Origin of the sequence: Pedobacter sp. MC2016-14 (assembly GCF_020991475.1) — a bacterium.
Taxonomy (GTDB): Bacteria; Bacteroidota; Bacteroidia; order Sphingobacteriales; family Sphingobacteriaceae; genus Pedobacter.
Genome location: NZ_JAJMPA010000001.1, coordinates 749,728 through 807,398, shown reverse-complemented (window position 1 = coordinate 807,398; position 57,671 = coordinate 749,728). Strand labels below are relative to the sequence as shown.

At 41.3% G+C, this 57,671-nt stretch carries 54 protein-coding genes (2 of these 54 only partly in view); 42 read left to right on the top strand and 12 right to left on the bottom strand.

What is annotated here, in order from left to right:
• From LPB86_RS03360 to LPB86_RS03305, 12 genes are all read left to right on the top strand, one after another.
• Window positions 1-465 carry the 3' portion of a TonB-dependent receptor gene (locus LPB86_RS03360; RefSeq protein ID WP_230641129.1) on the top strand. The gene continues 2,772 nt to the left of window position 1, outside the view, so 465 of the gene's 3,237 nt are visible here — the last part of the coding sequence; the start codon falls outside the window, past its left edge; the stop codon is at window positions 463-465.
• Between the two features lie 20 nt (window positions 466-485).
• On the top strand, window positions 486-2,423 hold the full coding sequence (locus LPB86_RS03355; RefSeq protein WP_230641128.1) for a RagB/SusD family nutrient uptake outer membrane protein: 1,938 nt from the start codon (window positions 486-488) through the stop codon (window positions 2,421-2,423).
• A 15-nt stretch (window positions 2,424-2,438) separates the two neighbouring features.
• The gene (locus LPB86_RS03350; RefSeq protein WP_230641127.1) at window positions 2,439-3,662 is read left to right on the top strand and encodes a DUF4959 domain-containing protein; all 1,224 of its coding nucleotides are present in this window, start codon (window positions 2,439-2,441) and stop codon (window positions 3,660-3,662) included.
• 127 nt (window positions 3,663-3,789) lie between these two features.
• The gene (locus LPB86_RS03345) at window positions 3,790-4,971 is read left to right on the top strand and encodes a DUF4998 domain-containing protein (protein WP_230641126.1); all 1,182 of its coding nucleotides are present in this window, start codon (window positions 3,790-3,792) and stop codon (window positions 4,969-4,971) included.
• A 14-nt stretch (window positions 4,972-4,985) separates the two neighbouring features.
• Window positions 4,986-6,209, top strand: coding sequence for an enolase C-terminal domain-like protein (locus LPB86_RS03340; protein ID WP_230641125.1), 1,224 nt, complete (start codon window positions 4,986-4,988; stop codon window positions 6,207-6,209).
• 19 nt (window positions 6,210-6,228) lie between these two features.
• On the top strand, window positions 6,229-7,881 hold the full coding sequence (locus tag LPB86_RS03335) for a sodium:solute symporter (protein WP_230641124.1): 1,653 nt from the start codon (window positions 6,229-6,231) through the stop codon (window positions 7,879-7,881).
• A 12-nt stretch (window positions 7,882-7,893) separates the two neighbouring features.
• On the top strand, window positions 7,894-10,155 hold the full coding sequence (locus LPB86_RS03330) for a glycoside hydrolase N-terminal domain-containing protein (RefSeq protein WP_230641123.1): 2,262 nt from the start codon (window positions 7,894-7,896) through the stop codon (window positions 10,153-10,155).
• A gap of 2 nt (window positions 10,156-10,157) precedes the next feature.
• Window positions 10,158-12,425, top strand: a complete 2,268-nt coding sequence (locus LPB86_RS03325; RefSeq protein ID WP_230641122.1) for a GH92 family glycosyl hydrolase — start codon at window positions 10,158-10,160, stop codon at window positions 12,423-12,425.
• A 10-nt stretch (window positions 12,426-12,435) separates the two neighbouring features.
• Window positions 12,436-14,424 carry a sialate O-acetylesterase gene (locus tag LPB86_RS03320; protein ID WP_230641121.1) on the top strand — a complete coding sequence of 663 codons (1,989 nt, stop codon included), beginning with the start codon at window positions 12,436-12,438 and terminating at the stop codon, window positions 14,422-14,424.
• 36 nt (window positions 14,425-14,460) lie between these two features.
• Window positions 14,461-15,231: an SDR family NAD(P)-dependent oxidoreductase gene (locus LPB86_RS03315; RefSeq protein WP_230641120.1), complete on the top strand. Its 771-nt coding sequence runs from the start codon at window positions 14,461-14,463 to the stop codon at window positions 15,229-15,231.
• Between the two features lie 21 nt (window positions 15,232-15,252).
• The gene (locus LPB86_RS03310; protein ID WP_230641119.1) at window positions 15,253-17,592 is read left to right on the top strand and encodes a glycoside hydrolase N-terminal domain-containing protein; all 2,340 of its coding nucleotides are present in this window, start codon (window positions 15,253-15,255) and stop codon (window positions 17,590-17,592) included.
• A gap of 12 nt (window positions 17,593-17,604) precedes the next feature.
• Complete coding sequence (locus LPB86_RS03305; protein WP_230641118.1) at window positions 17,605-19,647, top strand: alpha-galactosidase; 2,043 nt, start codon at window positions 17,605-17,607, stop codon at window positions 19,645-19,647.
• Here LPB86_RS03305 and LPB86_RS03300 read toward each other — a convergent pair.
• Genes LPB86_RS03300 through ruvX form a run of 3 tightly spaced genes read right to left on the bottom strand, consistent with a single transcriptional unit; the run spans window position 19,613 to window position 21,570 of the window.
• A complete protein-coding gene (locus tag LPB86_RS03300) occupies window positions 19,613-20,497 on the bottom strand; it encodes a glucosaminidase domain-containing protein (RefSeq protein ID WP_230641117.1) in 885 nt (294 codons plus the stop codon). The two genes, LPB86_RS03305 and LPB86_RS03300, sit on opposite strands and share 35 nt — an antisense overlap.
• A gap of 2 nt (window positions 20,498-20,499) precedes the next feature.
• Window positions 20,500-21,135 carry an O-methyltransferase gene (locus tag LPB86_RS03295; RefSeq protein ID WP_230641116.1) on the bottom strand — a complete coding sequence of 212 codons (636 nt, stop codon included), beginning with the start codon at window positions 21,133-21,135 and terminating at the stop codon, window positions 20,500-20,502.
• 6 nt (window positions 21,136-21,141) lie between these two features.
• Complete coding sequence (ruvX, locus tag LPB86_RS03290; protein ID WP_230641115.1) at window positions 21,142-21,570, bottom strand: Holliday junction resolvase RuvX; 429 nt, start codon at window positions 21,568-21,570, stop codon at window positions 21,142-21,144.
• 97 nt (window positions 21,571-21,667) lie between these two features.
• Between ruvX and LPB86_RS03285 the strand changes: the two genes are divergently transcribed.
• Both LPB86_RS03285 and LPB86_RS03280 read left to right on the top strand, forming a co-directional pair.
• On the top strand, window positions 21,668-22,384 hold the full coding sequence (locus tag LPB86_RS03285) for a YqjF family protein (protein WP_230641114.1): 717 nt from the start codon (window positions 21,668-21,670) through the stop codon (window positions 22,382-22,384).
• Window positions 22,385-22,453: 69 nt separating this feature from the next.
• Complete coding sequence (locus LPB86_RS03280) at window positions 22,454-22,894, top strand: tetratricopeptide repeat protein (RefSeq protein ID WP_230641113.1); 441 nt, start codon at window positions 22,454-22,456, stop codon at window positions 22,892-22,894.
• Between the two features lie 663 nt (window positions 22,895-23,557).
• Here LPB86_RS03280 and LPB86_RS03275 read toward each other — a convergent pair.
• Entirely contained in the window at window positions 23,558-25,219 is a 1,662-nt protein-coding gene (locus LPB86_RS03275) for a glutamine--tRNA ligase/YqeY domain fusion protein (protein ID WP_230641112.1), read from the bottom strand.
• Between the two features lie 77 nt (window positions 25,220-25,296).
• Between LPB86_RS03275 and LPB86_RS03270 the strand changes: the two genes are divergently transcribed.
• The 7 genes from LPB86_RS03270 to LPB86_RS03240 all read left to right on the top strand — a co-directional run bounded on the left by LPB86_RS03270 (window position 25,297) and on the right by LPB86_RS03240 (window position 30,193).
• Complete coding sequence (locus tag LPB86_RS03270; protein WP_230641111.1) at window positions 25,297-25,716, top strand: cobalamin B12-binding domain-containing protein; 420 nt, start codon at window positions 25,297-25,299, stop codon at window positions 25,714-25,716.
• A gap of 2 nt (window positions 25,717-25,718) precedes the next feature.
• Window positions 25,719-26,501, top strand: coding sequence for an enoyl-CoA hydratase/isomerase family protein (locus LPB86_RS03265; protein ID WP_230641110.1), 783 nt, complete (start codon window positions 25,719-25,721; stop codon window positions 26,499-26,501).
• 73 nt (window positions 26,502-26,574) lie between these two features.
• Entirely contained in the window at window positions 26,575-27,978 is a 1,404-nt protein-coding gene (locus LPB86_RS03260; protein ID WP_230641109.1) for a sigma-54 dependent transcriptional regulator, read from the top strand.
• 9 nt (window positions 27,979-27,987) lie between these two features.
• A complete protein-coding gene (locus LPB86_RS03255) occupies window positions 27,988-29,040 on the top strand; it encodes an AI-2E family transporter (protein ID WP_230641108.1) in 1,053 nt (350 codons plus the stop codon).
• 56 nt (window positions 29,041-29,096) lie between these two features.
• Window positions 29,097-29,363, top strand: a complete 267-nt coding sequence (locus tag LPB86_RS03250) for a YtxH domain-containing protein (RefSeq protein ID WP_230641107.1) — start codon at window positions 29,097-29,099, stop codon at window positions 29,361-29,363.
• Window positions 29,364-29,382: 19 nt separating this feature from the next.
• Complete coding sequence (locus LPB86_RS03245; RefSeq protein ID WP_230641106.1) at window positions 29,383-29,766, top strand: phage holin family protein; 384 nt, start codon at window positions 29,383-29,385, stop codon at window positions 29,764-29,766.
• On the top strand, window positions 29,753-30,193 hold the full coding sequence (locus tag LPB86_RS03240; protein ID WP_230641105.1) for a hypothetical protein: 441 nt from the start codon (window positions 29,753-29,755) through the stop codon (window positions 30,191-30,193). The genes LPB86_RS03245 and LPB86_RS03240 overlap by 14 nt, the downstream gene beginning before the upstream one ends.
• A gap of 54 nt (window positions 30,194-30,247) precedes the next feature.
• Here LPB86_RS03240 and aspS read toward each other — a convergent pair whose 3' ends face one another.
• Complete coding sequence (aspS, locus tag LPB86_RS03235; RefSeq protein WP_230641104.1) at window positions 30,248-31,993, bottom strand: aspartate--tRNA ligase; 1,746 nt, start codon at window positions 31,991-31,993, stop codon at window positions 30,248-30,250.
• A 157-nt stretch (window positions 31,994-32,150) separates the two neighbouring features.
• Here aspS and LPB86_RS03230 point away from each other — a divergent pair, with 157 nt between their 5' ends.
• The 7 genes from LPB86_RS03230 (at window position 32,151) to LPB86_RS03200 (ending at window position 38,112) form a co-directional block, all read left to right on the top strand.
• The gene (locus LPB86_RS03230) at window positions 32,151-32,696 is read left to right on the top strand and encodes an RNA polymerase sigma factor (RefSeq protein WP_230641103.1); all 546 of its coding nucleotides are present in this window, start codon (window positions 32,151-32,153) and stop codon (window positions 32,694-32,696) included.
• Window position 32,697: 1 nt separating this feature from the next.
• The gene (locus LPB86_RS03225) at window positions 32,698-33,225 is read left to right on the top strand and encodes a hypothetical protein (RefSeq protein ID WP_230641102.1); all 528 of its coding nucleotides are present in this window, start codon (window positions 32,698-32,700) and stop codon (window positions 33,223-33,225) included.
• A complete protein-coding gene (locus LPB86_RS03220) occupies window positions 33,222-34,301 on the top strand; it encodes a DUF4097 family beta strand repeat-containing protein (protein WP_230641101.1) in 1,080 nt (359 codons plus the stop codon). The genes LPB86_RS03225 and LPB86_RS03220 overlap by 4 nt, the downstream gene beginning before the upstream one ends.
• Before the next feature lie 78 nt (window positions 34,302-34,379).
• Window positions 34,380-35,168 carry a TerC family protein gene (locus LPB86_RS03215; RefSeq protein WP_230641100.1) on the top strand — a complete coding sequence of 263 codons (789 nt, stop codon included), beginning with the start codon at window positions 34,380-34,382 and terminating at the stop codon, window positions 35,166-35,168.
• A gap of 12 nt (window positions 35,169-35,180) precedes the next feature.
• A complete protein-coding gene (locus LPB86_RS03210; RefSeq protein ID WP_230641099.1) occupies window positions 35,181-36,236 on the top strand; it encodes a nucleoid-associated protein in 1,056 nt (351 codons plus the stop codon).
• A gap of 74 nt (window positions 36,237-36,310) precedes the next feature.
• Window positions 36,311-37,840: an MFS transporter gene (locus LPB86_RS03205; RefSeq protein ID WP_230641098.1), complete on the top strand. Its 1,530-nt coding sequence runs from the start codon at window positions 36,311-36,313 to the stop codon at window positions 37,838-37,840.
• A gap of 20 nt (window positions 37,841-37,860) precedes the next feature.
• A complete protein-coding gene (locus tag LPB86_RS03200) occupies window positions 37,861-38,112 on the top strand; it encodes a DUF6814 family protein (protein ID WP_230641097.1) in 252 nt (83 codons plus the stop codon).
• Here LPB86_RS03200 and LPB86_RS03195 read toward each other — a convergent pair.
• A complete protein-coding gene (locus LPB86_RS03195) occupies window positions 38,107-39,018 on the bottom strand; it encodes a bestrophin family protein (RefSeq protein ID WP_230641096.1) in 912 nt (303 codons plus the stop codon). The two genes, LPB86_RS03200 and LPB86_RS03195, sit on opposite strands and share 6 nt — an antisense overlap.
• 25 nt (window positions 39,019-39,043) lie before the next feature.
• Entirely contained in the window at window positions 39,044-40,228 is a 1,185-nt protein-coding gene (locus LPB86_RS03190) for a class I SAM-dependent rRNA methyltransferase (protein ID WP_230641095.1), read from the bottom strand.
• A 130-nt stretch (window positions 40,229-40,358) separates the two neighbouring features.
• Here LPB86_RS03190 and LPB86_RS03185 point away from each other — a divergent pair, with 130 nt between their 5' ends.
• The 5 genes from LPB86_RS03185 (at window position 40,359) to LPB86_RS03165 (ending at window position 43,424) form a co-directional block, all read left to right on the top strand.
• Entirely contained in the window at window positions 40,359-40,694 is a 336-nt protein-coding gene (locus LPB86_RS03185) for a tRNA-binding protein (protein WP_230641094.1), read from the top strand.
• Between the two features lie 30 nt (window positions 40,695-40,724).
• Window positions 40,725-41,201, top strand: a complete 477-nt coding sequence (locus tag LPB86_RS03180) for a nucleoside deaminase (RefSeq protein ID WP_230641093.1) — start codon at window positions 40,725-40,727, stop codon at window positions 41,199-41,201.
• 77 nt (window positions 41,202-41,278) lie between these two features.
• Window positions 41,279-41,887 carry a superoxide dismutase gene (locus LPB86_RS03175; protein ID WP_230641092.1) on the top strand — a complete coding sequence of 203 codons (609 nt, stop codon included), beginning with the start codon at window positions 41,279-41,281 and terminating at the stop codon, window positions 41,885-41,887.
• A gap of 149 nt (window positions 41,888-42,036) precedes the next feature.
• On the top strand, window positions 42,037-42,489 hold the full coding sequence (locus tag LPB86_RS03170; protein WP_230641091.1) for a hypothetical protein: 453 nt from the start codon (window positions 42,037-42,039) through the stop codon (window positions 42,487-42,489).
• A 2-nt stretch (window positions 42,490-42,491) separates the two neighbouring features.
• On the top strand, window positions 42,492-43,424 hold the full coding sequence (locus tag LPB86_RS03165; protein ID WP_230641090.1) for a hydrogen peroxide-inducible genes activator: 933 nt from the start codon (window positions 42,492-42,494) through the stop codon (window positions 43,422-43,424).
• A 7-nt stretch (window positions 43,425-43,431) separates the two neighbouring features.
• On the opposite strand, the gene LPB86_RS03160 is transcribed toward LPB86_RS03165, so the two are convergent.
• Window positions 43,432-44,358 (bottom strand): GDP-L-fucose synthase family protein, encoded by a 927-nt coding sequence (locus tag LPB86_RS03160; protein WP_370632794.1) that lies wholly within the window; start codon window positions 44,356-44,358, stop codon window positions 43,432-43,434.
• 94 nt (window positions 44,359-44,452) lie between these two features.
• On the opposite strand from LPB86_RS03160, the gene trmB reads away from it, so the two are divergent.
• Complete coding sequence (gene trmB, locus LPB86_RS03155) at window positions 44,453-45,127, top strand: tRNA (guanosine(46)-N7)-methyltransferase TrmB (protein WP_230644282.1); 675 nt, start codon at window positions 44,453-44,455, stop codon at window positions 45,125-45,127.
• A gap of 2 nt (window positions 45,128-45,129) precedes the next feature.
• Window positions 45,130-45,465 carry an MGMT family protein gene (locus LPB86_RS03150; RefSeq protein ID WP_230641089.1) on the top strand — a complete coding sequence of 112 codons (336 nt, stop codon included), beginning with the start codon at window positions 45,130-45,132 and terminating at the stop codon, window positions 45,463-45,465.
• 169 nt (window positions 45,466-45,634) lie between these two features.
• On the opposite strand, the gene polA is transcribed toward LPB86_RS03150, so the two are convergent.
• Window positions 45,635-48,457: a DNA polymerase I gene (gene polA / locus LPB86_RS03145; RefSeq protein ID WP_230641088.1), complete on the bottom strand. Its 2,823-nt coding sequence runs from the start codon at window positions 48,455-48,457 to the stop codon at window positions 45,635-45,637.
• Between the two features lie 128 nt (window positions 48,458-48,585).
• On the opposite strand from polA, the gene LPB86_RS03140 reads away from it, so the two are divergent.
• Window positions 48,586-49,269 (top strand): hypothetical protein, encoded by a 684-nt coding sequence (locus LPB86_RS03140; protein ID WP_230641087.1) that lies wholly within the window; start codon window positions 48,586-48,588, stop codon window positions 49,267-49,269.
• A 22-nt stretch (window positions 49,270-49,291) separates the two neighbouring features.
• Here LPB86_RS03140 and LPB86_RS03135 read toward each other — a convergent pair whose 3' ends face one another.
• Both LPB86_RS03135 and LPB86_RS03130 read right to left on the bottom strand, forming a co-directional pair.
• A complete protein-coding gene (locus LPB86_RS03135; RefSeq protein WP_230641086.1) occupies window positions 49,292-49,969 on the bottom strand; it encodes a metal-dependent hydrolase in 678 nt (225 codons plus the stop codon).
• A 23-nt stretch (window positions 49,970-49,992) separates the two neighbouring features.
• Window positions 49,993-50,298, bottom strand: a complete 306-nt coding sequence (locus tag LPB86_RS03130) for a YbaB/EbfC family nucleoid-associated protein (RefSeq protein WP_230641085.1) — start codon at window positions 50,296-50,298, stop codon at window positions 49,993-49,995.
• 287 nt (window positions 50,299-50,585) lie between these two features.
• Between LPB86_RS03130 and LPB86_RS20935 the strand changes: the two genes are divergently transcribed.
• Window positions 50,586-51,860, top strand: a complete 1,275-nt coding sequence (locus LPB86_RS20935; RefSeq protein WP_370632812.1) for an ATP-binding protein — start codon at window positions 50,586-50,588, stop codon at window positions 51,858-51,860.
• Here LPB86_RS20935 and namA read toward each other — a convergent pair.
• Entirely contained in the window at window positions 51,857-52,933 is a 1,077-nt protein-coding gene (namA, locus tag LPB86_RS03120) for an NADPH dehydrogenase NamA (protein ID WP_230641083.1), read from the bottom strand. The two genes, LPB86_RS20935 and namA, sit on opposite strands and share 4 nt — an antisense overlap.
• A 434-nt stretch (window positions 52,934-53,367) precedes the next feature.
• On the opposite strand from namA, the gene LPB86_RS03115 reads away from it, so the two are divergent.
• The 5 genes in view from LPB86_RS03115 to LPB86_RS03095 are tightly spaced (at most 49 nt apart) and all read left to right on the top strand, a layout consistent with a single transcriptional unit that may run on beyond the window.
• Window positions 53,368-54,075 carry a GNAT family N-acetyltransferase gene (locus LPB86_RS03115; RefSeq protein WP_230641082.1) on the top strand — a complete coding sequence of 236 codons (708 nt, stop codon included), beginning with the start codon at window positions 53,368-53,370 and terminating at the stop codon, window positions 54,073-54,075.
• Window positions 54,076-54,124: 49 nt separating this feature from the next.
• Window positions 54,125-55,318 carry an argininosuccinate synthase gene (locus tag LPB86_RS03110; protein ID WP_230641081.1) on the top strand — a complete coding sequence of 398 codons (1,194 nt, stop codon included), beginning with the start codon at window positions 54,125-54,127 and terminating at the stop codon, window positions 55,316-55,318.
• Window positions 55,308-56,279, top strand: a complete 972-nt coding sequence (gene argC / locus LPB86_RS03105) for an N-acetyl-gamma-glutamyl-phosphate reductase (RefSeq protein WP_230641080.1) — start codon at window positions 55,308-55,310, stop codon at window positions 56,277-56,279. The genes LPB86_RS03110 and argC overlap by 11 nt, the downstream gene beginning before the upstream one ends.
• Window positions 56,280-56,309: 30 nt before the next feature.
• Window positions 56,310-57,443 (top strand): aspartate aminotransferase family protein, encoded by a 1,134-nt coding sequence (locus LPB86_RS03100; protein ID WP_230641079.1) that lies wholly within the window; start codon window positions 56,310-56,312, stop codon window positions 57,441-57,443.
• A gap of 15 nt (window positions 57,444-57,458) precedes the next feature.
• Window positions 57,459-57,671, top strand: partial view of an acetylornithine carbamoyltransferase gene (locus LPB86_RS03095; RefSeq protein ID WP_230641078.1) — the 5' end (the start) only. The gene runs 753 nt beyond the window's last position; the window shows 213 of its 966 coding nt (coding positions 1-213); its start codon is at window positions 57,459-57,461; the stop codon falls past the right edge of the window.

Here is a 57,671-nt window from a genome sequence, read left to right as displayed (position 1 = left end):
AACTTTGATCTCAATGCGTTTTTTCAGGGACAGGCCAGGGTTTCCTTTCTGATAGATCCTTCGCGAACAAGCCCTTTCATTAAAAGCCCGGATTCCTGGCTTCCTGGAGATACTCAGGTTCTTCAGCAATACGCTGATGACCATTGGTCTGAAGAAAATCAGAATTTGTATGCAATGTACCCACGTTTAGGAACAAATGGTGCCATCATCGAAAACACCCGTCAAAACAGTTCATGGTGGTTGCGTGATGGTAGTTTTTTAAGATTAAAATCTTTGGAATTCGGCTATACGCTTCCACGCAACCTGGTTAACAGAATGAAATTAAGGAATCTGAGAATCTATTTCAGCGGACTCAACCTGGTGACCTGGAGTCCTTTTACCATGTGGGATCCTGAATTAGGTGGAAATGGCTTTGCCTATCCCCTGCAAACAGTATATAACCTGGGTGTAACTGTTAATTTGTAATAACCTGTAGAGAACAAGACATGAAATCGTCATACTTAAAAATTTTATATACCGTTGTTATTGCTTTGTCCTTAACATCGTGTAAAAAGTATCTTAACGTTACACCTGATAATGTTGGTACCATAGATTATGCTTTCCGAAATAGGAATGAAGCAGAAAATTATTTGTTCGGCTGTTATTCCACGCTGCAACAACTGCAGTATCCCTGGCAGGATCCCGCTTTTACGACCTCCGGCGAAGTTATTTTTCCAAATACGTTAAGAGAAGGAGATGAACGCGGCGGTGTTAATCCGGTTGGATTTAATATCGTAAGGGGTACGCAGACAACCAACAATCCCGGGTTAAATTACTGGGATGGCCAGGAGGGTGGACAAGCGATGTTTCAAGCCATAAGGCGCTGTAATACAATGTTGGAAAATATCGACAAACCTATTGATTTGGGAGATTCTGAAAAAAAGCGCTGGATTGCAGAAACCAAATTTTTGAAAGCATACTATCATTTCTATCTATTCCGGATGTATGGCCCCATACCAGTTACAGACAAAAACCTGCCTGTAAACAGTACGCCAGAGGAAGTTAGGGTAAAAAGAAATCCGGCAGATTCAGTTGTAAACTATATCGTTCGCTTATTGGATGAAGCCACACCTGATCTTCCTGTCAGGATTACCAACCAGGCGCAAGAACTGGGAAGAATTACCTCCATCATTGCCTTGTCCGTAAAGGCTCAGGTGCTAATGACTGCCGCAAGCCCGTTATTTAATGGAAATAGAGACTATGCAGGTTTCCAGGATAAAGACGGACAGTTGCTCTTTAGTCAGGAGATTGATCCCAAAAAATGGGACCGTGCTGCCATTGCCTGTCGTGCGGCCCTTGATGCCAGTTTACAAAATGGTTCCCGCCTGCACACATTCGTTCCTGCAGGGAACTTACCTGCAAATTTGCCAGATTCATTAAAAAGGGTTCTTGGCTTGCAAACCGCAATTACTGAAAGGTGGGAATTAAATACCGAATTAATTTGGGCAATCAATCCAACTTATGGATTTGGGAAACAAGAAAAAGCAATGCCCAGGTTGAATGCCCAGGCAGCAAGTAATCTTATTGCACAAGGTACCTTTGCCGTGCCCCTGGCAGAGCAGGAGTTGTTTTATACAGATAAAGGATTGCCCATAGATCAGGATAAAACATTCGATTACAGGAACAGGTATAATTTAAAAACTGCAGGATTTGGAGATAGGTTTTATGTTCACAATGGATATGAGACTGTGCTTGCTCATTTTAATCGCGAACCTCGATTCTATTCTTCTCTTGCTTTTGATGGTGGTGTCTGGTATGGAAACGGATCGTTATTAGACCCGGCAAATGCACAATATGTGCAAGGAAGAGGTTTGGCCAGCTTTGCCGGACCTAAAAGCCCGCAATACACCAATATATCAGGCTGCTGGCCTAAAAAATTGGTTAATTATTTAACTACTTACACCAATCAAATGACTTGGGTAGATTTTCGATATCCGCTAATTAGATTGTCAGATCTATATTTGATGTATGCAGAAGCGCTAAATGAACAAGGGAAATCCTATACTGAAATTCTCCCTTATATAGACGAGGTACGCACCAGGGCCGGCATACCTAAAGTTGCTGATTCCTGGACTGCTACACTATCAAACACGCCGATGAAATATACCGGACAAGCTGGGTTACGCGAAATCATACATCAGGAAAGAAGGATTGAACTGGCATTCGAATCTATTGCAGGTTGGGACTTACGTCGTTGGAAGGAACTACAGGTTGTCATGAGCAGACCGATGCAAGGATGGAGTATTACTGAAGAGCAACCTGTCAATTACTACAGGGCGCGTAATATATATGTCCCAGTATTTAATTCTAAAGACTACTTGTGGCCTATCAAAGATCAAAGCATTACGGTAAATAACAATTTGGTTCAGAATCCATTGTGGTAAATAAATAAAGAAATTATGATACCTAAAAATAAACTCACTATACTTTTTATCTTGCTGATTGCTGTCGCAATGGGCTGTAAAAAGAACAATAAAGGTTTTAATGAAGTCATATCAGGTGATCTAACTAAACCTGATGTGGTTAGCAATATTAAAGTCGATAATTTTAATGGCGGTGCAAATATCACCTACGATCTGCCAAATTCGCCTAATATTTTGTACGTACAGGCAAAGTACAAGATCAATGGAAGTACTTCGAGAGAAGCCAAGTCATCGTATTACCAGGATACCATTGTGGTAAATGGATTTGCCGAAGCCAAATCTTACGAAGTAACATTATATACCGTATCAAGAGCAAATGTTATGTCAGACCCGGTTACGGTTACAGTTAACCCCACAATACCAGTATATAAATTGGTAAGACCAAGCCTAAATATGGTTCCTGATTTTGGAGGTGTGAGTATTACGGCCAGTAATCCTACGAAAAAGGAGGTTGGGCTGGTTTTCCTGGCCTACAATGCCAATACAAGGGCTATGGAGATACAGGATCAGTTCTTTTCCAAGCTCGAAACTATCGACTACGCTGTTCGGGGATTCAAAGCGGAATCACAAGATTTCGCCATATATGTTACTGATAAATGGGGCAATGTATCTGACACGTTGAAAAAGACACTAACGCCTATTTTTGAAGAAGCACTAGATAAAAGCAAATTCAGCACGTTAACACTCGCTTCGGATGCACAGCTGGCGTATTCCGACTGGCCTACCACCAGCATGTGGGATGGCAGAACAGATGGAAATGGATGGCATTCTGCGGATGGAGGACAACTACCATTTACAGTAACCTTTGGCGTTGGACGATCTTACAAACTAAGCCGCTTTGTATTATATGAAAGAACGGGACAGTTCACTTACAATAACGGTAACCCTAAAGAATTTTCTTTATGGGGCTCAAATGTAGCTAGTCCTACAGACCGGAGACTACCACTGGTAGCTGCCGAAGGTACGGTATTAGGAGATTGGATCAATCTTGGAAATTTCAAGTTTCCTAATCCTCCATCAGGCAGTAGCCCTGGTTCAACTACCTCCGCAGATGAAGATTTTGTTAAAAAAGGTGTCGAATTTAGGGTGCCGCTTCAAGCGCCTGCGGTTAGGTATTTGAGAGTTGCAATCGCATCAACCTGGGGAACCAGTGGTACAGCATACATCATGGAAATTACACCTTTTGGTACACCTCTATAACAAAGGCATTTAAAAAAATATAATCAGATGAAACCATCATGATCTTTCAAAATCACAAAGTAGAAAGATTAAGATCATGATAGCTTCATAACAGCTAAAAAACAAATTTAAACAGATGAAAAATTTTATGTTCATAATCGGATGTTTTCTGTTCGCACTTATGCTAAGCTGTGAAAAGGAACAGACCGACTTCAGGAACTTTTTTGATGGGAAAGAAATTGTATACACCGGCAGCGTTGGAAAAGTTGTCAGCAAGCCGGGTAATTTAAGGACCTTATTAAAATGGAAATCCAGTACAGATCCAAGTATTGTTAAATACGTCGTTTTCTATAACAAAACCGATTCCCAGGTTGTCAATATAACGGCCAAGACAGATAGTGTTTCTGCATTAATAGAGAACCTTCAGGAATTCGTTTATGCTTTTACAATATATTCTTACGATGCAAAGGGCAATAAGTCCATACCCACAATTGTAAATAATGTTAAGATCTATGGCCCCACTTATAGGGCTGGCTTGTTAAACCGCGCATATGATGCAGAAGAGCCCTATACCAGGGACGACAATGGTGTATTTACATTAAATTTTAATGCACCTGATACCATTAATGTCAATACCGTAGTAAGGTATACCAATACATCGGGAGCAACTGTAGAGAAAATCCTTTTGCCTACCGCCTCTTCTTTAACGCTTGCAGACCTTAAAGAAGGTACGGAGATCTTTTACAGGTCTTCTTACATTCCCGGTCAGGGCTCTTTAGATGTGTTTACCGTTCAGGAATTTAGTGCGTATCCTCCTTATGTTTATAAAGATGTGATGTGCAAGAAATCATTGTTTAGCGCGGCACCACTCCCTAACGATGCCTATGCTGATTATGGTACCAGTATTGAGAAATTATGGGACGGTACTGTTAGTCCGCAAGGCTACCCTAATATTTTTCATACCAATAACGGATCTTATCCGCACGTGTTTACAATTGATATGGGCAGGACTTATAAGCAGCTTACTTACATGGAAGAAACCGGAAGGGATTGCTGTCACAATCCAATCAAGTTTGAGATTTGGGGCTCCAATACCTTAACCGCAACGAATCTGAGAGCAGATGAAAACGGCTGGGCGGCAGAATCTGTAGCCAAAGGATGGACCTTGTTAAAAGAAGTCACAAGAAATGATGATGGAAGTAGTGCCTTAAAAATAAGCTTAATGCCAAATCCACCAGCAGTACGCTACATCAGGATTAGGGTGCTAACTACTGCAACCGGGAATACAGCAAGTAATATCAGTGAGCTTACTTTCTGGAATTATCAATAAAATATACTCTTCTCATGATACTAAAGACCACAACAAAAGACGTCCGATTTCCCCTTGGAAAAGGTGCTGGTAGCGATGCCATTCACCGAGATCCAATCTATTCTTATGCCGTAACCTATTTACATGACGATAGTGGTCATACCGGAACTGGTTTTGCCTTCACCCTTGGTGAGGGCAATGACCTGGTTTGCAAGGCAGCTCAGTTCTATGCAGAACAATTAAAAGGAAAAGACATTGAAGAGCTCATGGCAAACTTTGGAGAGACCTTTAAACAGTTTTCCAATGAGCAGCAATTCAGATGGCTGGGTCCGCATAAGGGGGTGGTGCACCTGGGCCTTGCCGCTGTTACCAATGCCTGTTACGACCTCTGGGCAAAAAAAAGAGGGGTTCCGCTTTGGAAACTACTTACCGATCTTTCACCAGAGCAAATCGTAAAAACATTAGACTTGTCTTATCTGGAAGATGAATTAACAGAACAGCAAGCACTATCACTGCTCATTCAGAATACCGTAGGCAAAGAACAGCGAAAAGACATCCTTTTAAAGGGCTATCCAGGATACGATACCTCCATTGGCTGGTTTAACTACAGCGATGAACAAGTACGGGAGAATACCCTCCGGGCTGTAGATCAGGGCTATATAGCAATGAAATTAAAGGTGGGCTCAGCAGAAGCAGAAAGAGACATTCGCCGCGCACACCTGGTTAGAGAAACTACCGGAGATGCCGTTAAGATCATGCTTGATGCAAACCAGCAATGGAACCTGCCCCAGGCTTTAAAAATATGCAAACAGTTGCAGTCAATGAATCCATATTGGATTGAAGAGCCTACACATCCCGACGACATATTAGCACATAAAACACTGGCCGATGCCATTGCGCCTACTAAATTAGCCCTTGGAGAACATGTGCCCAACCGGATCATCTTTAAAAACTACCTTCAAAGCAAATGTGCCGGCTTCATTCAGGTAGATGCCGTTCGCGTAGGAGGCGTGAGTGAGTTTATTACAGTGAGCTTGCTTTGTCGCAAATACGGCATCCCCGTAGTTCCGCATGTGGGTGATATGGGCCAGTTACATCAACATCTCGTTTTATTTAATCATATTAGCATGGGCCATGAGGCTTTGTTCCTGGAACAAATTCCTCACCTGCAGCAACATTTTGTGCATCCTGTACAAATTAAAGGGGGTGTTTATATCACGCCACAAGAACCAGGAAGTAGCTGCGATTTGAAGGATTAATTTAAAGCAAAGCAAGAGTATGATACACCTCACAGATCTTCTTATCAGCATCTTTTATATTGCTGCCATTCTGGTAATCGGCCTTTGGGTTGGCATCAGGCACCGCAATAAAAGTAAAGCCGATGCCGCCAGTCAATACTTTCTGGCAGGAAAATCCCTGCGCTGGCCTGCCATAGGACTTGCCTTATTTGCCACCAACATTTCTACCGTTCATTTAGTGAGTCTGGCACAAAGTGGTTTTGATACCGGACTGCTCAATGGCAATTTTGAATGGATGGCCGCTTTTACCCTGATCTTGCTTGCCTTGTTTTTTGCCCCGTTCTACATCAAATCCGGGGTGTCTACCTTACCAGATTTTTTAGAGAAACGGTACGACAGGTCCAGCCGCGATTGGCTTACTTTCATTTCCATATTCTCTGCAATTATTATCCATATCGCATTTTCCATGCTTGCCGGAGGAATTGTACTTAAAACACTTTTTGGGGTAAATATTTATGTTAGTGTCATTGTCATTTCTATCATCACGGCCGTTTACACCATTATTGGCGGCTTAAAAGCAGTTGTGGTTACAGAATCCATTCAAACGGTGGTCTTACTAACGGGCGCATTTGTAATTTGTGTAGCGGCATATTACCAAATGGATGGTTGGCAACCTATGGTAGATGTGCTGAAAAGAACCAACAGCATGGAAAAACTTTCTATGTTGCGGCCGCATGGCGACGCCGGGGGCATGCCCTGGTATGCGGTGTTTTTAGGTTACCCTGTATTGGGCATTTGGTACTGGTGCGCAGATCAAACCATAGTACAGCGCGTATTGGGGGCAAAAGATGAAAATCATGCCCGTATAGGCCCTATATTTTGCGGCTTTATTAAAATACTTCCCGTATTTATTTTCATACTTCCGGGCCTGTTTGCTTATACCTTGGCACAATCCGGAAAACTGGACCTCTCTGCCATTACCGCTGTTGATGCGGCAGGCGTAAAAACGGTAGATAGCAAAGGAATTTATACCCTAATGATTACCCAGCTTCTGCCTACCGGATTAGTTGGTGTACTTATCGCCGCTTTATTATCGGGCTTAATGAGCCAGGTATCAGGCGCATTAAATTCCATTTCAACCATGGTAAGTTATGACATTTATGCCCGGTATAAGCCAGGATTAAGCGATCAGCAATTGGTAAAAACAGGTAAAATTGCTGCGGGCATTGCACTCGTGTTTTCCTTATTTTTGTTGCCGCTACTCAATAAATACGAGAGTATTTTTAATGGCCTCAATGATATTATTGCGCATGTGGCCCCACCAATTACCTGTGTGTTTTTATTAGGCGTATTCTGGGAAAAAGCATCTGCCAAATCCGCAAAACTTACCCTATGGCTTGGCTCTGCATTAGGTGCGGCCGTATTTATAGTCAATAAAACATTTACTGAAACGGCAATTGCCCACATCCCATTTATGATGGTTGCCTTTTATCTCTTCTGTATTTGTGTGTTGATGCAGGTTGTGTTCTCTTTCCTTTACCCCGTTCAGCATACAAAAGACAGCAGGGTTTTATACTGGAAATCTTTTTCCGAACCCCTGCAGTCTAAAGGATGGCAGGGATTGGGTAATTACAAAATCTTATCAGCGCTACTTTTTATCATCATGTCCGTACTGTTTTACTTATTTAGATAGATCCTTAAAATTATGCTCAAGAAATCCTTAAATGCTAAAATGATACTGCTTATTATTTTGCTCCTCCCTCTTAAACAGCTGCTGGCGCAAAATAAAAGCATGACCTTGTGGGACAACAGGCCCGCTCAGACCTGGATGACAGAAGCCTACCCTTTGGGTAACGGACGAATGGGCGGAATGGTCTTTGGAGGAATTGCCCGGGAACGTATACAATTTAATGAAATCAGCCTCTGGACAGGTGATGAACAAGAAACAGGTGCTTACCAGGCATTTGGCGATTTGTACATCAACTTTCAAGCTTCAGAAAGTAATCCTGTAGCATATAAAAGGCAGTTAGACATTAGCCGCGCGGTTCAGGAAATCACCTACAGCAGCAACAATGTAGCCTACAAACGACAGTATTTCTGCAGTTATCCAGATCAGGTGATGGTAATGCATTTTACTGCGAATAAAAAAGCAGCCTATTCAGCGGTTATACAGCTTAGTGATGCACATCAATCCACTACATCGGCAGAGGGTACCCGCATTAAAATCTCCGGAAAATTACCCAATGGATTAAAATACCAGGCTACAGCATTGCTTAAAAATGTTGGGGGAACATGCATTGCAGAACCAGATGGTAAAGGCGGTTCTCAATTAAATTTAAAAGGAGCCGATGGACTAACAATTATCCTTTCTGCAGCAACAGACTATAGCAACCAGAGGGCAAAGAAATGGCGGGCAGAAGACCCGGCAATAAAAGTTAATCAAGCCATTGACATTGCAGCCAGAAAAACTTTTCAGCAGTTGATGACCAGGCACCTTCAGGATTATCAATCTCTGTTTGGAAGAGTTGCTTTAAGTTTAGGCACTACTGCTCCTGAAATAGCTGCTTCAGCTACTCATGAAAGACTTATAAACTACAAGAAGAAACAAGATCCGGAGTTAGAAGCTTTACTTTTTCAATATGGACGGTATTTATTAATCAGTTCTTCCAGAAAAGGGGGACTACCTGCAAACCTGCAAGGCTTATGGAATGAAAGCAATAACCCGCCATGGCGCTCAGACTACCACTCTAACATCAATATCCAAATGAATTATTGGCTTGCCGAGCCTGCTAATCTTTCAGAATGTCATTTCCCTTATCTAGACTATATCAATAGTATGAGGGAGGTTAAAAAAGAAAATACACAAAAGGAATATCCAGGCGTGAGGGGCTGGACGGTAAAAACAGAGAACAATATCTTCGGCGGTGAAAGCTTTACATGGAATACGCCAGGAAGCGCCTGGTATGTGCAGGATCTTTGGGAACACTATGCCTTTACCAAAGACAAAGCGTACCTGAAAAACTTTGCTTATCCCATATTAAAAGAAGTGACTATGTTTTGGGATGACCACCTCAAACGCAGGCCTGATGGTACTTTAGTTTCCCCTATGGGCTGGTCGCCAGAGCATGGGCCAACTGAAGATGGTGTGAGTTATGATCAGCAAATTGTATATGACCTTTTTACCAATTACATTGCTTCGGCAGACATTTTGGGGATAGATAAAACTTATAAAGACCGGATTACCACTTTAAGGGCCAATTTGCTACAACCCAAAATTGGCAAATGGGGGCAATTGCAAGAGTGGGAAACAGATCGGGACGATCCCAAAGATACCCACCGCCATGCTTCGCACCTTTTTGGACTGCACCCCGGTAAACAATTTAGCGTATCAAAAACACCCGAATTGGCAAAAGCAGCAAAAGTAAGCTTAACAGCCCGTGGCGACGAATCTACAGGATGGTCCATGGCCTGGAAAATGAATTTCTGGGCAAGACTGCATGATGGTGACCATGCCTACACCATTCTTAAAAACTTTATCACCCTTGTAGGCGGATCTGGGGTCAACTACGATAATGGCGGTGGTGTATATGCAAACTTGTTTTGCGCACATCCCCCGTTTCAGATTGACGGAAACCTGGGCTATACCGCAGGAATTGCAGAAATGCTTGTTCAAAGCCAAACAGAAGAGATAGAATTACTTCCTGCGCTTCCCAAAGCATGGGCAAATGGTTCTGCCAAGGGATTAAAGGCGAGAGGAAATTTTGAACTCAGCCATCTCGAATGGCGGGCAGGCAAGCTGGTTAAACTGAGCCTGAAATCTCTTTCTGGCGGCCTTTGTAAGCTCAGGTCTTCACAAAAGTTGAGCGGTGACTTTCAAGCGCTGAAAACCGGAAAAGACGGGCAGGATTATGTTTATCATTTTAATACTACAGCAGGTAAAACTTACGAATTCACGAGCGCCCTTTAATTATGATCAGATCCAAGACCCTTGCCCTTGCTGTATTTGCCCAGCTAACAGGAAGTGTGCTGTATGCGCAAACCACTAAAAAGTTAACTGCTTACGTAAATCCCTTCATTGGTACCGGAGCAGTAGCCAACAGCCTGTCCGGAAATAACTATCCCGGCGCAACCGTTCCCTTTGGAATGGTGCAACTGAGTCCAGATACCCGGGAGTCACCGGACTGGTCTGCAGCTTCGGGTTATGACTATAACGACCGCAGCATTGTAGGGTTCAGTCACACCCATTTAAGTGGTACCGGCGCAGCCGATTTCTTCGACATTTTGTTTATGCCGACCACCGGAGCGGTAAAAACCAGGGCGGGAATTCCAGGGAAGCCAGGCAGCGGTTACAGTTCCAGCTTTGCCCACGATCAGGAAAAAGCAAAACCAGGATATTACAGTGTAAAACTTAAGGACTATGATGTAGAGGTAGAGCTAACCGCAACAGCACATGCCGGCTTCCATAAATATACTTTTCCAAAAAATAGTAAAGCCCATGTGGTAATCGATTTAGATCATTCCATGAAAAAAGGCGATTGGAACAGCAGGATTATAAATGCGCAGTTTCAAGTGGTCGATGACCATACGGTTGAAGGCTACCGGGTCATTACTGGCTGGGCCAAACTAAGAAAAGTATTTTTCCATGTTGAATTCTCCAGGCCAATTGCTCACCATATTCTGGTAGAGGGCGGTACACAGTATTTTGATCAGAAGTTAATCAACGGATCAGATTTAAGGGCTATTCTTGATTTTGAGCTTGCTGATGGCCTTCCATTACTGGCCAAAATAGGCATTTCAGCTGTCAGCATCGAAAATGCAAAGCTCAATTTAGCTAAAGAAATACCAGCCTGGGATTTTGGTAAAACCGTAGCCGAAGCAGATGAAAAGTGGGAACAGGAACTGCAAAAAATAAAAGTTACAGGCAATGAGGTGAAGAAGGAATTGTTTTACACAGGGCTGTATCATGCCTTTTTACAGCCCAATAATATAGCAGATGTAAATGGAGAATATCCAGGGATAAACTATAACACCGGTCAGGCAAAAGATGGCGTTCAATATTCCACGTTTTCGCTGTGGGACAGCTATAGGGCATCTCATCCGCTATATACCCTAACCCAGCCAGAGCGGAGTGCCGCATTCGTAAACAGTATGCTCAGGCAATATGATGCCTATGGTTATTTACCCATATGGCAGCTCTGGGGGCAAGAGAATTACTGTATGATTGGCAACCATGCCATCCCTGTAATTGTGGATGCTGCTTTAAAAGACCTTAAAGGATTTGATTTGGAGAAAGCTTACGAAGCAGTTAAAAATTCTTCCACCATCGATCATCCCGGATCGCCGTTTAAGGTGTGGGAAAAATACCAGTATATGCCAGAAAATATCCAAAGTCAGTCGGTATCCATTACGCTGGAAATGGCCTATGACGATTGGTGTGTTGCACAGTTTGCAAAAAAGCTCGGCAAGATGGAAGATTACCACCATTTTATGGAACGCTCGGGATATTATAAAAATCTGCACGACAAACAAACTGGATTTTTCAGGGCAAAAGACAGTGAAGGAAAATGGATAGAACCCTTTAGCCCACTTAAATATGGTTCCAATGGAGGCCATCCATTTACCGAAGGAAATGCCTGGCAATATTACTGGTATGTGCCTCAGGACATCAATAACTTAATTCAGTTAACCGGGGGACAGCAGGCTTTTACAGATAAGCTGGATGTCTTTTTTAGCTTGGAAGCAAAGCCGGATGAAGTCAACGGAAATGCCTCTGGATTTATCGGACAATATGCCCACGGTAATGAGCCAAGTCACCATGTGGCTTACCTGTACAATTACGCGGGACAACCCTGGAAAACGCAGTACTATGTCTCTAAAATTGTGAATGAATTGTATAACAATTCTTCCTCAGGATATGCCGGCAATGACGATTGCGGCCAAATGTCTGCTTGGTATGTATTTAGCGCCATGGGCTTTTATCCGGTTAATCCCGTTATGGGAGTTTATGCCATCGGCTCGCCCTCTTTTAAGCAGATACAGTTGCAGCTACCCGGGAAAAAAGTATTCACCATAATCGCAGAACGCGCCTCTGCGCGAAATATTTACATTCAGTCCGCTAAGCTCAATGGCAAGCCTTATTCCTCTTCATTTATTACTCAGGCAGATATTGTAAATGGAGGCGAGTTGGAATTTGTGATGGGGCCAAAGCCCAATAAAATTATAGTTCAAAAAAATTAAATAAAATCCTATGTCAAACCTAAATCAATATAAATACCTGTTCATACCCGCTTTGCTTCTAGTTTTTTTACAAGCGCAGGCCAAAGTAAAACTACCCGCTGTGATCAGTGATTACATGGTGCTTCAGCAAAAAACAGATGCTGCGGTTTGGGGAAAAGCAGCTGCTGGCAAGAAGATCACAATTACCAATACCTGGAACCATAAAACCTATCGAACAGAAGCGGATGCGCAGGGAAACTGGAAAATCCTGATGGCCACACCTTCTTACGGGGGACCTTATGCCATGACCATTTCTGATGGGGAGCCTGTGATCATCATGAACATCTTAATCGGAGAAGTTTGGGTATGTTCAGGGCAGTCAAATATGGAAATGCCTTTGGCCGGATGGGGTAAAATAAAAAATTACCAACAGGAAATTAAGGATGCAAAGTATCCAAAAATCAGGTTGCTCCAGGCGGTACATGTAGCAAGTAATTTACCGCTGGAAGATGCTAAATTAACAACGGTTGGATGGCGACCATGCATTCCTGATTTTGTAGGAGAGTTTTCTGCTGTTGCGTATTTTTTCGCAAGAGAAGTGTATCAAAAAACAGGTGTTCCAATAGGCCTTATTCATACCTCATGGGGCGGCACTATAGCAGAAGCCTGGACGAGTAAAAATACACTTAAAAACATTCCAGATTTTGCAGAAGCTGCCGCTAAAATTGAGGCTGAAGCAACTTCCATCGCAAAGAAGTCAGAGGCCCAGCAGTATATAGACTGGAAAGAAAAATTGATGCAAAAGGATGCCGGTTACAGGAATGGGGAACCAATTTGGTTGTCTAAATCCGTTGATGAATCCTCCTGGATGCAGCTGGCTCAGCCCGGTTATTGGGAAGATACCGTCCTGCCCGATTTCGATGGCGTGGTTTACCTGCGTAAAAAAATAACCTTTCCTCCATCATGGGCAGGCAAACAAGTCAAGCTGAGCCTTGGCACAATTGACGACAATGACATTACTTACTTTGATGGGGAGAAAATTGGTGAAACCGAAGGTTATAATGTCCCGCGTAATTATATCCTCTCCGCAGATAAGGTTACAGCAGGCGCGCACACAATTGCCATCAGGGTTTTTGATGGTGGTAACGGTGGTGGCATTTACGGCGAAAAAAAGGCGCTGGCCTTAATTTGCGACAATGGCGAGCAAATTTCACTGGATGGAAACTGGCTGTATCGTGTTGGCCTGAATTTAAAAGAGGTAGGCCCGCCGCCACCCTTTATGCAATCGGCAAATCGGGCAACGGTGTTGTACAATGCGATGATCAATCCTTTTATACCATACGCCATCCGTGGGGCAATCTGGTACCAGGGAGAAAGTAATGCCGACCGTGCACATCAATATCGAACACTTTTCCCCGCAATGATCAAAGACTGGAGAAGCCATTGGAACCAGGGAGATTTTCCTTTCTATTATGTTCAGCTCGCCAACTATATGAAGGCCGATGCTGAACCCGTAGCCTCAGCATGGGCAGAATTGAGGGATGCGCAACTGCAAACCCTTTCCCTGCCGAATACAGGAATGGCTGTAACCATTGATGTTGGTAATCCAGATGATATACACCCAAAAAATAAACAAGAGGTTGGCCGTCGTCTGGCTTTGATTGCCCTGGCAAAAACGTATAAAAAAAATATTCTCTTTTCAGGCCCTGTATTGGAGGCCCATCAGCTGGAAGGAAATGCCATCCGCCTTACATTTAAATTCAGCGAAGGTGGTTTAAGCGCCAAAGGAGGAGAATTGAAGGGCTTTGCTATAGCAGGTGCAGATCAAAAGTTTTATTGGGCAAAAGCGGTGATAAAAGGCAATCAAATCCTGGTAAGTAATGCCGCCGTTCCAAACCCTGTAGCTGTACGCTATGGCTGGGGAAATAATCCGGAAAGTAATTTATACAATGGCGCTGGTCTTCCAGCCTCGCCTTTTAAAACAGATACCTGGAAAGACCTAACTTTTGATAAGAAATAAACCCGAAATCCCACAATTATCTATCAGCCCTATATCATGCAATTATTAAAAGATAAAATCATATTTCTTACCGGAGGCTCCAAAGGCATCGGCTTTGAATGTGCAAAAAAATATGTTGAGGCGGGAGCAACACTAGCTATCGTTTCTAACGATGATGCTTCCTTGGTACATTGTCAGGAATTGTTTGGCAGCCGGCACACTACTATATCATGCGATGTATCAAATGCTGCCGATGTGGAGAAAGCAATAAATTATACGGTTAAAAAATTTGGCCGGATCGATGCAATTCATAACAATGCAGGCATTGCAAACCCATCAAAACCCTTGCATGATACAACCGCAGAAGAATGGGAAGCTTTATTTAATGTAAACCTTAAAAGTATGTTTTATACCACCAAATTCGGCTTAAAAGACCTTATCGCTTCCGAGGGTTGTATCTTAACCACCAGCAGTTTAGTAGCTGAAATTGGACAGGAGAATCATGCGGCATACACGGCCACAAAAGGCGCCATCAATGCCCTTACCAAGTCTATGGCTTTAGACTACGCAAAATATAAAATAAGGGTAAATGCAGTAGCACCCGCTGGCGTATGGACGCCAATGCTGGAAGAATGGGCAACTGCCCAGGAGAATGCGGCAGAGATTAAAGAATATTTGGATAAAATCCATGCGCTAAATTATTGCCCGGCGGGAGACGTCATTGCAGATGCCTGCGTATTCCTGCTTTCAGATAAGGCCAGGTTTATGACCGGGGTTATCATGCCGGTAAGCGGTGGTGCAGAACTTGGGTACAGACGTAGCAATTAAGACAATATATACATCATGATTATGTTTCAAAATAAAACGATATGTGGCTTGGTCCTCGCCATTTTTCTTCTCGTTAACAGCGCTTTTGCTCAAAATAAATTACGTCTCTGGTATAATCAGCCTGCCCAGAAATGGGAAGAGACCCTAGCTTTAGGTAACGGACGTTTGGGCATGATGCCCGATGGCGGAGTACATCAGGAAAAAATAGTTTTGAACGACATCACCCTATGGTCCGGGGCACCACAGGATGCCAACAATTATGAGGCAAATAAAAGTTTGCCCCAAATTAGAAAGCTAATCCTGGAGGGGAAAAATGAGGAAGCGCAGGAACTGGTAAACCGTGATTTTATCTGCAAAGGACAAGGTTCTGGTGGTACCAATTATGGCTGTTTCCAGGTTCTTGGAGAGCTCCTGATCGATTTTGACTATAAACTTGCCGACAATGTGAGGCCTTTTTTTGGCAACTACCATCGCGAATTGAGTCTTAACAATGCCCTTGCCAGCACGAGTTACAAACTGAAAGATGTCACTTACAAAAGGGAGTACCTCACCAGTTTTGATGATGATGTCAGCATCATCCGCCTAACCGCAGATCAAAAGGGGCAATTGAATTGCAAAATTTCCATCTCCCGCCCTGAAAGATCAGCAACTACAGTTGTAGACCAGGAGCTGCACATGTCTGGACAGCTGGATAATGGCATAGATGGAAAAGGCATGCGCTATTTAACCAGGGTAAAGACAATTCTGGAGGGTGGCACCTTAACAACGGAAAATAACAACCTGGTTATTAAAAATGCAACAAGTGTGCTGATCTATATTGCGGCGGGTACCGACTTTAAAAACCCTGCTTTTAAAACAAAAATGAGCAGGGACCTTAGTACCGCACTAAAGAAGAGTTATGCGGTTGAAAAACAAAACCACATCAGGAATTATCAAAAACTGTTTAACCGTTTAAGCCTCAATATTGGCACTGAGAAGCCAGATGAGGTACCTACAGATCAGCGCCTGGAAAGCTTTCATAAAGATCCGAAAGCAGATAGTGGATTTCCGGTTTTGTTTTACCAGTTTGGACGCTATTTAAGCATTTGCAGTACCCGGGTAGGCCTATTGCCGCCAAACTTGCAGGGCTTATGGGCAAACCAGGTCCACACGCCATGGAACGGAGACTATCACCTGGATGTGAATATCCAAATGAACCAATGGCCTGTGGAGGTCAGTAACCTGTCAGAATTGAACCTCCCGCTTGCTGAGTTGGTGCGTGGTATGGTTAAACCAGGAGAGCGGACTGCAAAGGCTTATTATAATGCAGAGGGTTGGATTGCACATGTCATCACCAACGTGTGGGGTTTTACAGAGCCAGGAGAAAGCGCTTCCTGGGGAGCTTCCAATGCCGGATCGGGTTGGTTGTGTAACAACCTTTGGGACCATTATGCGTTTAGCCTGGACAAAAATTACTTAAAAAGTATTTACCCGATACTCAAAGGATCAGCTCAGTTTTACAGCAGCGCTTTAATCAAGGATCCGGAAACAGGATGGTTGGTTACGGCACCTTCGGTATCGCCAGAAAACAGCTTCTACCTGCCTAATGGTAAAACGGCAAGCATTTCTATGGGCCCCACCATTGACAATCAGATTGTAAGGGAGTTGTTCGGTAATGTAATCCTTGCTGCCAAAACTTTGGGCATTGATCCGGAATTCAGGAAATCATTGCAGGAAAAGTTAAAATCTGTACCTCCGGCAGGAAACATCAGCAAAGACGGACGAATCATGGAATGGTTAAAAGATTATAAGGAAACAGATCCGCAGCATCGCCACATTTCTCATTTGTATGGCCTTTATCCCGCTTCTTTAATTACCACAGCTAAAACCCCGGAACTTGCAGCAGCTGCAAAAAAATCGCTGGATGTGAGAGGTGACGATGGGCCAGGCTGGTCTATTGCTTATAAGTTGTTGTTTTGGGCAAGGCTGCACGATGGTGCACGCTCCTATAAATTACTAACTGAGTTGCTTAAACCAACAACCAGAACCGATATTAATTATGGTGCCGGTGGCGGTATTTATCCAAACTTACTTGCTGCGGGCCCTCCTTTTCAAATTGATGGTAACTTTGGCGGTACCGCAGGTATTGCTGAAATGCTGATCCAAAGCCATGAGGATTATGTGGAGTTTTTGCCTTCCGTTCCTGATTTATGGAAAGCTTCCGGAGCGGTAAAAGGGATGCGTGCCCGTGGAAATTATACGGTAGATTTTGCCTGGAAAGACGGTAAAGTCACGAGTTATAAAATTACTTCCCCAAAACCAACCCAATTGAAAGTTAAGATCAATGGATCTATAAAAAAAGTTACATCAACAGTCATATAACCCATACCTAAAATGAAATTGAAGGTCAGCATACTCTTATTTACTTTTCTCGCTTTTCTTAAACCCGTCTCCGCAATAGTTTTGCCATATGGTAAAGTAGGGAAAATCATATACGACCTTAAATCCGGGACTTATGATGTTTTTGATGGGCAGGTCCAAGTTTTACGCGGAGGGTTTTCTTCGGCCAGGAATTACGAAAAGCTATTGATCTCTAAAGAATATGGTCAGGCAAGTTATGCCAAAGAAAGTATTAAAGATGCTTTTGGACCAGGTACAAAACACATAGTTGTATTGAAACATGCAGGTTGGCCAGATATGAAACAGGTATTTTACACCTACCCTGGACGGTCTTATTTTCTCTGTGAAGTAGCAATACAGGGTGGCAATTTGCAAAGTAACCAGCTTATCCCACTTCAAGGCAACATCCTTTCTATGGGAAATCCAGGTTTGCTAACCAGCTTGTTTGTCCCTTTTGATAATGACGCATTTATCCGGTACGATACGAAGATATTGAACCCAGGTGCCGAAAATATCAGCTCGGAAGTTGGCGCTCTTTACAACAATACATCGCGGAAGGGGATTGTAACAGGATCTGTAACACATGAGGTGTGGAAAACAGGGGTAAGAACCTGGAGAGACGATAATGATGTGCTCTCTATGGGCGTAACTACGGGCTATACGGCCAGGGACTTAACCCGGGACCAATTGCCGCATGGGGCAATCAGTGGGAGGAGCATTCTTTCTGCAAGGGTTTTCTTTGGCGCCTTTACAGACTGGCGGAGGGGTATGGAAGATTATGCAAAGGCCAATCGTTTGGCAGAACCACCAATTGTATTTAAATGGGATAAACCAACACCTGTTGGCTGGAATAGCTGGGGTGTAATTCAAGATAAAATCTCCTACGACAAAGCAACAAAGGTGGTGGATTTCTTTGCGGATGATTTAAAAGGCTTTAGGAATGGCGGCACAGCTTATGTAGACCTGGACTCTTATTGGGATATGATGCTTAACGGCGGACTGGAAGGTGATTACTCAAAACTCAAAGCATTTGCCGACTATACTAAAAAGAGGGGGTTAAAACCCGGTGTTTATTGGGCGCCGTTTACGGATTGGGGTTTTAACTCCGGTGGAAACAGAAGAGCGGAAGGCGGACAGTATAACTTCGCCGAGCTATGGACAAAAGTAGGCCATGGCTACCATGATTTTGATGGCGCAAGAGCCCTGGATCCTACCCATCCGGGAACGCAGCAGAGGATAAAGCTGGTGATCGGTAAACTAAAAGAATGCGGGTTTGAGATGATTAAAATCGACTTTCTTGGCCATGCTGCTGCAGAGTCTGATCATTTTTATGATCCTGCTGTTAAAACCGGCATGCAGGCGTACAAGGTGGGCATGGAATACCTGATCAAACAATTGGATAGTAAAATGCTGGTTTACGCTGCCATATCTCCTAGTATGGCTTCTGGTAGGTATATCCATGCAAGAAGAATTGCCTGTGATGCTTTTAAATCGATAAACGATACAGAATATACCTTAAATAGTCTGACGAATGGCTGGTGGCAAACCTGGTTATATGATTACCTGGATGCAGACCATGTTGTTTTCAACGATGCCTCAGCGGGAGAGAATGTAGCAAGAATGCTTTCGGCTTTCGTAACAGGTTCCGTGTTACTGGGAGATGATTTTTCAACTGCTGGTCCATGGACGGAAGGGGTAAAAAGATTGGTTCAAAATCCGGCTTTGCTGGAGCTCATCAAAGATGGAAAAAGCTTTATACCGGTTGAAGGAAATAAAGGGCAGCAAGCCTCAGAATTATTTATAAAATCGGTTAAAAACGTACATTACCTGGCTATTTTTAATTATAGTAAAGCGCCTAAAAGCTTTCCGCTATCGCTTAAAAAGCTTGGTCTTTCTACAAAAGTAAACTGGTCTGCAGTAGACCTGATCAGTAAAAAATCAGCGCTGTTTTCTGAACAAACTACTATTGAAGTGCCAGCAGGAAATGCCAGGATTTTTAAGCTTACTTTGCCACCTGCAATTTCTGACCAATTTTAATTCCTTCATCTGCAAGGTTGTTTAAGGCTTTAAGCTCCTCAACAGTTAGGTTATAGCGCTTAGAGATGTTGTATAAGGTATCGCCCTTTGCAACGGTGTAAAACTGCACGCTGCTGCCGGGAACCACTACTGTTTCTACCTTTTTAACCTTTGAGGTGGTATCTGTAATGATGACCTGTTTGGAGGGAGGAACTTCTACTGGTGTAAATTTCTTGGTTTCTTTAGGAATGTTGGCATTGATTTCAGTAAATACCCTGTCCTCCCGAATGATTTTCTGTCTTTCAGTTTCCGATTGGTCATATTGATACAACTGATACTTTTCAATGACGTTGATCAATAGGTCAGGATATTTAGGATTGGTGGCATAACCCGCTTGTTTTAGCCCCAGGGCCCAGTTTTTATAGTCGTTTTTATCGAGTTCAAACAGGGCACTGTATCTTTTTCTTTTTAAAAAGTTTGAATGGTCTTTATACGATTCACGGGCATCCTTATATACCCTGAAACAATCGTTCTGCTGATCGTCATCTTTATAATAACCTTTCCCTTTCCAGTCAGAGGTGCATTTGATGCCAAAGTGGTTGTTGGCATATTTTGCAAGGCTGCTGTTGCCACTCCCAGACTCCAGGATGCCCTGAGCTAGCGTAATACTTGCGGGGATGCCAAAGGCATTCATTTCTTCGATGGCTACACCTTTAAACTGATCTATATAGGTCAATGTGGTATAACTTTTTATATCAGGATTGTTCTTGTTGGCGGCTTTTTCAATCTGCTTGTTGTTTTTGCTGTATTTCCTGGTACCGCAAGAACTCAAAGCAACAACGGCAATTAAAAGTAATAGGCTGTATCTCATACTTAATTCTTTCTAATCACAAATAAACCATCCCTTACCGGTAAAATCATTTTTTCTACGCGTGAATCTGAGGCAATCTTGTCATTAAATGAAGTGATATTTTTGGTGTCTTTATCTTGTGTGGTATTCAAAACCTTACCACTCCAAAGCACATTGTCTACAATAATTAATCCACCCGGCCTTACCCGATCAAAGATCAGGTCGTAATACAGGCCATTATTCTTTTTGTCCGCATCAATAAAAACCAGGTCAAATACCTCATTGAGCTCAAGCACTGTTTCTGTGGCATTGCCAATAATATACTTAATTTGCTCATTGTATGGCGACTGTGAAAAGTTATGGCGTACCATATCTTCAAGCTCCTGGTTGATGTCCAGCGTATAAATCAGACCATTTGTAGCTAAGCCTTCTGCCAGGCATAAGGTAGCATAACCGGTAAATGTTCCAATTTCAAGAATGCAGGCAGGGTTTATCATTTTGCTCAGCATGCTCAGTACTCGGCCCTGGTAATGTCCCGAGAGCATTCTTGGCATCAGCACTTTAAGATTAGTTTCCCGGTCAATTTTTTTCAGCAGTTCCGGTTCTGGCTCACAATATTTGAGCAGGAGGTCCTGCATGTCGTCGTTAATTATGCTCATAAGTACTTATACTCCATGTTTTAAACGGCTTACTTCCATGTAATATTGTAGTATAAGTGTAGCGGCAATAATGTCCACACGTTTTTTGTCACGGCGTGCGCTTTTGTTTAAACCGCTTTCCATTACTGTTTCCTGGGCCAGTTTAGAAGTAAAACGCTCATCTATCCAATGTTGAGGAATGTGGGGGAAATTCTTTTTTAAGAGCGTAGAAAAGCCTTTTACATGCGGTGCAGATTCTGAAGGTGAACCATCCATCTGTTTTGGATCACCAATTACAAAAGCCTCTACTTGCTCTGTAAGCAGGTATTTTTTCAAGTATTCCAAAATATCTTTAGGGTGTACATTGTCAAGCCCGGTTGCAATAATTTGCATAGGGTCAGTTACGGCAATGCCGATCCGTTTAGTTCCGTAATCAAAAGCAAGAATTCGAGGCATACTGCTGTATTTTGGTCAAAATTACATAAAATGAATGAATATTATTCCCATAATGAGGCAATAGCAATCCCTCAATAACTAATGCCTACATTTGATTATGAGTTTTTTAACAGCTGAGTGGCGTAAATTGGCAATTGCTAACTATGCAATAGATAAAGATATATTATTACCGTATTTACCCGCTGGTACAGAGCTGGACCTGTGGAAGGGTGTGTGTTATGTAAGTTTAATTGGCTTTTTGTTCAAGAACACAAAATTGTTGGGTATCAGGGTACCTTTTCATTCTAATTTTGAAGAAGTCAATCTTCGCTTTTATGTAAAGAGGAAAGAAGGAGCGGAATGGAAAAGAGGGGTTGTTTTTATTAAAGAGATAGTTCCAAAATATGCACTGTCTTTTATCGCCAATACATTTTATAACGAAAATTATGTTTCCATGCCTATGCGCCACGTCTGGAATGAAGATAGCGGAAATCTCACGGTTTCTTATCTTTGGCGGCTTAAGAAACACTGGCAAAGTATTCGTGTAGTTGCAGATGCTATAGCTTCACCTATTGAAGAGCATAGCGAAGCTGAATTTATAACCGAGCATTATTGGGGGTACGCCAGATGTAATGCAACGAAAACGAATGAATACGAGGTTAGGCATCCCAGATGGCAGCAATATAAAGTAAATAGCTTTCAGATTATAACAGACTTTGGGTTGAATTATGGCACAGACTTTGAATTTTTAAATCAGCAGCAACCGGTGTCCGTTATGCTTGCAGAGGGGTCTGAAATCTCTGTGGAGCATAAGAAGGTGATAGCAGGTAAATAAACCTCCCAAGGATAACCGCCTAACATGAAAGATCTTTGGCCACCTAAAAACTAAAAAGAAAGGATAAAAATGAAAGGTGATAGATTGTACCATATGGCTTTAAAGGAGGCTTCAAAAGATGATGCCGATTTGGGTCGTGCATTTGATCTACTTGAAAAGGCAAAAGATAAAAATAATCCTATGGCTATTTATGCTCTTGCAACTTGGTATCTATTTGGAAAGTTTGTTGATGAAGATCATGAAAAGGCATTTGAGTTGTTTTTACAGGCATCACAAGAGAATCATATTGAGGCGTGTTTTGATCTAGCTAAATGCTATGAAGAAGGAACTGGCGTAGCAAAAAGTTTAAACAATGCCTTCGAAAATTATACGCGTGCTGCACTACTAGGTGACCGCCAGGCAGTATATGAAGTAGGAAGATGTTACTATTATGGTATTGGTGTGGGGAAAAATGAAAAACTAGCCAACTTATGGTTAGACATAGCTTCATATTATGGAATAAAAGATTAGGTGTTCTTACTACTCACTAAACTTGGTTTGTTCACTACCTATTCACACAATTCCGTCATGGCTTAAACGAAGCCCCAACATTGTTGGGCTATAAATATATTACTTTAAAGTTAAATCTAGGCCTGCTTATGGACTGTTGGTAGATTAATAGTAGTAACGTACGAATAACGACCCAGGCAATAGTACAGAGAGCCCACAGCAAACCCAGAGCAAACGCACAGAAAGCCCACACACCGTATGCGTTTTGTATGGGTTTTCTATGCCTTTGCTTTGCCTTTAGTCTGCTTTTTATCCGGTCCTGGCTGGTTGCTGCCTTATATATGTTTTGTACCCGTAGAACTATGTCTTCGCTGTCAATGAAGATGAAATTTTTCATGAACCATAGAAATGTGATAATCCTGTCTTGATCGTAATCGTGTTAGAGCCTTTAAAGTATTTTTGTGTAAAACAGAAGTTTATTCTTAGAAATCAGTGATTATCAATTCGAGCGTAATAAATAATAAAAGATGGACTCGAGGAAGAAGTTGGGAAAGCATACTGGAATATAAGAGGCTAATTTGTGAAGCAAGATAAGAAAAATATAGAAGAAATGGTACCATTGTAAATTATCGCAATGCGCATTACCGTAATGCACATTGCGATAAATGAATTTAAGAAATAAGGTTACTTATTTCCTTTTGCCCAGGCGTCTTTTAAACCTACGGTTTGGTTGAACACCAAATTTTCCGGAGTAGAATCTGTATCTAAACAGTAATAGCCTTTACGGATAAACTGGTAACGTGCATTGATGTCGGCATTTGCAAGATAAGGTTCAATGTAAGCCTGTTTAATTACCTTCATGCTGTTGGGGTTCAGGTAATCTTTAAAATCACCCTCTTCGCTGTCTGGCGCTTCAACTGTAAATAGGCGGTCGTACACCCTAATCTCTGCAGTTTTTGCCGCTGCGGTGCTTACCCAATGAATGGTTCCTTTTACATTGATGCCACTGGTATCTTCTCCGCTTTTAGATTCAGGGATATAACTGCAGTGGATTTCAGTTACATTACCTTCTTCGTCTTTAACAAAGGAGTCACATTTTACAATGTAAGCATGTTTTAAGCGTACCATAGCACCTGGAGCCAGCCTAAACCATTTCTTGGCCGGCTCTTCCATAAAATCTTCTCTTTCTATCCAGAGCTCACTGCTAAAAGGAATTTCCCTGGTACCCGCATTGGCTTCCACATCAGGGTTATTCTCGCCAATTAGGATTTCTGTTTGACCTGCAGGATAGTTGCTGATCACCATTTTAATAGGATCCAGGACCGCCATTACACGGCTGGCTGTTTTATTCAGATCTTCACGGATACAAAATTCCAGTAAACTCAACTCAATCAGGTTTTCTCTTTTGGCAATCCCGATGCGTTCACAAAACTCCCGGATACTTGCCGGGGTGTAACCACGTCTTCTCAATCCGCTAATGGTAGGCATGCGCGGATCGTTCCAGCCGCTTACCGTGTTTTCATTAACCAGCTGTAAAAGTTTACGCTTACTCATGACCGTATAGGTTAGGTTTAAGCGTGCAAACTCATATTGGTGAGAAGGGAAAATGCCCAGCTTCTCGATAAACCAATCGTACAATTCCCGGTGTGATACATATTCCAAAGTACAAATGGAATGCGTAATGGTTTCGATGCTATCGCTTTGTCCGTGGGCAAAATCATACATCGGATAGATGCACCATTTGCTGCCCGTACGGTGATGATCTGCATGTTTGATACGGTAAATTACCGGATCGCGCATAATCATATTAGGGCTGGCCATATCTGCTTTGGCACGCAACGTACAAACCCCATCTCCAAATTCACCGGCCTTCATGCGGGTAAAAAGGTCAAGGTTCTCTGCTACACTGCGGCTTCGGTACGGACTGTCTGTGCCGGGCTCTGTAGGTGTGCCTTTTAGTTGTGCAATTTCTTCGGCAGAGCTATGGTCTACATATGCTAAGCCCTGCTCAATAAGTTGAACAGCGAAATCATATAAAGTGTCAAAGTAATCAGAAGTATACAGCTCGTTTTTCCATTGAAAACCCAACCATTTTATATCTGCCTGTTGACTATCTACATATTCTGTTTTTTCCGTTACCGGATTGGTGTCATCAAATCTAAGATTGGTGTAACCACCATATTTTTGGGTTAAACCAAAGTTAAGGCAAATGGCCTTTGCATGGCCAATGTGCAAATAGCCATTTGGTTCCGGTGGAAAGCGGGTAATTAAGGTCTCGTATTTTCCACTATTTAAATCGTTTTCAATGATCTCTTCAATAAAGTTCAATGATCTTTCCTCACTCATAAAAACTGCAAATTTAGTTGTCAAAGTTAATATAAAACGGCTAATTTACTTACATTTACCCTAGCTAAGTATAAATTATGGACAATACGCTAAACAGGCCCATTAGAGTTTTGGTGGCCAAAGTTGGTTTGGACGGACACGACAGAGGGGCGAAAGTAATTGCCACTTCGCTGCGGGATGCTGGCATGGAGGTGATCTATACCGGACTGCGCCAAACGCCTGAAATGGTGGTGAATACCGCCTTACAGGAAGATGTTGATGCCATTGGGATTTCTATTTTATCAGGGGCGCACATGACTGTTTTTCCAAAAATTATTGCCGTGATGAAAGAAAAGCAATTGACAAACGTTTTGCTAACAGGAGGTGGGATTATCCCGGACGCCGATATTAAAAAGCTTCAGGAATTGGGAGTTGGGGAATTATTTTCCCCAGGCACCACGATGATGACTATTGTGGAATACATTAAGGCCTGGGTTTTAGAACATAGACAATTTTAAATATGGATTACCAAAATATTAAAGCTGAACAGAAAGATAGCTTGTTGTATGTAACGATCAACAGGGCAGAAAAATTGAACGCACTAAATAAGGCCACCCTGCTGGAGCTGGCGGATGTTTTCTCGGGCGTAACTTTAAATGAGGAGATCCGTGGTGTAATTTTAACAGGAGCCGGTGAAAAAGCATTTGTTGCCGGGGCGGATATTTCTGAATTTGCACAGTATACCGTAGAAGAAGGAGAGCAATTGTCCCGTACAGGCCATGCCGATGTTTTTGATGCCATAGAAAACTGTCCAAAACCGGTAATTGCGGCCATCAATGGCTTTGCACTTGGTGGTGGTTTGGAGCTTGCCATGGCTTGCCACATCCGCATCGCCGCTGATACCGCTAAATTGGGCCTGCCGGAAGTAACTTTAGGTTTAATTCCGGGATACGGAGGTACACAACGCTTAACACAGTTGGTGGGTAAAGGAAGGGCTTTTGAAATGATTGCTACCGCAGATATGATTTCTGCATCAAAAGCAGAAGAAATTGGCCTTGTAAATTATTGTGTGCCGGCGGCAGCGCTTTTACAAAAAGCAGAAGAGCTGTTCCAAAAAATTCTTCTTCGTGCCCCGCTTGCTGTAGCTGCTGCCATTACCGCAACCAATGCGGCAGTGAAAAAAGATGTTGATGGATTTGAAGTAGAGATCAAAGAATTTGGGTCTTGCTTTGGCACAGCAGATTTTAAAGAAGGCGTAAATGCCTTTCTGGAAAAGAGAAAGCCGCGGTTTAACGGTAAATAGTGTGGAAAAAATTTCCCATTAATTTTATTTTAGCTATCTTTAAAGCCTGAATATCATTTGAACCTTTTGATGTATGAGAAAAATTTTAATTGTTGACGATGAAGTAAACATCGGTCTGCTTCTTTCTAAATTTTTAACTAGAAACGGGTTTATTGTGGATACAGTAACGAGCGGTGTCAGCGCATTAGAATGCTTATCAAAAGTTCGTTATGATCTTGTACTTTGCGATTATAGACTCGACGACACTGATGGTAAAGAAATGCTGGTCAAGATTAAAGAATCTTATCCTAGTACAGGCGTCATCATCATTACAGGTTATTCAGACATTAAACTTGCAGTTCAGCTCATTAAACTCGGCGCTTACGATTACATCACAAAGCCTTTATACCCGGATGAAATTCTGAATACCATCAATAAAGCAATTGAAACCCAGAATGCTTTAAATGATCATAAGGCACACAATTCAAGTGCAGAGCAGCCTAAAGAAAAAGCAACAAAACAGGCCTATAATCAGGATTCAAATTTTGTTGCCGGACAAAGTAATGCTTCAAAAGAATTGTTGAAGCAAATCCAGCTGGTGGCTCCTACTTCTTACAGCGTAATCTTAACTGGAGAAAGTGGTACCGGGAAAGAATCTGTTGCTAAAGCCATACATTTAAATAGTCCAAGAAAGGACAGTCCTTTTATAGCGATGGATTGTGGTTCCTTAACCAAAGAACTGGCAGGAAGCGAGTTTTTTGGACATGAAAAAGGCTCTTTTACTGGTGCGCTTTATACTAAAATTGGTCATTTTGAAATGGCTAATGGAGGAACATTGTTTTTGGACGAAGTTGGTAACCTTTCATACGATATACAGGCCGCACTTTTGAGGACGGTGCAGGAGCGCAAAATCAAGAGGATTGGAAGCACGAAGGAAATAGATCTTGATGTAAGAATTATTGTTGCAACCAACGAAAACCTTTCCAATGCGATCCAAAAGGGAAAATTCAGGGAAGATCTTTACCATCGTTTTAATGAGTTCTCTATTAGCTTACCGCCGCTTAGCCAGAGAGGGAAAGACATCCTGGTATTTGCGAATACCTTTCTGGATTTCGCAAATCAGGAATTAGGAAAAAATGTGCTGGGCTTTTCTGAAGAAGTGGAAGAATGTTTCCTGACTTACAACTGGCCTGGAAATGTACGCGAACTAAAGAATGTGGTAAGGAGAGCTACGCTGCTTACGGAAACCGACGAGATCCAGCTTAAAGCTTTGCCCTTAGAGATTTCTACCTATGCCAAGGCTTCAGCCATAGAAGTTTCGATCAGTAAAATAGAGAAACCGAGGGACTTAAAAAATGCCGCGCTTGAAGCAGAATATGAGGCTATTTTGAAGGTGCTTAGAGAGGTTAACTTTAATAAAACGAAAGCGGCAAAGATTTTGAACATTGACAGAAAAACGCTTTACAATAAAATGAAAGCCATTAATCTGGACACTTAATCTTTCCATATGTCAATATTCTCCTACAAACAGCGAAATAATATCAACCTGGTTATTATTATTGCCCTTGGCTGTTTGATTGCATATTCTTTGCAAGGAGTATTTGGCTCTATATTGAGTACCCTTGTACTTTACACCATACTTAGGCCGGGATACATCTACCTTGCTGAGCATAAAGGAATAAATAAGCAGCTTGCGGCAATTTTACTGCTTTTTATATCCATTGTTTTGATTATCCTTCCTTTTTATGGATTGAGCACAATGGTATTGAGCAAAATTACCGAGCTGCAAAACGACCATATTTATTTTCAGAACCTGATCTTTAAGTTAAAGCACCTCATCCCTGTGGGTGAAGAGGTGCAGGGCCTGATTGAGGAAGGCATTAGAAAAGCCGGAGTTTGGGCTACAGAGTTATTCCCTTCGTTAATTTCAGGGGCTTTTAACATTGTACTTGGTCTCTTACTGATGTATTTTCTGCTGTATTTTATGTTGGTGGAACGGGAGAAGTTTGAGTCTTCGCTGGTAAAATACGCACCCTTCAGAGAACAGAATTCGCACAGGTTTGCAGAGCAAATGCGCGATACGACTTACGCAAATGTGGTTGGACAAGGACTGATTTGTATGGTACAAGGTTCGCTTGTGAGCCTCTCCTTTTTTGTACTGGGTTATAACGATCCTGTTTTTTGGGGAATTATTACAACGTTCATTTGTTTTGTCCCGATTCTGGGGCCTCCTATTATATTTGTGCCTGCCGCCCTCATGCAAATTGCCGCCGGAAACGAGTTTGCCGGATGGGCAATGCTGGTATTTGGCTTTGTGGTAATTATAAACATAGATAATGTACTTAGGTTCATCATCGCCAAAAAAGTTGGTAACATCCATCCCATCATTACCGTTATCGGCGTTGTGATCGGTATTCCGCTTTTTGGCATCCTGGGCCTGGTCTTTGGGCCTTTACTCTTGTCTTATTTCATACTACTGATTAAAATATATGAAACAAGTGCAATGGCTTCAGAAAGATTGGAAAGAATTAAAACAATTTCTGAATCAGAAGGGTTATAATTACGAATAATTTCTTAGTGTTGTACAAAGAAACTTTAACATTAAAATTTAAAATCATGAACGACAACTCAAAAGTATTGATAGGTTTATTAGCTGGTTTAGCAGCAGGCGCTGCATTAGGATTATTATTTGCACCAGATAAAGGTACTGAAACCAGAGACCGCTTGAGCCAGTCTTTAAAAGACCTTGGAGAAACGATTAAAGATAAGGCTGTAGATGAGATCAATCACCTGGCAAGTTTAAAAGACAAGGTAGTAGATTCTGTGAAAACTAAATTCAGGACCGAGGAAGAAGAGTTTGCTGACGATGTTGAACATGCGTAAGCTTTGTTAATTATAAATTATGCAGGAGAATAAAGAAAAAAGCATTGATGAACTTGTGTCTGATGCTAAAGCCTATTTGGAAGCCAGGGTAGAATATACCCGTTTGTATCTTGTGGAAAAAGTATCCAGAGCATTTGCTGATCTGGTTACCAATGCTGCTGTAATTATTTGTTTTACACTTGCATTTTTATTTGCTACAGTTACGCTGGCCTTATATTTATCAGACGTTCTGGGTAGCTATACTAAAGGATTTGGCAGTGTTTCCCTCATCTACCTGGCATTGGCACTTATTGTCTATTTTACAAAGGATAAATACATTGAAAAGGGGATCACCAATTTTGCGATCCGTAAATATTTTGATAAACTAGCTGATAAGGAGGAGGACGAAAATGAAAAGGTATAACATTAATAACCTTGAACAGCTGCATGAAAGAATTGTGAGCCTAAAGGTAGATTATACGTTGAAAGGTGATTATCTTAAAAATGATGCTAAAAACTATGTAAGGCAGTTTAGTCCTGGAAACCTGATTAAGAAATACGCTACACCTTCTGCATTCTTAAAAGTTGACGACAAATTTAACATTAGCAGTTCAATCATGTCATTGGTACTGCCTGTAATCATGAACAGTACCTTGTTTAGAGGCTCTGGATTCATTACCAAGGCATTGGTTGGCTTAGCGACCAGTAAGGTAGGAAAAACGCTTGACGCAGAGCACTTGTCTGGAATTTTTAATTCCGTTAAATCTCTTTTTAGCGGAGCAAAGAAAAAGAAAGATAAACCAGTAGGCTATGTTGATTATGGCATTCCACCAGATAGTGAAACGTATTAATCTATATGATACAAAAAAAGGAAGCCCAGCGGCTTCCTTTTTTTGTATCTAGAATTAAAGGGTAGTTTGAATCTTTAGCTCTTTTAATTGTTTATCGTCTATCGTAGATGGGCTATCAATCATCACATCTCTGCCCGAATTGTTTTTAGGGAAAGCAATAACATCACGGATGCTGTCCAGGCCGGCGAAAATAGAGCATAACCTGTCAAATCCGAATGCAATACCACCATGAGGTGGCGCGCCAAATTCAAAAGCATCCATTAAAAATCCAAATTGCTTTTGCGCTTCTTCTGCAGAAAAGCCCAGGTGTTTAAACATTAATGCCTGTAAAGTCCTGTCGTGGATCCTGATTGATCCGCCACCAATTTCGGTTCCGTTCACCACCATGTCATAAGCATTGGCACGTACTGCTCCGGGATCGGTATCCAGCATGGCAATGTCTTCTGGTTTAGGAGATGTAAATGGGTGGTGCATAGCGTGGTAGCGGCCACTTTCTTCGTCCCATTCTAACAACGGAAAATCCAATACCCACAGCGCACTAAATACATTTTTATCTCTTAACCCCAAACGGTTACCCATTTCCAGACGCAGTTCGCTCAATTGCTTACGCACCTTATCTGTTGTGCCAGCCATAATCAGGATTAAGTCGCCTGGTTTAGTGTCAAATGTAGCCGCCCATTTAGCAAGTTCTTCTTCACCATAAAATTTATCTACAGATGATTTTATGGTTCCATCTTCATTGTGTCTGCAGTAGATTAATCCTGTAGCGCCAATTTGTGGACGTTTTATAAAATCGGTAAGCTCATCCATTTGCTTCCGGGTATAATGTGCACATCCATCAGCTTTAATACCAATTACAAGCTCTGCATTGTCAAATACCGGGAAAGAATGCCCTTTAACCAGGTCTGTTAATTCAACAAAAGCCATGTCAAAACGGGTATCTGGTTTATCTGAACCATACAAGCGCATGGCATCAGCATACTGCATTCTTGGCACCTCTGGTAAATCAAAACCTTTTATGTCTTTAAACAGTGTGCGGATCAGGCCTTCAAAAGTATTTAGGATGTCTTCCTGTTCAATAAAAGACATCTCGCAGTCTATTTGTGTAAATTCAGGTTGGCGGTCTGCACGCAAATCTTCATCTCTAAAACACTTTACAATTTGAAAATAACGGTCAAATCCCGATACCATCAACAATTGCTTAAAAGTTTGCGGAGACTGTGGCAATGCATAAAACTCGCCATTGTTCATTCTGCTTGGAACAACAAAATCCCTTGCACCTTCTGGTGTAGATTTAATTAATACAGGTGTTTCTACTTCAATAAAGTTCAGGTCATCTAAATAACGACGAACAGCCTGCGCCATTTTATGTCTTAACACCATATTGTTTCTAACAGGATTGCGTCGCAAATCCAGGTAGCGGTATTTCATTCTTAAATCGTCTCCTCCGTCTGTATCGTCCTCAATCATAAATGGAGGCAGTTTTGCCGCATTCAGGATTTCCAGGTCAGAAACTTTTATTTCTACTTCTCCTGTTGGTATTTTAAGGTTTTTATTAGAGCGTTCTACAACCAGTCCGCTTACTTTGATTACAAATTCACGGCCTAAACCCCTGGCAGCTTCACACAGATCTTTATTATCATCCATGTTAAATACCAATTGAGTAATTCCATAGCGGTCGCGGATGTCAATAAAAGTCATTCCACCCAGGTCTCTGGATTTTTGTACCCAGCCACATAAAGTAACCTGTTCTCCTAAATTCCCGATCGTTAAAGCACCGCAAGTTGTTGTTCTTAACATTATTAAAAAGTATTAGGGCGCAAAAATATTCATTTTGAGCCACATATTGTAACCACAAGTCATTTTACTTCTACATTGGGAAAGTAATTTCAGTTATTTTGCCTGCTGATGCAACATCTAAAAAATACAGGGGTCTTATAGACGAACAATTAAATATTTGGAAGCGGTATACATAGATAAGCACGCAGACCTTGTTAATGAATGTAAACAAGGCGGGCGTAAGGCACAATTTGAACTTTACAAATTGTATGCAAAGGCTATGTATAATGTTGCTGTTAGAATTGTAAATCACAATGGGGAGGCAGAGGATGTATTGCAGGATGCGTTTTTAGATGCTTTTACCAGAATTGGTACATTTAGACAGGAGACTACTTTTGGATTATGGCTTAAACAAATCGTAATCAATAAAAGTATCAACCAGCTCCGGAAACGTAAGGTAGAATTGCTGAGTTTGGATGGTATAGAAATAGCAGAAGATGTTGAAAATGAGGCCAGCGATATTGACTATAAGGTTAATGAAATAAAGGAGGCGATGGGGAAACTTCCTGACGGATACAGGGTGGTATTGTCTTTGTATTTATTTGAAGGCTATGACCATGAAGAGATTTCGCATATCCTTCAAATTTCGGAAAATACCTCACGTAGCCAATATATGAGGGCCAGGATAAAATTAAATAGCTTATTAGAAAAGAGAGGAGTATGAGATGAGCAAGAAATTGGAAGAGTACATTAAAACGAATAGAAAGTCATTTGATTTAGAATCGCCGTCTGATGAATTATGGGAAAGGATTTCATCAGGTTTAAATCAGCAACCTAAGCCAAAAACGTTCAATTTAAAAATATGGCTGGGTATTGCGGCTTCAATTGCGGTTATATTGGGAATAAGTCTGATTGTACTAACAGCACGCAAGCCGCAAAACATAGAAATTGCTGACGTAAATCCGGCCGATGCAAAAATGGAAATGCGGTTTGCGGGTTTGATAGAGCAAAAGAAGGACAGTTTACAGGTCTTTGCCAAACAAAACCCCAGATTATATTCGCAGTTTAGCCGGGACCTCAATAAGATGGATGCAGATTATGACCGCTTAAAGAGGGAATTGCAGCACAGCCCTAATCAACAACTTATTGTGCAGGCGATGGTAAAAAACCTGGAGTTTCAACTTCAGCTCATTAGTCAGCAACTTTGTATTATTAATCAGGTAAATGAGGCCAGAGGGGAGAAACAAATATGAAAAAGCTGGCAGGATTTTTTGCATTGTTGTTGTGTTTTGTAAGTATTGCGACTGCACAAACGGCTATTGATGAGTTTAAAGTATCCATAGAAAAACTGGCTAAGAATATCACTAAAAATGTAGAGCAAATTAGGCTTGATGCAGAACAGTTTCCTGACCTGGATGAAGATGAGCCCGTACTGTCTAAAACCATCAGCAAAACATTTGGGGTAAAAAATTCGGATAAGATTGTTGTTAATAACCAGTATGGATCTGTTGTAGTTAAAATATGGGATAGGAATGAAGTGAAGGCCGATGTTTTAATTAAAGCTTACAGCGGAAGCCAGGAAGCCGCAAGAAAATTACTGGATGAAGTTTCTATAGATGCCTTTAAAACGAATGGCCAGGTGTCATTTAAAACAAAAATGGAACAGAACAACGATAACTGGGGGCGTGGGATAAGAAATGGCAAGAAATGGCAAAGGGAACTTCGGATAAATTATATCATTTATATGCCAGCACCCAATGCTCTGGATATATTTCAAACTTATGGCAATATCGTCATGGATGATTTTTGTTCCAGCCTTTATATTAAGTTGCAATATGGAGATTTCAGTGCAGATCAATTGAAACACATCAATAATTACTTTGACATTCAATACGGCAGTGCCAAAATTGGTAAAATTAATTCAGGTACATTTAAGCAGCAGTATGGTGGGGGCTTAAATATCGGATCTGCTGAGAAACTTGTTGTTAACGCCCAGTATGCCGCTGTAAACGTTGGACGACTTAACGGGAATGGGAAGTTTGAGATCCAATACAACAGGCTTAGTATTGCAGAACTACATAATGGCTGTAAAGAACTCCTTGTAAATAGTCAATATGGAAATGTATCACTGGGTTTTAGTGATCGATACCATGCAAACTTTGATGTACAGACCAATTATGGCTCTTTTAAGAGCGCTGGTTCTGCTATAAATTCAGAAGTGCAAAACCTTAGGGATACCTTTTCCAAAAACTTTAGCGGAAAAATAGGCAACGGAGGCTCGGCCCTGGTTAAAGTAACGTCCAGTTATGGATCTGTTGTTTTCCGGTAAAAATTAAAACTAAAACTAAGCAAAGCTTGTTGGATAATTCAGCAGGCTTTTTTTACCTTAGCGGGCTTAGCTGATGATATGGAATTTTTTAGTACCCCCGAAGCCTGGATATCCCTTTTTACCTTAACTGTTTTAGAAATTGTTCTTGGTATTGATAACATTGTTTTCATTTCCATTCTTTCGGGCAAGCTTCCGGCCGAGCAGCAAAACAGGGCCAGAAAGTTAGGTCTTGGACTGGCCATGATTACACGTGTGCTGTTGCTGCTTTCTTTAAGCTGGGTAATGAGCTTAACCTCACCCTTGTTTAATATAGGGGATTGGATAAGCTTGGATAATAAGGAATGGCTGGATAAACTGGCAATTTCTGGCAGAGACCTGATCCTGATTGTTGGAGGTTTATTTTTAATTTATAAAAGTACACATGAAATACACCTGAAGCTGGAAGGCGAAGAAGAGGAAGAAGGAAAAGTAAAAGTCCATTCTTTTGCAGGCGTAATTATCCAGATCCTTATCCTGGATATTGTTTTCTCCCTGGATTCTGTGATTACAGCGATTGGAATGGCAGAGCATGTAGAAATAATGATTGCTGCGGTAGTTATTGCTGTACTGATTATGATGGTTTCTGCAAATGTCATCAGTACTTTTGTAAATACCCACCCAACGGTTAAAATGCTTGCACTCTCCTTTTTATTGCTGATTGGGGTTTCCTTGCTGGCAGAAGGCTTGGACCAGCACATCCCTAAAGGATATATTTATTTTGCGATGGCCTTTTCTGTTCTGGTAGAAATGCTGAACTTAAAAATGAAAAAGAAAACGCGCAGTCCGTTAAAACTTAAAAATACTCCTGAAGAAGAAGAGAAGAGTTAGTACTTTCGTTTCATGATTTCTTTTTTTGAAGCCTCTTTGGCTGAACTTTCAATACACCGGATTGGTAATAAATCTGAAGATGAGTTCTATGTGCTTTCTGAGCAGTCTATTGTAATCAAAGACGAATTGCTTACTGGTTTATTGATGAAGTATTTTCTGGGACCTTACGAAAAGGTAAACGAAATCTGCAGGTTCTTCCATCCCAATGACAATTTAAATTTAAATGAAGTTTACCATTTTGCGAAGGAGATCTTTGAAAAAGGAGAAACTTTTCATGAGAATACCCAGCAACTTGCCAAATACCTGTATGAGGTTTCCAGTCACCCGAAAATAAAATCGGGAGAGTTGTATGTTGGTTATTTCGAAAATGTGCAGATAGAGGGCGAATTGCACGATGCAATCGGCATTTTTAAATCTGAAACCAAAGAAACGTATTTGAAGGTTTATCCGGAAAACGCAGGCTTTGGATTGAGTTATGAGCAGGAAGCTATAAATATCAGTAAACTGGATAAAGGTTGTTTGATCTTTAACACAGAAGCAGCAGAAGGTTTTAAAGTGGCGGTCATAGATCAGACCAACAGGAGTGCAGAGGCTGTTTACTGGAAAGATGAATTTCTTAAGCTTAAAGTGCGTAATGACAATTATAACCAGACCAATAATGTGCTTGGGGTTTATAAGAACTTTGTTACGCAAAAACTGGACGAGGATTTTGAACTGACTAAGGCGGATAAGATAGATTTATTAAATAAGTCTATGAAGTACTTTAAGGAAAAGGAAAGCTTTGATTTGGATGAGTTTTCCAATGAAGTGATTGCAAATGCAGATGGAATAGAATCTTTTAAGAATTTTAAAAAGAGCTATGAAGAAGAGTTTGATACGCCGATTGCAGATAGCTTTGACATTTCCAGTGCTGCGGTAAAAAAGCAGGCCAGGACCTATAAAAGTGTGCTTAAGCTGGATAAAAACTTTCATATTTATATTCACGGAGATAAAGAGCTGATTGAAAAGGGCTTTGACGACAATAAAGCGATGAACTTTTACAAAGTTTTTTTTAAGGAAGAACAGTAAACTTCTGAGGTAATAAGGTTTATATTACTATATTCAAAGAATATTTTAAGACCAAACCAAATTTTTATTACCGTATGAACGCTGAACTAAAACAGAACAACATTTTTAAAGTGATTGGTGCGTCCTCTCTGGGGACGCTGATTGAGTGGTATGACTTCTATATTTTTGGAAGTCTGGCCACCATTATCGGAGCCAAACTATTCCCCGCAGATGCTGGTGCTTCTGCACTGATTAACACCCTGGCTATTTTTGCCGCCGGATTTATTGTAAGGCCTTTTGGAGCCCTTGTATTTGGCCGGCTTGGAGATTTAATTGGTCGCAAGTACACCTTTTTATTGACACTTGTACTGATGGGCGGATCTACCTTTTTGATAGGTCTGGTTCCTTCTTATGCCACTATTGGGTACGCCGCCCCTATGCTGGTATTGTTTCTGAGGCTTGTGCAGGGCCTTGCACTGGGCGGTGAATATGGTGGTGCAGCTACTTACGTGGCAGAACACGCACCTGTAAATAAGCGTGGTTACTTTACCAGCTGGATCCAAACTACTGCTACCGGAGGATTATTTCTCTCGCTTGGAATTATTGTAGTCACTAAAAATGTGATTGGCGCAGATGCATTCTCAGATTGGGGATGGAGAATTCCTTTCCTGCTTTCTATTCTGCTGGTAGGTGTTTCTATCTACATCCGTTTAAAAATGCACGAGTCTCCAATGTTTACTAAGCTTAAATCTGAAGGTAAGGTATCTAAAAACCCACTTGCAGAAAGCTTTAACAACAAAGCCAATTTTAAAATGGTGCTGCTGGCTTTATTTGGCGCTACCATGGGACAGGGGGTAATTTGGTATACGGGACAGTTTTATGCACAGTCCTTTATAGAAAATACCTGTAAAGTAGATTTCAATGATTCCAGGTATATTTTGTTATGGGCAATTGCTTTAGCTACCCCGTTTTTCGTAATTTTTGGTTCCTGGAGTGATAAAGTAGGTCGCAAATGGATTATGCTTACAGGAATGTTGCTGGGCATTGTTTTTTACAGGCCTATCTATCAGATGTTCATAGATGATACCAAGGTTTCGGAGAGGGCAATGGAAGATATCAAATCTTCATCGGCTCCTGTTGTTACACGTACCGCAATTAAAGATACACAAGACAGCCTGGTGTCTACCGTTGCAACGGTTAGTTTATTGGATGGAACTACATTTAAGAAAATAGAAACGGATACTGTATTTGCGGCAGCAGGAAAACCTGTTGTTTCTGCAAAAGATACTTTTAAAGACATCACCTTATCTACCCCAATATTCTGGAAGTTTGTTTTTCTGGTATTTTTCCAGATTTTGCTGGTAACAATGGTGTATGGACCTATTGCGGCATTCCTGGTAGAGTTGTTTCCAACTAAAATACGGTATACATCAATGTCTTTGCCTTATCATGTAGGTAATGGGGTATTTGGCGGACTAGTTCCATTTATTGCTACGCTGATTGCCAGTTATTCAGGTTCTACGCCTTTATCTGGCTTATGGTACCCTATTGGTATCGCCGCTTTAAGTTTCATCATTGGTGCGGTGTATTTGTCCAACAAAAAACAAGTTAACACAGCAGATTAACCTATAAAAATATTTGAATTATGAGTGCATTAAAAAGAGTATTAGGCTTGCTTTGGATCGTATTAGGCCCTGCAGCTATGTTGTTTATGTTTTTGGAGGCTTGCGACAAAGTGGCGCTTGCTCCTGTGGGGGTAGACAAAACGAATACCATATTACAATGGGGCATCATCCTGTTTATCTTTATACCTATTTGTACAGGACTGGTAATTTTCGGCCTTTATTCCCTAAAGGGCGAATACACCAAATTACCTGAAAGTTCTGAAGAACTATAAAATATATTCGTCATTAATAGGTTTGATTGGGGCAGGGATATTTTCCTCTCCAATCATTTCCAATAAATTGATCTCAATAGTTCTTGTAATCTGATTTAAAGGGATTGCTGATGAATTGTTCTCAAATGGATTGATCAAACTCATTCCGTTAATTTGCGTAGAGACGTAAACAAAGCCTACCAGCCAGCCTAAAAAGATAGACCATATACCAGCATGCTGGCTGATTACAAGCGTGAGGGATACCACAAAAAGCCAAATGAATACTTTAGTAAAGTAATTATACGTTGTTGGAAATATCGTATTCTTAATCCGTTCAGACATACCCATTTCATCCGTAAATTTTACCAGGAGCTGGTTCATTTCCATAAACCTAAATCCGTCCAGTGCCCCGGATATGTTTAATTGATGAAGGTCTCTTGATTGAAGTCCAAGGATGGCATTGGCAACATTGGTTTGTTTATTAATCTCTGTTACATCTTCGGGACTCAGGTAGCTGTTGTAACTTTCATCTACAGCATCTCTTAACCGTGCTTTTAAAGCATATAGGAATGCGATATGGCGGTGTATCATCTTTTGTTGTATTTCCTTATACTTAGCATCCTCAGATGCTGGGTAAATAAGAAAAGAATTCAGGCTTCTGGCCCAGGAACGTGAGTCGTTTACCAGGGCACCCCAGATCTTTCTTGCTTCCCACCAACGGTCATAAGATTGATTGTTGTTAAAGCCCACAAAGAAAGCAATGGCCGTACCTAACACGGTTGGTATAATAGCAGGAATTTCAAAATGATGTCTGATCAGGAAATGTCTGATTAGATAAGCCATTGTGCAGGAAAAGATCATGATAAGGTCAACCTGCCAGGTATTCCTGAGTATTCTGCTGATTCTGATATTTTGTACAACTAGCATAAAATGGCTTTAAATCTATAATGAGTTACAATACCCGGAGCAATAATCCTTTTAAATATTCCCCTTCTGGAAAAGAGATACGAACGGGATGGTCTTCCGGTTGGTGAAATTGCTTAATTATTTGCACTTCTTTTCCTGCATCTAAAGCAGCCCAGGCAATAATTTGTTTAAACGTTTCTAAATCCACTGCTCCAGAGCAGGAATAGGTAGCCAAAATACCACCGCTTTTAAGTAATAGCATGCCCAATCTGTTCAGGTCTTTGTATGCCCTTGCTGCGCGGTCCAGTGCAGATCTTGAAGGCGCATATTTAGGCGGATCAAGCACGATAACATCAAAGATCTTTCCTTCTTCCTTGAAAGCCCTGAGTTGCTTGTTTACGTCAGATTGGAAGCTGGTTTGGCTATCTTCCGCAAAGCCGTTCAGGCTAAGGTTATGCTTTAAAGTTTCTATGGCCAGTGCCGAGCTGTCTACACTGGTAACATGTCTGGCTTGTTGTTTTAAAGCATTTAGGGTAAAGCCTCCGCTATAGCAAAAGCAATCCAATACTTCTTTGTCTTTTGTATAAGCAGCAAGGATTTCGCGATTGTCACGCTGATCGCAGTAAAAGCCGGATTTTTGTCCGTCAGCAATGTTGATGTGGTACCGCAGCCCATTTTCTTTGACTTCAATAAACTCAGGAGGGTTTTCTCCCCAAAGTAAACCTTGTGCTGCTTCCAGGTTTTCGTGCGTGCGCGCACTGGCATCACTTTTATCAAATATTCCTTTCGGACTTAATTCTTCTTTTAAAATGGCGATCAGGTCTGCTTTTATATTTTCCATTCCAGCACTTAAAATCTGTAAAGATAAAAAGTCGGCATATTTGTCTATGATCAAGCCTGGAAGGAAATCAGCCTCACTAAATACCAAACGACAGGTATTCGTGTCTTCATTCAGCAGATGAGCCCGTGCGGCAAGTGCTGTTTTAATTTTTTTATGATACCACTGTTGATCAATAAGTTGCTCTTCTTCCCACTCCAGCAACCGAACGGCAACCCTCGACTGATCATTGTAGTAACCGTATGCTAAAAAAGATTTATCTGCTGCATATACTTTTACTACTTCACCGTTAGCTGGTTTTCCTTTTACTTTTTCAATTGCACCAGAAAATATCCATGGGTGTTTTTGCAATGCGGCTTTCTCTTTGCCTTTTTTCAGTACTACATCAATCATAATGCAAAGGTAAGACAATATCCTGTTTCGTTCTAATCCCTATTAACACTCAAAATCAGATATTTTGTCCATGGATCAAAAATTAGCCAGAATATTATAAACTTGCATCTTTATAACATTGATTTAAGATATGGAAGAGATAAATTGGAGTGAATTTGAAAAGGTGGAACTGCGTGCGGGAACAATTTTGGAGGTATTTGATTTTCCGGAGGCCCGGAAGCCTGCTTACAAAGTAAAAGTAGATTTTGGTGAATTCGGGGTAAAAATGAGTTCTGCACAAATCACTAAGCATTATACAAAAGAAGAGTTGCTGGGGCAACAGATTATAGCGGTCATTAATTTTCCGAAGAAACAGATTGGGAAATTTATGTCGGAGTTTTTGGTTACTGGTTTTGCCGACGAAAATGGTGATATCGTATTGACAGCACTAAGGGGTAAAGTACCTAACGGTGCTAAAATGGCTTAGTTTAATGTGGTTTAACCTTATCTTTGAAGCATGAGTTTTTATAATTTTTCTGGTGATGCTGATCCGATTCTTGAAGACGAACATTTTATGAGACTTGCCCTGGAGCAGGCGCAAATGGCTTTCGACGAAGAGGAGATCCCTATTGGCGCTATTGTGGTGTGCCAGGGCAGGATTGTTGGCAGAGGTTATAACCTTACAGAGCGGTTAAATGATGTTACCGCACATGCCGAAATGCAGGCATTTACGGCCGCCAGTCAGACACTTGGAGGTAAATATTTAAAAGATTGTACGCTATATGTAACCATTGAACCTTGCGTAATGTGTGCAGGAGCCAGTTACTGGATGCAAATTGCCAGAATTGTGTATGGCGCAAAAGAGGAGAAGCGCGGCTTTAGTACAAAGTCAGGGAATTTATTGCATCCCAAAACGGAATTGAAGAGCGGTGTGCTGGCGCAGGAATGCGGCGAATTGATGACCAGGTTTTTTAAAACTAAGCGCGGTTATTGACAAAGAATTGAACAAAACTTAACCTTCGAATGTTATATTTGTCTGTTAAACAAATTTTAAAAATAAATTATAATAGTATGGCTTTTGAATTACCTGCGTTACATTACGCAACAGATGCATTAGAACCGCATATCGATAAACAAACTATGGAAATTCACCATGGTAAACATCACCAGGCTTACGTAACCAATTTGAATAAAGCATTGGAAGGCAAGCCTGAAGCAACTCAAAGCATCGAGGAAATTGTTAAAAACATTGAAAAATTTCCTGCAGCAGTAAGAAATAATGGTGGTGGACATTACAATCACTCTTTATTTTGGGAAGTTATTGGCCCAAACAAAGGTGGTGAGCCTACAGGTGCTCTAGCAGAGGCTATCAACAGCGCTTTTGGTTCATTAGCTGATTTCAAAACTAAATTTGCTGAAGCTGGTGCAACCCGTTTTGGTTCTGGATGGGCTTGGTTAAGCGTTGGTGCAGATAAAAAACTGGTGGTTTCTTCTACGCCAAATCAGGATAATCCTTTAATGAGCGTTGCTGATGTTAAAGGTACACCGATTTTAGGTATGGACGTATGGGAGCATGCTTATTATTTGAAATATCAAAACAGACGTCCGGATTACATTGCAGCTTTCTGGAATGTGGTAAACTGGGATGCTGTTGCTGAAAAGTATAAAAAAGCATTGTAATATAAATTTTTGGCCATTTTGGCTAAAAGATGGGGCCTGCAAGTTTAATCGCTTGCAGGCTTTGTTGTTTGTGGCTTATATTTGTATATAATTTTATAAATTGCAAATATCTTTAAAGTAAGCCCCTTAAGGGCTTTTGACTAATGATTATGAAAGTATATATTTTAACCCTGTTGTTGATTGCCGGCATAACTGGATTTGCTAAAGCACAGTCTAATAAAATTCCTACAGCCCAGGAGCTGGCAACGAAAAGTATTGATGAGATGGACAAAACAGTTAAAATGAATCCTACTCAAAGAAACATTATCTATAATTACACGCTTGACATGACAAAGGAGCAACTGGCGCTGATCAAAAAGCAGCAGGCGGGCAATTATAATGAAGATGATGTTTCTAAATTTTATAAACTGCAAAATCAGACTACACAAAATATCAAAACGATTTTAAAGGGTGATCAGATTGCAGCTTATGATAAGTTTCTGGAAGATCAGCTCAGTGGAAATTCAAAAAAGAAGAAGAAAAAAGGCAAGCGTGGTAAAGAAGAAGAGGAAGAAGTGGTTACTGGAATCTCAGGATTAAAATTACCTCCTCCTACTCCTTAATTATGACCCTAGTTCAGCTTGAATATATTGTTGCGGTAGATACGTACAGAAGTTTTGTTGGCGCTGCAGAGAAGTGTTTTGTTACCCAGCCCACGCTTAGTATGCAAGTACAGAAGCTGGAAGAAATGCTTAGTGTAAAGATCTTTGACCGGAGTAAACAACCGGTTGTGCCTACAGAAATTGGTGCCCAAATTATTGAACAGGCACGGTTGGTACTTCAGGAAAGCCATAAGATAAAGGAAATCATCACCAATCAGCAACAGGAAGTTACCGGAGAATTGAAGGTTGGTATTATCCCTACGGTTGCACCTTATTTGTTGCCGAAGGTGATCTCTGCCATGATGACCAGCTATCCGGACCTTAAGTTGCTGATTTGGGAATATACTACCGAAGATATTATTCATCACTTAAAAACAGGCGTGCTGGACTGTGGTATTTTAGCCACTCCATTGGCCGATAATCACATACAGGAAATCCCCTTGTATTACGAGAACTTTGTAACTTATATCAGTAAAAATAGTAAGCTGTATAAAAAGAAGACTATTGATGCGGATGATCTTGAGGATGAAAACATTTGGTTGTTGAATGAGGGGCATTGTATGCGTTCTCAGGTGCTGAACATTTGCCGCTCTACAAAGGATAGCCGTTTGCAGGGTTTAACTTATAATACAGGCAGCGTGGAAACGCTAATCCGTATGGTAGATGTAAATAACGGAGCCACCTTATTACCTGAACTCGCCCTGGCAGATTTGAGCACCAAGCAACTGGCTAAGGTCAGGTCTTTTAAGTCGCCCGAGCCTGTAAGAGAGATCAGCCTGGTTACGCATAAAAACTTCATCAAAAAGCGGATGCTCAATGCCTTTAAAGAAGAAATTCTTGCCATCATTCCCAAAGCAATGAAAAGCAGGAAGAAAAAAGATATAGTAGGTATTTAGAACGGCGTTATTCTTTACATAAGAAATCCTGATAAGCCATTTTGATGCCCTCTTCCAGTTCTATCTGATGTTTCCATCCCAGGGCATGTAGTTTAGACACATCCATCAGTTTTCTTGGTGTTCCATCAGGTTTTGTACTGTCAAAAGTCAGTTCGCCTTCAAATCCGATGACCTTTTTAATTAAAAGCGCAAGGTCTTTAATGGTCATGTCTTCTCCAGTACCAATGTTTAGGAAGCCTGAATCGTCGTAATTTAACATCAGGTAATAACAAGCTTCTGCCAAATCATCGGCAAACAGGAACTCTCTCATTGGAGAACCAGAGCCCCAGATGACTACTTCTGAAGTGCCATTGATTTTTGCTTCATGGAATTTGCGGATCAGCGCCGGCAATACGTGAGAGTTTTGCGGGTGGTAGTTGTCATTATAGCCATACAGGTTAGTAGGCATTACAGAAATGAAATTACAGTTGTACTGTGCGCGGTAAGCATCGCACATTTTAATGCCTGCAATTTTTGCTATGGCATAAGGTTCGTTAGTTTCTTCTAACAATCCTGTCAGCAAATAATCTTCTTTTAGCGGCTGCGGTGCAAGCTTAGGGTAGATACAGCTGGAGCCTAAAAACATCAGTTTTTTAACATCGTTTTTGTAAGCCTGATGGATGACATTGTTTTGGATAGACAGGTTTTCGTACAAAAAGTCTGCACGATAAATGTTGTTGGCCACAATACCGCCAACTTTTGCTGCTGCAAGGAAAACATATTCTGGTTTTTCTGTTTCAAAAAATGTTTTTACAGCTTCCTGGTCGCGTAAATCCAGTTCAGAAGAACTACGGGTGATCAGATTGGTATAACCTTCTTTAACTAACTTACGGTAAATGGCAGATCCTACCATACCACGATGTCCTGCTACGTATATTTTTGCGTTCTTATCCACTAGTACAATTTTATTGGCCTAAAAGTACGAAATAAGTAGCGAGATTTAAATGATAGATGTGTGCATAATCGTATTTTTGCGTAAAAAAATTGAAGTGGGTAAAGATAAATTAAGGAAATTTGCGGAGATAGATACATTTGATAATGTTTATCAAATGGAAGAGGGCAAACCTTTAAAAGGTAAATGGGCAGCTGATCACTTTAACAACAACAATCCTATAGTGCTTGAACTGGCCTGCGGTAAGGGAGAATATGCATTACAGATGGCCAGGCTTTTTCCGGAAAAGAACTTTATTGGGGTTGACCTTAAAGGGAATAGGATATGGCGTGGTGCCCGTACAGGCGTAGATGAAGGGATTAAAAACCTTGCGTTTCTACGTATCCAGATAGAGGATGTAATGGATTATTTTGCTGCGGATGAGGTGGACGAAATATGGATCACCTTTCCTGATCCGCAACCTCAGGACAGCAGAGAAAAGAAACGCCTAACTTTTCCTGGATTTTTAGCAAAATACAAGACCTTTTTAAAACCCGAGGGCAGGATAAACCTAAAAACAGATAATGATGGTTTGTACCTGTATACGGTTGAAGTTGTGGAGAACCTGGGCTTGCCATATTATAAAAAAACAGATCAGCTGTACAACTCTGAATTTTACGATGAGGTGCTTTCCATCAAAACACACTATGAGCGCATCTATCTTAAACACAATAAAAACATCAATTATATTCAGTTTTCTCTTGATTCAACTAGTGACCAGTTAACCATTTAGAGATGGGTAGTAATACGGCTTCTTTTTATGAACAGGTTTATGAAATAGCCAGGCTCATTCCAAAAGGAAGGGTTACCTCTTACGGTGCAATTGCCAAAAGCCTGGGAGCCGCTAAATCGTCCAGAATGGTAGGGCATGCGATGAGTTATGCGCATGATGCAGAACCGGCCGTACCGGCACAACGTGTGGTAAACAGTAGTGGGTTATTGACCGGAAAGTTTCATTTTGGTACGCCTACGCTGATGCAGGAGCTTTTGGAACAAGAGGGTGTGACCGTTAAAAACGATAAAGTGCAGGATTTTAAAAAGGTCTTTTGGGATCCTATGTTGGAGTTGTAAAATAAAGATGAATTAATCTGTCGCAGGCTGGATCTTTTTGCCCTGAAAAAGGGCTGCAAATTCCTAGGCCTGCTCGTAGATCAATTCATCTTTCTTGAATTTCAACTCCGGGTGTGTATTGTTGGTGGCGAGTTGACACCGAAAATGAGTCGTCCATGCGTAGCGAGTATTAGTGGGCAGCAAGCCAGTTGACACCTTCGCCAATTTCCACTTCAATAGGCACATTGGTTTTGATGGCCGTTTTCATGCGGTGCTCAATAATTTCCTTCATTTCAGCGACTTCAGTTTTCAATACATCAAACACAAGCTCATCATGTACCTGCATGGTCATTTTAGATTTTAACCCACGATCCTGCATGTCTTTGTGGATGTTGATCATGGCCACTTTAATCATATCAGCTGCAGAACCCTGTATGGGCGCATTGATGGCATTTCGCTCTGCAAAACCACGTACGGTTTGATTGGCAGAATTGATGTCACGCAGGTACCTTCTCCTGCCCAGGATGGTTTCTACAAAACCGTTTTCCCTGGCAAAATTCATCGTATCGTTCATGTACCTTTTGATACCGGGATATTGCGCAAAATATTGTTCTATCATTGCTGCAGCCTCTTTACGGGGGATGTTCAGGTTTTGAGACAAGCCAAAAGCCGATTGTCCGTAAATGATTCCAAAGTTTACTGCTTTAGCATTTCTTCTTTGGGTGCTGTCTACTTCTTCATTGGTTACCCCATAAACTTTGGCGGCAGTGGCAGTATGAATGTCTATGCCTTTGCTAAAGGCATCCAGCATGTTTTCTTCTTTACTGATCTCCGCAATAATCCGAAGCTCTATCTGGGAATAATCTGCAGAAAGCAAAACATGGTCTTCGTCTCTTGCAATAAATGCTTTACGGACTTCCCTGCCCCGCTCTGTGCGGATAGGAATGTTTTGCAGGTTGGGATTGTTGGAACTTAAACGACCAGTGGCTGCAACTGCCTGGTTAAAGCTGGTATGTACCCTGCCTGTTTTTGGATTAACCAGCAAAGGCAAGGCATCAACATAGGTAGATTTTAATTTCTGTAACTGGCGGAAATCAAGGATGTCCTGTACCACATCGCTTTTATGGGCAAGGGCCAGCAATACATCTTCGCCTGTCTGGTATTGCCCGGTCTTTGTTTTTTTAGCCTTAGGATCTAGCTGAAGCTTATCAAACAACACCTCGCCAAGCTGTTTTGGTGAAGCCAGGTTAAATTTTACCCCACATTTGTCAAATACGTTCTGTTCAAAAATTGCGATATCTTTTTCCAGCTCTTTAGAATAAGCCTGTAAGGTTTCAATGTCTATCCTTACGCCTTCTTTCTCGATGTCGGCCAATACATATACCAGTGGATTTTCTACATTAGTAGCCAATTCATGGGCATTAAACTCTTTAAGCATGGGTGCAAATACATTGGCCAATTGTAGGGTTACATCCGCATCTTCTGCGGCGTAATCTACCACCTGCTCTACAGGGACATCGCGCATGTTGCCCTGGTTTTTACCTTTAGAGCCAATTAAAGAAGTAATGGAAATTGGACGGTAACCAAGATAATTTTCGGACAGCAAATCCATGCCATGACGGGTATCCGGATCTATCAGGTAGTGCGCCAGCATGGTGTCAAAGAGTTCTCCCTTGATATTGATGCCATACCATTTCATGACCAGGATATCATATTTCAGGTTTTGTCCTGTTTTTCCAATATTTTCGTCTTCCAGTACAGTTCTAAATTCTTCTATAATTTGTTGTGCATCCTCTCTGTTTGCGGGAAGTGGGATGTACCAGGCCTCGCCAGGTTTAATAGCGAAAGAAAGTCCCACCAGTTCCGCCAGGTTTGCATCTATGTTAGTAGTCTCGGTGTCAAAGCAAATGCTTTTTTGCTGCTGTAGCAAAGAGATCAAAGCTTTGCGTTGCTCAGCAGTATCTACTTTTTGGTAATCGTGCGGTACATCCTCAAGCGTTTTATACGCTTCTGATTGCTCAAATAAGGAGGCCGGTGCAACAAAGACTTTAGCTGGTGCAGGCTCCTCAAGGGCATTCCCAAACAGGTCAATTTGCTGCGAACCACTACTTCTGCTGTCGCCAATTGAAAAGGCTTCACCAAATACCCGCTTGCCAAGCGTTCTGAATTCTAATTCTGCAAATAGAGGTTCCAGTAATTCTCTGCTGGGCTCTTCCAGCTCTAAGGACTTTTCATCAAATTCTACAGGCACATCCAGAATGATTGTAGCCAGTTTTTTAGAAACCATACCTTGCTCGGCAAACATTTCTACATTTTCCCGTTGCTTGCCTTTGAGTTCATGTGAATTGGCAATGATGTTTTCTACCGAACCATACTGTTTAATCAGTAGTTTAGCTGTCTTTTCGCCAATTCCCGGGATTCCGGGAATGTTGTCTACCGCATCACCCCATAAGCCAAGAATGTCTATAACCTGGCTTACGTTTTCAATCTCCCATTTCTTAAGGATTTCATCAACACCAAGGATTTCCATGTCGTTACCCATTCGGGCGGGTTTATAGATGAAAATATTTTCTGAAACCAGTTGCCCGAAATCTTTATCTGGGGTCATGCAGTATACCTTAAAGCCTTTTTTTTCTGCTTCCTTGGCAAGGGTTCCAATGATGTCATCTGCTTCAAAACCATCCTTTGTAATTACAGGAATGTTAAAGCCTTCAATCAATTTAAAGATATGAGGTAATGCCGCAGATAAATCTTCTGGCATGGCCTGTCTGTGGGCTTTATAAGCAGCAAAATCTATATGTCTTTCTGTGGGTGCATCTGTATCAAAAACTACTGCAATATGACTTGGTTTTTCCTTTTTCAGTACTTCCATTAAAGTATTGGCAAATCCCATTACAGCAGAGGTATTGATACCGGTAGATGTAAATCTTGGATTTTTACTTAGGGCAAAATGTGCCCTGTAAATTAGCGCCATGCCGTCAAGAAGGAAAAGTTTTTTTTCTGTTGGATTCATATTTGTGTGCTGATCTTACCTGGATAAAGGTAGCAATTTTTATAAAATCGGTTTAAAGAATGCATAGTTGAAGGAAATCATAATTATTGAGCATTAATTACGTTATTTGCTAAATAAACCCCATCAGCATGAACTCATTTAAATTACTGGCTGTATTCTTTTTCTTAACTGTTTTTGGTCGGATAGCTGCTGCGCAGGACGCTGTTACCATAGACAGTACAAACTTTGTACGCGGTACCATAAAATCAACTGACTTTGCTTCTGTCTTTTTATTGAACGATGATAAGACCGTTACTCAATATCAGGCTAAAGATGTTCAATCTTTTTTGTGGAACGGCGATACGTATGTAAGCAAACCAATTGTATTTAAGAAAAATATGGAGTTCCGCTTTTTTAAGGTGATAGAAATGGGTGCTGTAAATTTATACTCTCTTGGTGGCAGTACTGGTGCTGAAGAGGCACCACGTGAAAAAACAAGGATCAGGCCTTCGGTAGGCATTGGCATGGGAACTGGTGGATTTGGTGGCGTAGGTTTTGGCGGTGGCATCACCTTTGGCGGTGGCAGAAGACAGAATGAGGATGGCAGTGTAAAAGCGAGCCGGGGCGTTTATTATATTGAAAAACTGGGAACGGGACCGATACAAGTAGTTGCTTATGATGGTAAAGATGCGGATGCCAGTCGTACAAGGGCTCTTTTATTGCAGAAGCTGACCAATGATGATGATCTGGCCGAGCGCATTAAAGCGACAGAAAACTTTGATGTAAAAACAGTAAAAGCTTTTGTGGCGGCCTATAATGCCATGCACAAATAACTTTTACTGTTTATCTAGTTAGTTATAGCGCTATTGTCTCTCCAATTGCGGGTAGATGTAACAGTTTTTGCTCTCTTTTAAATTTAGCAAGTGCTTCTTCCTTGTCTATTTTAATAGGAGGAAAAGTATCGTAATGTACACCAATCACTTTATCACACTGGATGTATTTCGTTGCCAGGATTGCATCATCTACATCCATAGTGAAATTTCCACCGATAGGCAAAATGGCATAATCCAATTTATATAAGTCTGGCAAAATCTTCATATCTGCGTTTAAGGAAGTGTCTCCAGCAAAATAGATTGTTTTACCGCCAATTTCCAGTACAAAGCCTGCTGGGTTTCCGCCGTAACTTCCATCTGGCATAGAGCTGGAGTGTGTAGCCCAGACCATTCTTAACTTGCCGAAATCAAATTTCTGAACGCCAAAGTTCATAGACCAGGTATTTTTTACACCTTGCTTTTCTGCCCATGCCATTACCTCAACCATGCCAATAACCTGTGCATTGGTTTGTGCGGCCAATTCCACTAAGTCAGCCAGGTGATCTCCGTGCCCATGGCTTACCAGGATGTAATCTGCCTCAATGGTTTTGATGTCTATGTGCTGCGCCAGAGGATTGTGCGTAATAAATGGGTCGAAAAGAAATTTCTTTCCCTCTGCTTCTATCAGGCAGCAAGACTGCCCATAATATGTAAATTTCATTTTATATATTGTTAACGTAAATACTAAGCACCAAACATGCCGCCAAGACCGCCCATCATGTCTTTGGTCATGGCTTCCATTTCGGATGCGCTTACTTCATCTGCGCGGGTTAATGTTTTGTTAATTGCTGCCTGCAACAATTCTTCCAGTTCTTCTTTGTCGGCCTGTTTGTAAAATTCCTCATCAATTTCAACCGCAGTAATGGTTTTGTTGGCTGTTGCAGTAATCTTGATGGCACCACCTTCTACTTCTCCATCAACATATATAGTGTCTAATTTTTTCTTAATTTCTTCCGCTTTTTGTTGTGCGGCCATTAATTTTTCAAACATGTTTCTTGTATTTTAATAAGTAAACGAAATTAAGGCATTTTAGTTTATCCAGCCAATATTAATTAAGTGGTTTTTTTGCGCTGTTTTTCGACTTTGATCCCCAATTGCTTTAAATAGGCTAAAGGCTGTTTTTGTTAATATTCGTTAGGAAAAGTGTGGTATGTTACATTTATTCATTGGAAAAAGTGTGATGTGTTACATTTATTCGTTGGAAAAAGTGTATTTTAGCATTCTGATTCCATCACAATACTGAAGATAAATGAAAAGAACCAGAGCTAAACTCGTTAATTAAATGGAAACATTCCAGTAACCGCAAGCCACTTATCATTAGAGGAGCCAGGCAGGTGGGTAAAACGTGGTTGATGAAATCTTTTGGTAAAGCAGAATACGAACAGTGCGCATATGTCAATTTTGAAAGTAATAAAGCGCTTGCTGGTATTTTTGCTGACGACTTTAACATTCAGCGGATTATAACCGCATTACAGATAGAAACAGGGATCATTATAAAGCCGGCAGATACCCTGATCATTTTAGATGAGATCCAGGAGGCGCCAGGTGCGCTTACCTCGTTAAAATATTTTCAGGAGAATGCCCCTGAATACCATGTGATTTCTGCAGGTTCGCTGCTGGGCGTTGCATTAAGTGGCCATACTTCTTTCCCTGTTGGGAAAGTTGATTTTATTGATTTATACCCATTAAACTTTATTGAGTTTATGGAAGCGATGAAAGAAGAACCTTTACTTGAGCTCTTAAAAAGTAAAGATTGGGGCTTGATCAAAAGCTTTAGGCTAAAATATATACAGCTGTTAAAACAATATTACTATGTAGGTGGAATGCCCGAGGGCGTATTGGCTTTTGTAAAAAATGGAGATTTTGATGAGGTCCGTGAAATACAAAAACGCATTTTATCTTCTTACGAACAAGACTTTTCTAAACATGCTCCAAATGAAATTGTACCAAGGATCCGAATGTTATGGAATTCTATACCGCTGCAGTTGGCAAAGGAAAATAAGAAGTTTGTTTATGGGGTTATCAAACAGGGGGCCAGGGCAAAAGAGTATGAGCTGGCGCTATCCTGGCTTATTGATTGCGGCTTATTATATAAGGTAAACAGGGCTACCAAACCAGCAATGCCTTTAAAGGCCTATGAAGACTTTGGTGCTTTTAAATTATTTATTGTAGATGTAGGTTTGTTGGGTGCTATGGTAGATATGGACGTAAAAACACTCCTCGAAGGCAATAATGTCTTCGAGGAATTTAAAGGTGCATTAACAGAGCAATTTGTACTGCAACAATTGATCGTGCTGACTGGAATAACTACTTATTATTGGTCGGCCGAAAACGGAACTGCTGAAATAGACTTCCTTTTGCAACATAATGGTAAAATTATTCCGGTAGAAGTAAAGGCAGAGGAAAATTTAAAAGCAAAAAGCCTGAAGGTTTTTTGTCAAAAATATAATCCTGAGACAGCTGTAAGAACCTCCATGTCTGATTATAGAAAGGAAGACTGGCTGATTAATTTACCGCTCTACGCGATTAGCGAAATTACAAAAATTAGTTAGGCCCTTTTTCTTGGTTTTGCTCTCTCGTACTGTGAAGGCCATTTTACTTCTGCGTTTAATGCTCCTGCTGCATGCAAAGGGAAATATGGATCTCTCAATAATTCGCGTGCAATAAAAATAAGATCGGCTTCTCCTTTTTTAAGAATATCTTCTGATTGCTGTGCTTCGGTAATCAATCCTACCGCACCGGTTAAAATACCTGTTTCCTTCTTGATAGATGCTGCGAATGGAACTTGGTAGCCGGGAGAAAGTGGGATTTGCTGTTGTATGGCCAGGCCACCCGAAGAAGTATCAATGAGATCAACTCCTTTGTCTTTTAAAATCCGGGAAAGTTGTATCGCGTCAGCTTCAGTCCAGCCCCCTTCAGCCCAGTCCGTTGCAGAAATGCGAACGAATAAAGGGTTTTGTGCCGGCCATACCTGTTGTACAGCTTCCAGGCTTTCCAATAGAAAACGGATCCTGTTTTCAAAGCTACCTCCATATTCATCCGTACGCAAATTACTTAGGGGCGATAAAAACTGATGGAACAAGTATCCGTGGGCGGCGTGAAGTTCAATTACCTCGTAGCCGGCAGTAAGCGCCCGTTGCGTGGCTGCTTTGAAATCGGCAATTAATTCCTGAATTCTTTCCTTCGTGACTGCGGTAGGTGGAAGGTCTTTTTCATGAAATGGAACAGCGCTTGGAGCTATTGTTTCCCAACCACCATCTTCAGCAAGCAGTTGTTGTCCTCCTTTAAAGGGCGATTGAAAGCTGGCTTTACGTCCGGCATGAGCCAGTTGGATGCCTGCAATAGCACCCTGGCTATTGATGAAGCTGGTTATCCGTTTTAGCATGGGGATTTGTTCATCGCTCCAAAGGCCAAGGTCATCCGGAGAAATCCTGCCATCAGCAGATACTGCAGTGGCTTCCTGGATAATTAAACCTGCACCGCCAACGGCACGGCTACCAAGATGTACCAGATGCCAGTCGTTGGCAAAGCCGTCTATGGCAGAATACTGGCACATCGGTGAGACCACAATTCTATTTTTAAGCGTAATATTTTTAATGGTAATGGGAGAAAATAACAATGACATATCGGCTGTTTTTTTATTGTACAAATAAACAATTCCTGCATCGGTTTGTTGTCGTGTAAGTGTAAAGGAATCAGCAGGGCAGCTGTGTTAAATTGACATTAAGTTTTTGCCCTAAAATTGTAAAAAAGTTAAAAACCAGTTGCACAACTCAAAATTAATTTAAACCTTTGCGCTTCATTAATTTAAAGCAGGAAATAAAACACAAAATGATCAAACCAAGTGCACATAAACTTTCAATCGCCGGAGCAAAGAATATTGCTTCGAGGAGTTTGTTTATTGAGCGCCTGAGACCGATCTTTTCTGTAACCACGAACCGGCAAAATTATACCCCACGCATTTGAGTAGCCCGCCCGGAATAGCCTAATGCGCTTCCACAGAGGATTGCCTCTCAAAAAACAATTAATCAAAACATTTATCTTTTCGTTATCCTATTAATGAATATAAACGATTTTATAGTGCAGGTTGCACTTCCTGAACATCGTGTCTTTGCAGAAGAAATCTGCGAGGAAATGGCTGAGTCTGCAAAAGCCCGTGGTACGGGTATTGCCAAAAGATCTCCAGACTATGTTGCGGGTAAAATGGCTGATGGAAAAGCGGTAATCGCTTTCCATAAAGACGGAACCTGGGCTGGGTTTTGCTATATAGAAACCTGGAGCCATGGACAGTTTGTGGCCAATTCCGGGCTTATTGTAAGTCCGAAATTCAGAAAAGCCGGGCTTGCCAACGCGATTAAGCATGAGATCTTTCAGTTATCACGACAAAAATATCCAAAGGCAAAGATTTTTGGCCTAACTACTGGTTTAGCGGTCATGAAGATCAATTCGGATCTTGGATATGAGCCGGTTACTTACTCGGAACTTACACAGGATGAAGACTTTTGGAAGGGCTGCCAGAGTTGTATAAACTTTGAAATCTTAACCATGAAGGAGCGTAAGAACTGCATGTGTACCGCAATGTTGTACGATCCCGCCACTCAAAAGCACGATGTAGCTAAGAAATTTGCAGAAGAACTGCAGAAAAAACCAAAGCTTTATGAACGCTTTATGCGCATAAAGCAGCGACTGGTTATCCAGCCAAAAGAACAAAACAAAACCGGGTTTAAGTCCTTTTTCGGCTTATTGCCTGTTTTATTTAATAAATAGCTGTTGCACCGATGAAGCCGGAAGCCTTCATCACAATTAAACCATTATAATGAAGAAAAAAGTTGTTTTAGCTTTTAGCGGAGGTTTAGATACCTCATTTTGCTGCATTTATCTTGCACAAGACCGTGATTTGGAAGTTCATTCCGTTATTGTAAATACGGGAGGGTTCAGCGAAGATGAACTTAAAGAAATTGAGAAACGTGCTTACGCTTTAGGTGTTGCTTCGCATGCTGTAGTTGATGAAACCAGCAGTTATTATGAAGGCTGTATTAAATATTTGATATTTGGTAACGTACTTAAAAATGCTACTTACCCACTTTCTGTTAGTGCAGAACGTGTTAGCCAGGCAACAGCTATTGCCAATTACGTAAAAAAAATAGGTGCTGATTATGTTGCCCATGGCAGTACTGGTGCAGGGAATGATCAGGTTCGTTTTGACATGATCTTCAATATCATCATTCCGGGTGTAGAAATCATCACCCCAATCAGAGATTTAAAATTATCCCGTGAAGCTGAAATAGAATACCTGGCGGCACATGGCGTTGAATATAGTGCTGAAAAAGCAAGGTATTCCATCAATAAAGGCCTATGGGGAACTTCTGTAGGTGGCAAGGAAACGCTAACTTCTCATGAAACCTTACCTGAAGAGGCATGGCCAACTCAGGTGTCTGAAACCAGCTCACGTAAACTGGAGCTTACTTTTGAAAAAGGGGAACTTACAGGGATAGACGGAGAGGTGCTGGAACCGGTTAAAGCCATTCAAAAATTACAAGCTATTGCGCAGCCTTATGGCATTGGACGCGATATTCATGTTGGTGATACTATTATTGGTATTAAAGGCCGTGTAGGTTTTGAAGCTGCGGCACCAATTGTAATTATCAAAGCCCACCATACTTTAGAGAAACATACTTTAACCAAATGGCAGCTTTCATGGAAAGAGCAATTGTCTTCTTTTTATGGTAACTGGTTGCATGAAGGTCAGTTTCATGATCCGATTATGCGCAATATAGAAGCCTTTTTGGCTGATACCCAAAAAACGGTAAGCGGAAAGGTTTTTGTTGAGTTGCTGCCTTACCGTTTCCAGATCATTGGCATTGAATCCAAACACGATTTGATGAGCAATAAGTTTGGCAGCTATGGCGAAATGAACAATGCCTGGAGTGGCGAAGATGTAAAAGGCTTCTCTAAGATATTTGGTAACCAGGTGATGATTTACCATAAAGTAAATAGCGATGAAAGTTAGAGCAGGTATTGTTGGTGGCGCTGGCTACACAGGTGGAGAGATGATCCGCTTGCTGGTAAACCACCCATCAGTAGAAATTGCTTTTGTAAACAGCAGCAGTAATGCAGGTAATTTGCTTTCTGATGTACATACCGATTTACTTGGAGATACTGATCTTCGCTTTACAGATCAGCTTCCCCAGGATATTGATGTGTTATTTTTATGCGTAGGCCATGGTGATGCGAAAAAGTTTTTAACGGCCAATCCTATTGCTGAAGGCATAAAGATCATAGACCTTAGCCAGGATTTTAGGCTAAAAGCAGCCGCAGGCGATCAGTGGGTATATGGTTTGCCTGAATTGAACCGTGAACGTATCAAAGCTGCTTCTTACATTGCTAACCCTGGCTGTTTCGCCACGGCTATCCAGTTGGCTTTACTGCCTTTGGCTGCTAAAGGCTTGCTGAAAAATGAAGTGCACATCAATGCTACTACTGGTTCTACTGGCGCCGGACAAAGTCTTTCTGCTACTTCTCATTTTAGCTGGCGCAACAATAACCTTTCGGTGTATAAAGCTTTTGAACACCAACACCTCAACGAAATTGGGGAGAGCCTGTTGCAATTGGCTCCTGAATTTAATTCGGAATTGAGTTTTATCCCCCAACGCGGAGATTTCACGAGAGGCATTCTGGCGGCGGTATATACAGAAACTGAACTGGCTGCAGAGGAGATCGAAAAACTGTACGAGGATTATTATGCAGAACATGTGTTTACGCATGTGAGCAAAAAGAATATTGATCTTAAGCAGGTGGTAAACACCAATAAAGGGCTTGTACATGTAGAAAAACATGGAAACAAGGTCTTTATTGTAAGCATGATTGATAACTTGTTAAAAGGTGCAAGCGGACAGGCGGTGCAGAATATGAATTTAATGTTTGGATTGCCGGAACGGCAAGGCTTGAATTTGAAAGCCGCAGCATTTTAACTTATTTACAACCTTAAAACAGTACAAAACATGAATCTTTTTGATGTATACCCACTTAATGATATAGAAATTGTAAAAGCATCCGGCAGCAAGGTCTGGGATGCCAACGGTCAGGAATATTTAGACTTATATGGGGGCCATGCCGTGATTTCCATCGGCCATACCCATCCGCATTATGTACAACGCCTTACTGATCAGCTTAACAAAGTTGGTTTTTATTCCAACTCTGTTAAAATTGCCTTACAGGTAGAGCTGGCAGAGAAACTTGGACAGGTTTCTGGTAAAACAGATTACCAGTTGTTCTTGTGTAACTCTGGTGCAGAAGCGAATGAGAATGCTTTAAAACTAGCTTCTTTTTACAACAACAGGAAGAAGATCATTGCCTTTAAAGGGGCCTTTCACGGCAGAACATCTCTTGCCGTTGCTTGCACAGACAACCCTAAAATTATTGCCCCGGTAAATGAAACGGACAATGTGATCTTTTTGCCACACAATGATGAGGCAGCTTTAGCGCAGGCATTTGCTGATTATGGAAATGAAATCTCTGCGGTTATCATTGAAGGTATTCAGGGTGTAGGCGGTATCAAAGAGGCTTCTGTAAGTTTCCTTCAGCAAATCCGTTCGCTTTGCGACCAATATAATGCGGTGTATATTGCCGATAGTGTACAATGTGGCTATGGCAGAACAGGGCTTTTCTATTCGCATGATTACGCGGGTGTAGCAGCGGATGTATATACCATGGCCAAAGGAATGGGCAACGGATTTCCTGTAGCAGGTATTTCCATTGCACCTAAGTTTAAACCATGGCACTATATGCTGGGCACTACTTTTGGCGGTAACCATTTGGCTTGTGCCGCTGCATTGGCCGTACTGGAAATAATGGAGCAAGACAACCTGATGCAGAATGCTGAAGAAGTTGGGCGCTACCTGATTACCGAATTAAAGAAATTTGAAGAAGTAAAGGAAGTCCGCGGACGTGGCTTGATGATTGGTATAGACCTTCCTGAAGAGCTAAGCCAGGTTAAAAAGAACTTGTTATTTAAACAACATATTTTTACCGGCGAAGCTAAGCCTAACGTTATCAGATTACTGCCTGCATTGAACCTGAGTATGGAACATGCGAACCAATTTTTAGAAAACTTTAAAATTGCCTTAAAAAGCTAATCCTAAGAACCATCAATGAAACAATTTACCTCTGTACATGATGCTGGAGAGATTACCCAGCTGGTTGAAGCCGCACTGGCACTTAAACAAAATCCTTATGCACATCAGGATTTAGGAAAGAACAAAACCCTTGGACTGGTTTTCTTAAATCCAAGTCTGCGTACCCGGTTGAGTACACAAAAGGCAGCCATTAACCTCGGTATGAGCGTAATGGTGATGAACATGGAC

Excerpts from the sequence above, each read along its gene's own strand:
- LPB86_RS03355 (WP_230641128.1), top strand. The coding sequence starts at position 486 with ATGAAATCGTCATACTTAAAAATTTTATATACCGTTGTTATTGCTTTG.
- LPB86_RS03350 (WP_230641127.1), top strand. The coding sequence starts at position 2,439 with ATGATACCTAAAAATAAACTCACTATACTTTTTATCTTGCTGATTGCT.
- LPB86_RS03345 (WP_230641126.1), top strand. The coding sequence starts at position 3,790 with ATGTTCATAATCGGATGTTTTCTGTTCGCACTTATGCTAAGCTGTGAA.
- LPB86_RS03340 (WP_230641125.1), top strand. The coding sequence starts at position 4,986 with ATGATACTAAAGACCACAACAAAAGACGTCCGATTTCCCCTTGGAAAA.
- LPB86_RS03335 (WP_230641124.1), top strand. The coding sequence starts at position 6,229 with ATGATACACCTCACAGATCTTCTTATCAGCATCTTTTATATTGCTGCC.
- LPB86_RS03330 (WP_230641123.1), top strand. The coding sequence starts at position 7,894 with ATGCTCAAGAAATCCTTAAATGCTAAAATGATACTGCTTATTATTTTG.
- LPB86_RS03325 (WP_230641122.1), top strand. The coding sequence starts at position 10,158 with ATGATCAGATCCAAGACCCTTGCCCTTGCTGTATTTGCCCAGCTAACA.
- LPB86_RS03320 (WP_230641121.1), top strand. The coding sequence starts at position 12,436 with ATGTCAAACCTAAATCAATATAAATACCTGTTCATACCCGCTTTGCTT.
- LPB86_RS03315 (WP_230641120.1), top strand. The coding sequence starts at position 14,461 with ATGCAATTATTAAAAGATAAAATCATATTTCTTACCGGAGGCTCCAAA.
- LPB86_RS03310 (WP_230641119.1), top strand. The coding sequence starts at position 15,253 with ATGTTTCAAAATAAAACGATATGTGGCTTGGTCCTCGCCATTTTTCTT.
- LPB86_RS03305 (WP_230641118.1), top strand. The coding sequence starts at position 17,605 with ATGAAATTGAAGGTCAGCATACTCTTATTTACTTTTCTCGCTTTTCTT.
- LPB86_RS03300 (WP_230641117.1), bottom strand. The coding sequence starts at position 20,497 with ATGAGATACAGCCTATTACTTTTAATTGCCGTTGTTGCTTTGAGTTCT.
- LPB86_RS03295 (WP_230641116.1), bottom strand. The coding sequence starts at position 21,135 with ATGAGCATAATTAACGACGACATGCAGGACCTCCTGCTCAAATATTGT.
- ruvX (WP_230641115.1), bottom strand. The coding sequence starts at position 21,570 with ATGCCTCGAATTCTTGCTTTTGATTACGGAACTAAACGGATCGGCATT.
- LPB86_RS03285 (WP_230641114.1), top strand. The coding sequence starts at position 21,668 with ATGAGTTTTTTAACAGCTGAGTGGCGTAAATTGGCAATTGCTAACTAT.
- LPB86_RS03280 (WP_230641113.1), top strand. The coding sequence starts at position 22,454 with ATGAAAGGTGATAGATTGTACCATATGGCTTTAAAGGAGGCTTCAAAA.
- LPB86_RS03275 (WP_230641112.1), bottom strand. The coding sequence starts at position 25,219 with ATGAGTGAGGAAAGATCATTGAACTTTATTGAAGAGATCATTGAAAAC.
- LPB86_RS03270 (WP_230641111.1), top strand. The coding sequence starts at position 25,297 with ATGGACAATACGCTAAACAGGCCCATTAGAGTTTTGGTGGCCAAAGTT.
- LPB86_RS03265 (WP_230641110.1), top strand. The coding sequence starts at position 25,719 with ATGGATTACCAAAATATTAAAGCTGAACAGAAAGATAGCTTGTTGTAT.
- LPB86_RS03260 (WP_230641109.1), top strand. The coding sequence starts at position 26,575 with ATGAGAAAAATTTTAATTGTTGACGATGAAGTAAACATCGGTCTGCTT.
- LPB86_RS03255 (WP_230641108.1), top strand. The coding sequence starts at position 27,988 with ATGTCAATATTCTCCTACAAACAGCGAAATAATATCAACCTGGTTATT.
- LPB86_RS03250 (WP_230641107.1), top strand. The coding sequence starts at position 29,097 with ATGAACGACAACTCAAAAGTATTGATAGGTTTATTAGCTGGTTTAGCA.
- LPB86_RS03245 (WP_230641106.1), top strand. The coding sequence starts at position 29,383 with ATGCAGGAGAATAAAGAAAAAAGCATTGATGAACTTGTGTCTGATGCT.
- LPB86_RS03240 (WP_230641105.1), top strand. The coding sequence starts at position 29,753 with ATGAAAAGGTATAACATTAATAACCTTGAACAGCTGCATGAAAGAATT.
- aspS (WP_230641104.1), bottom strand. The coding sequence starts at position 31,993 with ATGTTAAGAACAACAACTTGCGGTGCTTTAACGATCGGGAATTTAGGA.
- LPB86_RS03225 (WP_230641102.1), top strand. The coding sequence starts at position 32,698 with ATGAGCAAGAAATTGGAAGAGTACATTAAAACGAATAGAAAGTCATTT.
- LPB86_RS03220 (WP_230641101.1), top strand. The coding sequence starts at position 33,222 with ATGAAAAAGCTGGCAGGATTTTTTGCATTGTTGTTGTGTTTTGTAAGT.
- LPB86_RS03215 (WP_230641100.1), top strand. The coding sequence starts at position 34,380 with ATGGAATTTTTTAGTACCCCCGAAGCCTGGATATCCCTTTTTACCTTA.
- LPB86_RS03210 (WP_230641099.1), top strand. The coding sequence starts at position 35,181 with ATGATTTCTTTTTTTGAAGCCTCTTTGGCTGAACTTTCAATACACCGG.
- LPB86_RS03205 (WP_230641098.1), top strand. The coding sequence starts at position 36,311 with ATGAACGCTGAACTAAAACAGAACAACATTTTTAAAGTGATTGGTGCG.
- LPB86_RS03200 (WP_230641097.1), top strand. The coding sequence starts at position 37,861 with ATGAGTGCATTAAAAAGAGTATTAGGCTTGCTTTGGATCGTATTAGGC.
- LPB86_RS03195 (WP_230641096.1), bottom strand. The coding sequence starts at position 39,018 with ATGCTAGTTGTACAAAATATCAGAATCAGCAGAATACTCAGGAATACC.
- LPB86_RS03190 (WP_230641095.1), bottom strand. The coding sequence starts at position 40,228 with ATGATTGATGTAGTACTGAAAAAAGGCAAAGAGAAAGCCGCATTGCAA.
- LPB86_RS03185 (WP_230641094.1), top strand. The coding sequence starts at position 40,359 with ATGGAAGAGATAAATTGGAGTGAATTTGAAAAGGTGGAACTGCGTGCG.
- LPB86_RS03180 (WP_230641093.1), top strand. The coding sequence starts at position 40,725 with ATGAGTTTTTATAATTTTTCTGGTGATGCTGATCCGATTCTTGAAGAC.
- LPB86_RS03175 (WP_230641092.1), top strand. The coding sequence starts at position 41,279 with ATGGCTTTTGAATTACCTGCGTTACATTACGCAACAGATGCATTAGAA.
- LPB86_RS03170 (WP_230641091.1), top strand. The coding sequence starts at position 42,037 with ATGAAAGTATATATTTTAACCCTGTTGTTGATTGCCGGCATAACTGGA.
- LPB86_RS03165 (WP_230641090.1), top strand. The coding sequence starts at position 42,492 with ATGACCCTAGTTCAGCTTGAATATATTGTTGCGGTAGATACGTACAGA.
- LPB86_RS03150 (WP_230641089.1), top strand. The coding sequence starts at position 45,130 with ATGGGTAGTAATACGGCTTCTTTTTATGAACAGGTTTATGAAATAGCC.
- polA (WP_230641088.1), bottom strand. The coding sequence starts at position 48,457 with ATGAATCCAACAGAAAAAAAACTTTTCCTTCTTGACGGCATGGCGCTA.
- LPB86_RS03140 (WP_230641087.1), top strand. The coding sequence starts at position 48,586 with ATGAACTCATTTAAATTACTGGCTGTATTCTTTTTCTTAACTGTTTTT.
- LPB86_RS03135 (WP_230641086.1), bottom strand. The coding sequence starts at position 49,969 with ATGAAATTTACATATTATGGGCAGTCTTGCTGCCTGATAGAAGCAGAG.
- LPB86_RS03130 (WP_230641085.1), bottom strand. The coding sequence starts at position 50,298 with ATGTTTGAAAAATTAATGGCCGCACAACAAAAAGCGGAAGAAATTAAG.
- namA (WP_230641083.1), bottom strand. The coding sequence starts at position 52,933 with ATGTCATTGTTATTTTCTCCCATTACCATTAAAAATATTACGCTTAAA.
- LPB86_RS03115 (WP_230641082.1), top strand. The coding sequence starts at position 53,368 with ATGAATATAAACGATTTTATAGTGCAGGTTGCACTTCCTGAACATCGT.
- LPB86_RS03110 (WP_230641081.1), top strand. The coding sequence starts at position 54,125 with ATGAAGAAAAAAGTTGTTTTAGCTTTTAGCGGAGGTTTAGATACCTCA.
- argC (WP_230641080.1), top strand. The coding sequence starts at position 55,308 with ATGAAAGTTAGAGCAGGTATTGTTGGTGGCGCTGGCTACACAGGTGGA.
- LPB86_RS03100 (WP_230641079.1), top strand. The coding sequence starts at position 56,310 with ATGAATCTTTTTGATGTATACCCACTTAATGATATAGAAATTGTAAAA.